Origin of the sequence: Corynebacterium efficiens YS-314, from assembly GCF_000011305.1 — a bacterium.
Classification (GTDB): domain Bacteria; phylum Actinomycetota; class Actinomycetes; order Mycobacteriales; family Mycobacteriaceae; genus Corynebacterium; species Corynebacterium efficiens.
In genome coordinates this window covers 803790-861460 of the sequence record NC_004369.1, presented here as the reverse complement: position 1 = coordinate 861460, position 57671 = coordinate 803790, and the positions used below count along the sequence as shown (strand labels likewise).

General features: G+C 63.8%; 54 protein-coding genes and 1 tRNA gene (2 of these 55 cut by a window edge). 20 read left to right on the top strand and 35 right to left on the bottom strand.

The features are described from left to right. On the top strand, positions 1–25 hold the final stretch of the coding sequence (locus CE_RS15350) for a hypothetical protein (RefSeq protein ID WP_006769514.1). 122 nt of this gene lie to the left of the window's left edge; 25 of the gene's 147 nt are visible here — the last part of the coding sequence; the start codon falls outside the window, past its left edge; the stop codon is at positions 23–25. Positions 26–239: 214 nt separating this feature from the next. On the opposite strand, the gene CE_RS04125 is transcribed toward CE_RS15350, so the two are convergent. Both CE_RS04125 and CE_RS04120 read right to left on the bottom strand, forming a co-directional pair. Next, positions 240–313 (bottom strand) — tRNA-Met (locus CE_RS04125). Between the two features lie 196 nt (positions 314–509). After that, complete coding sequence (locus CE_RS04120; protein ID WP_006769515.1) at positions 510–3500, bottom strand: UPF0182 family protein; 2991 nt, start codon at positions 3498–3500, stop codon at positions 510–512. A gap of 100 nt (positions 3501–3600) precedes the next feature. Between CE_RS04120 and CE_RS04115 the strand changes: the two genes are divergently transcribed. Both CE_RS04115 and CE_RS04110 read left to right on the top strand, forming a co-directional pair. Then, positions 3601–4128, top strand: a complete 528-nt coding sequence (locus CE_RS04115) for a PPA1309 family protein (protein ID WP_006769516.1) — start codon at positions 3601–3603, stop codon at positions 4126–4128. A gap of 84 nt (positions 4129–4212) precedes the next feature. Further along, entirely contained in the window at positions 4213–4902 is a 690-nt protein-coding gene (locus CE_RS04110; protein ID WP_231295144.1) for a hypothetical protein, read from the top strand. 10 nt (positions 4903–4912) lie between these two features. Here CE_RS04110 and CE_RS04105 read toward each other — a convergent pair whose 3' ends face one another. Beyond that, positions 4913–5965: a YlbL family protein gene (locus CE_RS04105; RefSeq protein WP_006769518.1), complete on the bottom strand. Its 1053-nt coding sequence runs from the start codon at positions 5963–5965 to the stop codon at positions 4913–4915. An 85-nt stretch (positions 5966–6050) separates the two neighbouring features. Here CE_RS04105 and CE_RS04100 point away from each other — a divergent pair, with 85 nt between their 5' ends. Further along, positions 6051–7493 carry a zinc-dependent metalloprotease gene (locus CE_RS04100; RefSeq protein ID WP_006769519.1) on the top strand — a complete coding sequence of 481 codons (1443 nt, stop codon included), beginning with the start codon at positions 6051–6053 and terminating at the stop codon, positions 7491–7493. Between the two features lie 15 nt (positions 7494–7508). Here the strand turns inward: CE_RS04100 and CE_RS04095 are convergent, their stop codons facing one another. After that, a complete protein-coding gene (locus tag CE_RS04095; protein WP_006769520.1) occupies positions 7509–7997 on the bottom strand; it encodes a M48 family metallopeptidase in 489 nt (162 codons plus the stop codon). A gap of 67 nt (positions 7998–8064) precedes the next feature. Here CE_RS04095 and CE_RS04090 point away from each other — a divergent pair, with 67 nt between their 5' ends. Next, positions 8065–8868 (top strand): hypothetical protein, encoded by an 804-nt coding sequence (locus CE_RS04090; protein WP_035109623.1) that lies wholly within the window; start codon positions 8065–8067, stop codon positions 8866–8868. 87 nt (positions 8869–8955) lie between these two features. Beyond that, the gene (locus CE_RS04085) at positions 8956–10074 is read left to right on the top strand and encodes a hypothetical protein (RefSeq protein ID WP_006769522.1); all 1119 of its coding nucleotides are present in this window, start codon (positions 8956–8958) and stop codon (positions 10072–10074) included. Between the two features lie 6 nt (positions 10075–10080). Here CE_RS04085 and CE_RS04080 read toward each other — a convergent pair whose 3' ends face one another. From CE_RS04080 to CE_RS04045, 8 genes are read right to left on the bottom strand one after another with little or no spacing between them, the layout of a single operon-like run. Then, a complete protein-coding gene (locus CE_RS04080; RefSeq protein WP_006769523.1) occupies positions 10081–12114 on the bottom strand; it encodes an ATP-dependent DNA helicase UvrD2 in 2034 nt (677 codons plus the stop codon). Between the two features lie 26 nt (positions 12115–12140). Continuing rightward, entirely contained in the window at positions 12141–12860 is a 720-nt protein-coding gene (locus CE_RS04075) for an NAD(+) diphosphatase (RefSeq protein WP_006769524.1), read from the bottom strand. Beyond that, positions 12860–13921, bottom strand: coding sequence for a potassium channel family protein (locus CE_RS04070; RefSeq protein ID WP_006769525.1), 1062 nt, complete (start codon positions 13919–13921; stop codon positions 12860–12862). Before CE_RS04070 ends, CE_RS04075 begins: the two co-directional genes overlap by 1 nt. A gap of 26 nt (positions 13922–13947) precedes the next feature. After that, positions 13948–17196 carry an ATP-dependent helicase gene (locus tag CE_RS04065; RefSeq protein ID WP_035109628.1) on the bottom strand — a complete coding sequence of 1083 codons (3249 nt, stop codon included), beginning with the start codon at positions 17194–17196 and terminating at the stop codon, positions 13948–13950. After that, a complete protein-coding gene (locus tag CE_RS04060) occupies positions 17189–20263 on the bottom strand; it encodes a PD-(D/E)XK nuclease family protein (RefSeq protein ID WP_006769527.1) in 3075 nt (1024 codons plus the stop codon). Before CE_RS04060 ends, CE_RS04065 begins: the two co-directional genes overlap by 8 nt. 2 nt (positions 20264–20265) lie before the next feature. Further along, positions 20266–21030: a TIGR02569 family protein gene (locus CE_RS04055; RefSeq protein WP_006769528.1), complete on the bottom strand. Its 765-nt coding sequence runs from the start codon at positions 21028–21030 to the stop codon at positions 20266–20268. Positions 21031–21053: 23 nt separating this feature from the next. Next, the gene (locus CE_RS04050; RefSeq protein WP_006769529.1) at positions 21054–21923 is read right to left on the bottom strand and encodes a DUF3152 domain-containing protein; all 870 of its coding nucleotides are present in this window, start codon (positions 21921–21923) and stop codon (positions 21054–21056) included. A gap of 18 nt (positions 21924–21941) precedes the next feature. Next, a complete protein-coding gene (locus tag CE_RS04045; protein WP_006769530.1) occupies positions 21942–22169 on the bottom strand; it encodes a DUF3107 domain-containing protein in 228 nt (75 codons plus the stop codon). A 68-nt stretch (positions 22170–22237) separates the two neighbouring features. On the opposite strand from CE_RS04045, the gene CE_RS04040 reads away from it, so the two are divergent. Next, entirely contained in the window at positions 22238–23512 is a 1275-nt protein-coding gene (locus CE_RS04040; protein WP_006769531.1) for a DEAD/DEAH box helicase, read from the top strand. Positions 23513–23515: 3 nt separating this feature from the next. Continuing rightward, entirely contained in the window at positions 23516–24721 is a 1206-nt protein-coding gene (locus tag CE_RS04035) for an Rv3212 family protein (protein WP_006769532.1), read from the top strand. A 13-nt stretch (positions 24722–24734) separates the two neighbouring features. Here CE_RS04035 and CE_RS04030 read toward each other — a convergent pair whose 3' ends face one another. Then, entirely contained in the window at positions 24735–25157 is a 423-nt protein-coding gene (locus CE_RS04030) for a hypothetical protein (RefSeq protein ID WP_011075143.1), read from the bottom strand. 564 nt (positions 25158–25721) lie between these two features. Here CE_RS04030 and whcE point away from each other — a divergent pair. Continuing rightward, the gene (gene whcE, locus CE_RS04025) at positions 25722–25982 is read left to right on the top strand and encodes a WhiB family transcriptional regulator WhcE (RefSeq protein ID WP_006769534.1); all 261 of its coding nucleotides are present in this window, start codon (positions 25722–25724) and stop codon (positions 25980–25982) included. 165 nt (positions 25983–26147) lie between these two features. Then, complete coding sequence (locus tag CE_RS15820) at positions 26148–26222, top strand: 50S ribosomal protein bL37 (RefSeq protein WP_096877815.1); 75 nt, start codon at positions 26148–26150, stop codon at positions 26220–26222. Between the two features lie 124 nt (positions 26223–26346). Here CE_RS15820 and rsrA read toward each other — a convergent pair whose 3' ends face one another. Beyond that, positions 26347–26622, bottom strand: coding sequence for a mycothiol system anti-sigma-R factor (gene rsrA / locus CE_RS14795; RefSeq protein WP_081447246.1), 276 nt, complete (start codon positions 26620–26622; stop codon positions 26347–26349). Next, entirely contained in the window at positions 26619–27245 is a 627-nt protein-coding gene (locus tag CE_RS04020) for a sigma-70 family RNA polymerase sigma factor (protein WP_006769536.1), read from the bottom strand. The genes rsrA and CE_RS04020 overlap by 4 nt, the downstream gene beginning before the upstream one ends. A 171-nt stretch (positions 27246–27416) precedes the next feature. Here CE_RS04020 and CE_RS04015 point away from each other — a divergent pair, with 171 nt between their 5' ends. Next, positions 27417–28538 (top strand): HNH endonuclease signature motif containing protein, encoded by a 1122-nt coding sequence (locus tag CE_RS04015; protein ID WP_006769537.1) that lies wholly within the window; start codon positions 27417–27419, stop codon positions 28536–28538. Here the strand turns inward: CE_RS04015 and CE_RS04010 are convergent. After that, the gene (locus CE_RS04010) at positions 28535–29176 is read right to left on the bottom strand and encodes an SOS response-associated peptidase (protein WP_006769538.1); all 642 of its coding nucleotides are present in this window, start codon (positions 29174–29176) and stop codon (positions 28535–28537) included. The two genes, CE_RS04015 and CE_RS04010, sit on opposite strands and share 4 nt — an antisense overlap. A gap of 10 nt (positions 29177–29186) precedes the next feature. Here CE_RS04010 and aroA point away from each other — a divergent pair, with 10 nt between their 5' ends. Next, positions 29187–30482 carry a 3-phosphoshikimate 1-carboxyvinyltransferase gene (aroA, locus tag CE_RS04005; protein WP_006769539.1) on the top strand — a complete coding sequence of 432 codons (1296 nt, stop codon included), beginning with the start codon at positions 29187–29189 and terminating at the stop codon, positions 30480–30482. After that, positions 30475–31464 (top strand): ribosome small subunit-dependent GTPase A, encoded by a 990-nt coding sequence (gene rsgA, locus CE_RS04000; RefSeq protein WP_081447247.1) that lies wholly within the window; start codon positions 30475–30477, stop codon positions 31462–31464. The genes aroA and rsgA overlap by 8 nt, the downstream gene beginning before the upstream one ends. Here the strand turns inward: rsgA and CE_RS03995 are convergent. Together CE_RS03995 and CE_RS03990 are read right to left on the bottom strand one after the other, a co-directional pair. Next, the gene (locus CE_RS03995) at positions 31461–31967 is read right to left on the bottom strand and encodes a DUF6912 family protein (protein ID WP_006769541.1); all 507 of its coding nucleotides are present in this window, start codon (positions 31965–31967) and stop codon (positions 31461–31463) included. The two genes, rsgA and CE_RS03995, sit on opposite strands and share 4 nt — an antisense overlap. A gap of 2 nt (positions 31968–31969) precedes the next feature. After that, positions 31970–32380 carry an HAD family hydrolase gene (locus tag CE_RS03990; protein WP_006769542.1) on the bottom strand — a complete coding sequence of 137 codons (411 nt, stop codon included), beginning with the start codon at positions 32378–32380 and terminating at the stop codon, positions 31970–31972. A 126-nt stretch (positions 32381–32506) separates the two neighbouring features. On the opposite strand from CE_RS03990, the gene CE_RS03985 reads away from it, so the two are divergent. Next, positions 32507–32887 (top strand): Rv3235 family protein, encoded by a 381-nt coding sequence (locus CE_RS03985; RefSeq protein WP_006769543.1) that lies wholly within the window; start codon positions 32507–32509, stop codon positions 32885–32887. Between the two features lie 10 nt (positions 32888–32897). Here CE_RS03985 and secA read toward each other — a convergent pair whose 3' ends face one another. The 9 genes from secA to CE_RS03940 form a co-directional block, all read right to left on the bottom strand. Further along, complete coding sequence (gene secA / locus CE_RS03980; protein WP_011075138.1) at positions 32898–35435, bottom strand: preprotein translocase subunit SecA; 2538 nt, start codon at positions 35433–35435, stop codon at positions 32898–32900. 136 nt (positions 35436–35571) lie between these two features. After that, positions 35572–36249, bottom strand: a complete 678-nt coding sequence (hpf, locus tag CE_RS03975; RefSeq protein WP_035109635.1) for a ribosome hibernation-promoting factor, HPF/YfiA family — start codon at positions 36247–36249, stop codon at positions 35572–35574. A gap of 129 nt (positions 36250–36378) precedes the next feature. After that, positions 36379–36969, bottom strand: a complete 591-nt coding sequence (locus CE_RS03970; RefSeq protein ID WP_006769546.1) for a ComF family protein — start codon at positions 36967–36969, stop codon at positions 36379–36381. Continuing rightward, positions 36969–38651 carry an MtrAB system accessory lipoprotein LpqB gene (gene lpqB, locus CE_RS03965; RefSeq protein WP_006769547.1) on the bottom strand — a complete coding sequence of 561 codons (1683 nt, stop codon included), beginning with the start codon at positions 38649–38651 and terminating at the stop codon, positions 36969–36971. Before lpqB ends, CE_RS03970 begins: the two co-directional genes overlap by 1 nt. Before the next feature lie 5 nt (positions 38652–38656). After that, a complete protein-coding gene (gene mtrB, locus CE_RS03960) occupies positions 38657–40120 on the bottom strand; it encodes an MtrAB system histidine kinase MtrB (RefSeq protein WP_006769548.1) in 1464 nt (487 codons plus the stop codon). Between the two features lie 136 nt (positions 40121–40256). Beyond that, on the bottom strand, positions 40257–40937 hold the full coding sequence (gene mtrA / locus CE_RS03955; protein WP_006769549.1) for an MtrAB system response regulator MtrA: 681 nt from the start codon (positions 40935–40937) through the stop codon (positions 40257–40259). A 23-nt stretch (positions 40938–40960) separates the two neighbouring features. Further along, the gene (locus CE_RS03950; RefSeq protein WP_006769550.1) at positions 40961–41572 is read right to left on the bottom strand and encodes a dTMP kinase; all 612 of its coding nucleotides are present in this window, start codon (positions 41570–41572) and stop codon (positions 40961–40963) included. Next, the gene (gene ahcY, locus CE_RS03945) at positions 41572–43008 is read right to left on the bottom strand and encodes an adenosylhomocysteinase (protein WP_006769551.1); all 1437 of its coding nucleotides are present in this window, start codon (positions 43006–43008) and stop codon (positions 41572–41574) included. Before ahcY ends, CE_RS03950 begins: the two co-directional genes overlap by 1 nt. A 125-nt stretch (positions 43009–43133) precedes the next feature. Continuing rightward, positions 43134–43487 (bottom strand): DUF4259 domain-containing protein, encoded by a 354-nt coding sequence (locus CE_RS03940; RefSeq protein ID WP_035109641.1) that lies wholly within the window; start codon positions 43485–43487, stop codon positions 43134–43136. 199 nt (positions 43488–43686) lie between these two features. Between CE_RS03940 and CE_RS03935 the strand changes: the two genes are divergently transcribed. Beyond that, on the top strand, positions 43687–44454 hold the full coding sequence (locus CE_RS03935) for a hypothetical protein (RefSeq protein WP_006769553.1): 768 nt from the start codon (positions 43687–43689) through the stop codon (positions 44452–44454). Between the two features lie 87 nt (positions 44455–44541). On the opposite strand, the gene manA is transcribed toward CE_RS03935, so the two are convergent. The 4 genes from manA to CE_RS03915 all read right to left on the bottom strand — a co-directional run bounded on the left by manA (position 44542) and on the right by CE_RS03915 (position 48831). Continuing rightward, a complete protein-coding gene (manA, locus tag CE_RS03930) occupies positions 44542–45732 on the bottom strand; it encodes a mannose-6-phosphate isomerase, class I (RefSeq protein WP_006769554.1) in 1191 nt (396 codons plus the stop codon). Further along, positions 45733–46722 carry a hypothetical protein gene (locus CE_RS03925; protein WP_006769555.1) on the bottom strand — a complete coding sequence of 330 codons (990 nt, stop codon included), beginning with the start codon at positions 46720–46722 and terminating at the stop codon, positions 45733–45735. Between the two features lie 122 nt (positions 46723–46844). After that, on the bottom strand, positions 46845–48221 hold the full coding sequence (locus CE_RS03920; protein WP_006769556.1) for a phosphomannomutase/phosphoglucomutase: 1377 nt from the start codon (positions 48219–48221) through the stop codon (positions 46845–46847). Between the two features lie 196 nt (positions 48222–48417). Beyond that, positions 48418–48831: a DUF3499 domain-containing protein gene (locus CE_RS03915; protein ID WP_035109649.1), complete on the bottom strand. Its 414-nt coding sequence runs from the start codon at positions 48829–48831 to the stop codon at positions 48418–48420. A 117-nt stretch (positions 48832–48948) separates the two neighbouring features. Here CE_RS03915 and CE_RS03910 point away from each other — a divergent pair, with 117 nt between their 5' ends. Further along, positions 48949–49404 (top strand): metallopeptidase family protein, encoded by a 456-nt coding sequence (locus CE_RS03910; protein ID WP_035109652.1) that lies wholly within the window; start codon positions 48949–48951, stop codon positions 49402–49404. A 44-nt stretch (positions 49405–49448) separates the two neighbouring features. Here CE_RS03910 and CE_RS03905 read toward each other — a convergent pair whose 3' ends face one another. The 4 genes from CE_RS03905 to CE_RS03890 form a co-directional block, all read right to left on the bottom strand. Beyond that, a complete protein-coding gene (locus tag CE_RS03905; protein WP_231295146.1) occupies positions 49449–49949 on the bottom strand; it encodes a hypothetical protein in 501 nt (166 codons plus the stop codon). A 249-nt stretch (positions 49950–50198) separates the two neighbouring features. Continuing rightward, complete coding sequence (locus tag CE_RS03900; RefSeq protein WP_049783605.1) at positions 50199–50513, bottom strand: WhiB family transcriptional regulator; 315 nt, start codon at positions 50511–50513, stop codon at positions 50199–50201. Positions 50514–50932: 419 nt separating this feature from the next. Then, entirely contained in the window at positions 50933–52051 is a 1119-nt protein-coding gene (locus CE_RS03895; RefSeq protein ID WP_006769561.1) for a sugar phosphate nucleotidyltransferase, read from the bottom strand. A 191-nt stretch (positions 52052–52242) separates the two neighbouring features. Continuing rightward, positions 52243–53106 (bottom strand): glycosyltransferase family 2 protein, encoded by an 864-nt coding sequence (locus tag CE_RS03890; protein ID WP_006769562.1) that lies wholly within the window; start codon positions 53104–53106, stop codon positions 52243–52245. A 268-nt stretch (positions 53107–53374) separates the two neighbouring features. On the opposite strand from CE_RS03890, the gene lcpA reads away from it, so the two are divergent. From lcpA to CE_RS03870, 4 genes are all read left to right on the top strand, one after another. Beyond that, on the top strand, positions 53375–54949 hold the full coding sequence (gene lcpA, locus CE_RS03885) for a cell wall biosynthesis protein LcpA (RefSeq protein WP_006769563.1): 1575 nt from the start codon (positions 53375–53377) through the stop codon (positions 54947–54949). 81 nt (positions 54950–55030) lie between these two features. Next, positions 55031–55684, top strand: a complete 654-nt coding sequence (locus tag CE_RS03880) for a TIGR03089 family protein (protein WP_006769564.1) — start codon at positions 55031–55033, stop codon at positions 55682–55684. 57 nt (positions 55685–55741) lie between these two features. Then, a complete protein-coding gene (locus CE_RS03875; protein ID WP_006769565.1) occupies positions 55742–56746 on the top strand; it encodes an ABC transporter ATP-binding protein in 1005 nt (334 codons plus the stop codon). Positions 56747–56880: 134 nt separating this feature from the next. Then, a protein-coding gene (locus CE_RS03870; RefSeq protein ID WP_006769566.1) for an ABC transporter substrate-binding protein crosses the window boundary here: on the top strand, positions 56881–57671 show its 5' portion. It continues 514 nt past the right edge of the window; only the first 791 of its 1305 coding nucleotides appear in the window; its start codon is at positions 56881–56883; its stop codon lies off the right edge, out of view.

The window sequence follows — 57671 nt, the reverse complement described above, 5'->3', positions numbered from 1 at the left end:
CACCACCCTGGGGCTGTCCTCCTGAACAGGACCACCCTGAAATACCCACCCACCACACCAGATCCCCGCAGGAGCCCCCGTGCACTACTTTGATACCTTCGCCAACTTCTACTCCCAGCTGCCGATCATCGGCAGCAGCCTCGGTCTCGTCTTCGGTGTCATCCGTGGCCTGTTGTCCCTCTAGGCTGAGAGACGAAAAATCCTCCGGAACTGTGAAGTTCCGGAGGATTTCTCATTAGTAGCGGGGGCAGGATTCGAACCTACGACCTCTGGGTTATGAGCCCAGCGAGCTACCGAGCTGCTCCACCCCGCGACGCGGTGTTATTAAATTTCACCTTGTTGACAGTCAGGGGAATCTCTTCCCGTGTTCCTGGCAACATCGAATAACTATACAGACCCACCCAGATACGACCAAATCGCCTGGTCCCGACCCCGGACGGACCGGTGGCCCCGGCACTGTCTCCAGTGTCGGGGCCACCAACATCACCTACAACAGGGTGGGACCGGAACTACTCCGCGGTTCCAGCGCCCTGGTAGCTTTCAACTGCGCGGTCCAGCGCGTCGAGTGCACGGCCGTACTCCTCGAAGGAACCATCACGGGCGGCCTCCAGGTTGCGGAGAGCCTCGTTGATGGCCTCGATACCTTCAGCCTCCGAGCCAGCCGGTGCGGCTGGTGCCGCCGGGGTCTCATCCTCGCCATCGGTGGTGGCGTCAGCGTCCTCGGTCGCATTGACATCCGGAACGGTGACGGTGCCATCCTCCTCGACAACCTCGATGTCCTGGGCTGCTGCCGGATCAATACCGACCTGGGACAGCGCCTCAGCGATGGTCGGTGCGTAACCGACCTGGCCCTTGTAGAAGACCAGCATGCGCAGCAGCTTCGGGAAGGCCGATTCCTGGTCGCGGCGCTGGGAGTAGATCGGTTCGACGTAGAGGATCTCTCCCCCACCGACCGGCAGGGTCAGCAGGTTACCGTTGAACAGGTCGTTGGAACCACGCCACAGGGTCTGGTCCTGAGCAACCTGGTCGGAGGACATCATGGCATCCTGTGCCTGCTTCGGACCCTGGGTCACCGCACCGGTCGGAAGAACGCGGACGGTGATCTTGCCGAAGTTGTCCGGATCCGAGGACGCGGTCATGTGGGCGGACAGGAATTCACGCTGCAGACCACGGAACGGGGTGATCAGCTGGAAGCTGGACTCGCCGGTATCCGGGTCAGCGGCCACAACGTAGTACGGTGGCTGCTTCATCTCCTGGCGGCCCTCAGGTGCGGTCGGGTCATTGGGGACCGACCAGAACGCATCGTTGGTGAAGAAGGTGCCGGCGTCCTCGACGTGGTAGCGGGAGAGCATCTCACGCTGGACCTTGAACATGTCCTCCGGGTAACGCAGGTGGTCACGCAACTCGTTGGAGATCTCGCTCTCCGGCTGAACCACATCAGGGAACACGCCACGCCATGCCTTGAGGACCGGGTCCTCGGAATCGAATTCGTAGAGCTCCACGGTGCCGTCGTAGGCATCAACAACAGCCTTGACAGAGTTGCGGATGTAACCGACCTCCTCGGTCAGCAGTGGCTGCTGGAAGTTGTCCACCACCACGGAATCCAGGGTGGCCTCGGTCAATGAGGTCCGGGTGGCGTACGGGAGGCTGGACAGGGTGGTGTATCCGTCCACGATCCACTTGATGCTGCCATCGATGACAGCCGGGTAGGACTTGGAGTCGGTGGTCAGCCACGGGGCGACCTTCTCCACACGGGTGCGGGGATCACGCTCGAAGAGAATCTTGGATTCACTGCCGACACGATCCGACAGGATCATGTTCATCTCCTGGTAGCGCAGTGCGAAGGCCGCGCGGTTGAAGAGGTTGCCGATGCCGACACCGCCTTCACCGTCGTAGGTGTAGCTGGTGGAGTCGGTGTCGTACTCGACCGGGCCGTCACCGGTGTCACCGACGATGGCGTAATCCTTGCCGTCCGCTGCGGACGCGATCAGCGGGCCGTAGTAGATGCGGGGCTGTTCGACCATGATGCCGAGTTCCTCGGCGTCTTCGCTTTCCGCGGCGCGGGCGTTGGTCTGCAGGTCTGAGACGGTATAGACCGGGTAGCCACCACGGGTGGATCCGACATCGCGGGCAACCTCATCGACCTGGTTGGCCTGGGCTGCGATGAAACCATTGCCGTGGGTGTACACGGTGTGGCGGTTGATCCAGTCCTGCTGGTTCTGCTGCAGGGAGTTGGGGTCCAGCTCACGGGCGGCCACCACGAAGTCACGGAGTTCACCGTCGACCTCATAACGGTCCATGGCCAGCTGTTCGGGGAAGCCGTAGAAGTTCCTCAGCTGCTGCTGCTGGGTGAAGGTCGGGGACAGGATCTGTGGATCCAGCAGACGGATATTTGAGATGGTTGCCTCGTCGGCGGCAACTTCGGCGTTGGTGGCACCACCGGCACCCCAGTTCTCGATGTAGGTGACCTCGTCGTCGGTGATGCCGTAGGCAAACCGCGTCGATTCGATATTGCGCGAGATGTACTCGGATTCCTTCTCTGCACGGTTGGGCTGGACGGAGAAACGCTCGAGCATCAGTGGCCAGACGGCACCGACCACAACGGAACTGAGCACCAGCAGCACGACAGCCAGTCCCGGGATGCGCAGGTCCCTGAGGAAGATGGCGGAGAAGAACGCGACTGCGACAATGATGGAGATGACCATCAGGATGATCTTCGCGGGCAGGTGCGCATTGATGTCGGTGTAACCCGCACCGGTGAAGGTGGCGTTTTCCCTGGTCAGCAGATCATAGCGTTCGAGCCAGTAGGTGGCGACGCGAACGAGCATCCACAGACCTGCGGTGACGGCCAGCTGGGCGCGGGCGCCACGGGAGATGAAGGCCTTCTGGCCGGTCATCTGGTTGCCGGGCCGGATACCACCGAGCAGGTAGTGCCCCACCAGGGCGATGATGAAGGCGACCACGAGCAGCGTCGACAGGGAGCTGGTGATCAGACGCAGCATCGGCAGCGTGAAGGCGTAGAAACCGTAGTCCATCCCGAACTGCTGGTCTTCCACACCGAAGGGTTCACGGTTGAGGAAGAGCTGGACGGTCTGCCAGGATCGCTGGCCGACCAGTCCACCGAGCAGTCCGACGAAGATCGGAACAATGATGAGAATGCGACGCAGGCTGTTCTCGATCATCTGCCGGTACTGGAAGACAGGGGACTCCGCATCGAATGCGGTCAGGTCATCAGGACGCAGCCTGATGGTGAAGTATCCGGCCAGCCAGGTGACAAAACCTGCCAGCAGTGCGAAGACGATGAACAAGATGATGCGGGTGACAATGACCGTGCTGAACACGCCACGGTAATCCACTTCGCCGAACCAGAGCCAGTCCGTGTAGAAGCCGACGGTCAGCGGTGTGACGAGAACCAGCAGCGCGATGATACCGATGATCCAGGTAACAGCTTTTGGCGGTCGTTTGATCGGTTGGGGTGGAGGGGTGAGACCAGTCGCCAAGACAATATCCTTATGTGAATGCGAGTTTCTTCGTTTCTCCCCTACTCTACGGTTTAATCGCAATTAAAGACCAACGGGCCATTTTATTAAGGAAAAAATAATGAACGCTGATGTTTTCAGTCCTCAGGCACTCAACAAGGCGATGCTGGAGGCGGTTGATTTCATCCATGCCGAGGGATGGGACCGGGGCCCGACCCTGTTCGCCCTGGTGCCCACGGACCTGCTCGTGGACAACCTCGACACAGAGGATGCCGATGATTCCCCTCTGACGCTGGTGGTTCAGGACAACATCCCCGACAATCTCCTCCCCGGTTCCGAGGCGCTGGGTGATTACATCTCACGCTTGGCATGGCCCTCCGAGGTCGCCGGTGTGGTCCTCGCTCAGGAGATCATGTTCACCGATTCCTCCGTCCCGGGTTCCGACCCCCGCCCGGCACGCCTGTTCTCCGGCGTGTTGCGTGGCGAAGCCGAACTGACGCTGCTGCAGCTTCGCCCCACCGAGGAGGAATTGGCTGAGCGGGGTCCCTTCGCCGAGGATGAGATCGAACTGCGCGGCGGCCCCGGGGTCGCCCCGGGTGTCATCACGGCCCTGCGGTACACCCTGGAGGCGGAGCCCGAGGACTTCTAGGCTCACGCGCGTCCAGCCCGGATGGTTAGAATAAAAAGGTCAATCCCCTCCACGGGGGCAGCACAACATGAGGAGAACCTGACTGTGGCGTCCACCCCGCGTACACGCATCCGTCTTGGCCTGGGACTGGTGGCGCTCGTTCCCGTGCTCGGTGCTTGTTCCCCCGGTGGGGACACGGACCCGGAGACGACCACAGACCAGACCACCACCGCGACCACCCAGACCACCACCGCGACCTCCCCGCCCAGCAGCTCCCCCACCGCGTCCCCCACCACGGGTTCGCCCTCGGAGGAGACGGCGACAACCGACGAGGTCGAGACGTCGACAAGCGCACGTGAGGTCAGACTCTCCCGGGATGTCGAGGAGGTCTACGAGATATTCCAGTCGCTGGCACCGCGGTCCCTGTTCGAGGACCTGGACAGTTGTAACCCCAGTGGTCTGGAGAATTCCTGGGCGTGCACCGGTTCCGAGGCGGGGCAGTTCCAGTTCTTCGCCAACAACGCCAAGGCCGCCTCCACCACCCAGCTGCTGACCGAGCTGCGCAGCTCGCGCGTGGTTGAGGACACCGGTTCCCGGATCGTGGGGTGGACGACGATGGGCACCACCTCGATCGTGACCGTCGTGGACAATGACGAAGGCCTGGTGCTGCAGCAGATGGTGTCCTCCGACCGGATCGACCCGGAGGACCGCATCTACGAGCTCGGTCTGGTGGAACCACCGGCTGACTGGGAGCCGTCACCGACCGCCGTCCCGGAGACCACCAAGAACGGATAACCCGGGGAGCCTAGTCGCAGGTCTGGTATCCACCGCCGGAGTTGTAGGCATCCATCTGTTCAATCGCATGCTCCAGGGTGTCCACCTGCAGGATCGTCATATCACCGTAGTCTGCGGTGACCGCCTCGGCGCAGTTGGCGGTGGGTGCCAGGAAGATCTCTGCCCCGGCCTCCTCCGCCGCCCGGACCTTGTGGGTGATCCCCCCGATCGGTCCGACGGATCCGTCTTCGGCGATGGTGCCGGAGCCCGCCACGAACCTGCCCCCGTTCAGGGGCCCCGGGGAGAGCTTGTCCACCACCGCGAGGGAGAACATCAGACCTGCGCTCGGCCCACCGATGTCTTCAAGGTTGTAGGTCACCTCGGTATCCGAGACTGGAACCGAGGTCATGGAGATACCCAGCAGCGGGACGGAATCATCCTGCGGGTGCGCACCGAGGGGAACCGTGGCGGTCTTCTCCTCCCCACCGCGGCGGTAGGTGATGGTCACCTCATCACCCGGTGCCATGCCCCGGATCAGTTCCTGCACCTCACCCGGAGTGGTCACGGCGGTGCCGTTGACGGAACTCACCGCATCCCCCGGTTCGAGGATGCCGGCGGCGGCGCTGTCCTCCACCACGTCATAGACCTCGATCTCCACCGGCAGGTTGAGGAAGTTCATCGCCGCGATCGTGGCGGAGGCCTCCGAGGCGGCGAACGCCATGGTGTTGGATTCCCTGATCTCCTCCGGACTGCGTCCCGGCGGAAAGATCTGCTCAATGGGCACGATGGTGTCATCGGTGAACAACCACCGGGACAGCGCCTGCGACAGGGTCATGCCGGTGCGCACGGACACGGTGGTCATGTTGAGGTTGCCCTCCACCTCATCGGTCTCGGTGCCGGTGATCTCCACGACCTCCACCCCGTCAACCTCCCCGAGGGTGTTGAACGTCGGCCCGGGGCCCTCCGCCGCATAGGGGACGGTGAGGCTGATGTCGGTACCCGGGATGTGGTCGATGCTGACGAGCGAGGCCAGCGCCACGAGCGGGATGGCTCCCCAGGCGAGGGTCTTGATTCTGCGGTTCACGCATACCAACCCTACAACCTGTGTTCGCTGACAGCGTTGTCCGGTTCATGGCGTTCGGGTTTACCCACCTTGTAGATTGGTAACCATGAATTCCAATGGCTTCGGTTTCTCCTTCCCGAATAATGACGACGACGATAACGACAGGAACCGTAACAACAACGATCCTTTCGGTTTCTTCGGCGGCGCCGGCGGGTTCGGCGGTGGCGGACTGGGTGACCTGCTCAACCAGTTCGGCCAGATGCTCTCGGGCATGGGTGATTCCATGAACAGCCCCGAGGCCGGCGGCCCGGTCAACTATGACCTGGCCACCCGGATCGCCCGCCAGCAGATCGGTCGGGTGGCACCGACGAAACAGTCCGACAAGGATGCCGTCACCGAATCCATCCGGCTCGCCGAACTGTGGCTCGATGACGCCACCGAACTGCCCACCTCCGGGCACCGCGCCGAGGCGTGGAACGCCGAGGAATGGCTGGAACACACCCTGCCCATGTGGAAGCGTCTGGTCTCCCCCGTCGCCGAGCACATGAACCAGGCCCAGATGGACAACCTCCCCGAGGAGGCCAAGGAGATGATGGGCCCGATGTCGGCGATGATGAACCAGATGTCATCGATGAACTTCGGCATGCAGCTCGGTAACGCCCTCGGTGACCTGGCCAAGCAGACCCTGTCCGGCTCCGATTTCGGCCTGCCCGTCGCCCCCGCCGGTGTCGCGGCGGTCCTGCCCGTCAACCTCGCCGAGGCCTCCAAGGGTCTCAATGTCCCGGCGCAGGAGATGCTCGTGTACATCTGCGCCCGGGAGGCCGCACGTCAGCGTCTGTTCAAGCACGTGCCGTGGCTGCTGGAGCGTCTGGTGTCGTCGGTGGAGGAATACGCCACCGGGCTGGAGATCGACACCTCCCATATCCAGGACGCGCTGGGTCAGTTCCAGATGGACACCCCCGACCCACAGCGTCTCCAGGAGATGATGAGCGAGCTGCAGGGCATGGACCTCTCCCCCCGCATCGGTTCCCGCAACGCAGCCGCCGTCTCCCGCCTGGAGACCCTGCTCGCCCTCATCGAGGGCTGGGTGGACCTGGTGGTCACCCAGGCGATGTCCGAGCGTATCCCGTCGACCGCCGCGATCAACGAGGCGTGGCGACGCCGCCGTGCCACCGGAGGCTCCGCCGAGCAGGCGTTCGCCAAGGTTGTCGGCATCGAGTTCAACGCCCCCAAGGTCGCCGAGGCCACCGAACTGTGGCGTCGCGTCGAGGTGGCGGTGGGGATCCAGCGTCGTGACGCGGTCTGGGACCACCCCGACTTCCTGCCTGTTGCCGAGGACCTGGACAACCCCGCCCAGTTCATCGACGGTCTCCTCGACGAGGGTGGGTCCGACGACTTCGACCCGATCGCCGAGATCAGCAAACTGGAGAAGTTCCTCGCCGAGGAGGCCGACAAGAAGGACGGATCGGCCGAGGCCGGGGATGACACCGACTCTGAAAAATCTGACGGTGACACCACAGATGAGTCCGGCGACGACACCACCAAATAAGCACCCGGGTTGTAGCTAACCCCAGCGCTGATACGCCTCAAGATAGCCCCTGGCCCGCTCGGCCAGGGGCGTTTTGTCTGCCCAGGACCAGAACTCCGGTGAATGATCCGGGATGAACGTGTGCGTGAGTTCATGGACCAGCACCGCGTCCAGGACATAGTCCGGCACCTGGCGCAACCGGTCGGAGATGCGGATATCCGCGGTGGACACGGTGCACGAACCCCACCGCGCATTCTGATTACCCACCCACCGCACCGACCCCACCCGGGCACGCCCCTCCAGCACGGTCCGGTTGAGGCGGTGCGCGCGTTCCACCAGGTCGGCGTCGCTCGTCGCGGTGGAGGTGGTGCGCTTCTTCAGCTTTGCGACGATCTCCCCCACCGCCTTCTCCTCCTCCGCAGCCGTCATCGCTGCCGGGATCCGCACCTCGATCCTGCCGTCGACGATCCTCGCCTGCACCGTCCTGGTCCGCCTCGCCGAACGGATCACCTCAATCTCCTGCATGACACATCAGTGTAACTGTGGTGGAATGGAGGCATTCGGGGGTGTGTGGAAGCCTGGGGGTTGTTCCATGACACACATCATGCTCTCGCCGTCCGCCCAGATCCTCATCCGTCCGGGCCCGGCGATCCAGTTCGGCGTGGATGCCACCCGCGCCGGGATCCTCGAACTCGAATCCCCGGAACTGGCGTCACGGATCGTGCCGGTGTTGCTCGCCCTGCGGGCCGGGCAGGGGGTGGAGGGGGTCGTCGACAAGCTCACCACCGCGGGCCTGGGGCGTGGGGCGGCCACCAGCCTGCTCGAGGACCTGCTCGCCTACCGGGTGCTGCGGGAATGCGCGCCCGGGGAGGTGTTACTACTGGGCAACGGGACGCTTCTCGACGCCACCGCCTCCCTCATCGAGGCCCTGGGGCTGGTGCCCCGCATCGCTTTGCGTGGCGATAATCCCGCCCAGTTCCTCACCCGGCCGGCCCTGCAGGTGGTGGTGCTCAACCGCCTCGCCCACACCCGGTACCTCGCTCCACTGCTGGCCAGGCGGGTGCCCACCTATCTGCTGGCATCGCTCATCGACAACCGCGGGCTCATCGGCCCCGGTCGTCGGCGCCTGGTCGGCCCCTGCCTGATGTGCGTGGACCTGCACCGCAGTGACATCGATCCGCACTGGCACGCCCTGGCCACCCAGCAACCCAACGGTCCGACCAATCCGGATCCGGTCACGGAGGCCGCCACCGCCGCCCGGGTCGCCGCCCTCGTACACACCGATGACTGGCGGGCCGGCGAGGTGGAGGAGATCGACCCCTATGCCGGCACCTCGATCAAAAGCACCCTCCCGGTGCATCCCGGGTGTCCGGTGTGTTTCGCGGCCGGGACATAGCGGTCTGGTGAATAAAGCCGCGCCTGATGTCCGCACCCGCGCTACCCTTCTTTTAGCAACTGTCTGAAAGGAACCCCGCAGGATCCCATGAAACCACCACGTGCGTACCGGAGTCTCATACTCCCCCTTGCCGCAGCTCTCCTCCTCACTGGGTGCGCAGGATCGACGGCCGAAGATGAACGGCCCACCCTCACCACCACCATCACCCAACAACCGGAGGACACTGTCGCACCTGCTGGCAACGACACCGGTGAGCCCCGGGCCGACACCGGGGATGATTCTGCGTCCTCTGTGGCCCAGGCCAGGACCGCCTACCACGAGGTACTCGACTCCCCGGGACAGTTCCCCTTCACCGGTGGTGCCGACTACGCCCTGACCGGTGACTACGACTACGCACTGGTGGAGATGACCGGCGATTCCACCCCGGAGTTGATACTCCGCGCTGCCACGGTTGAACACCTCGACCCCATTCGTGTCTTCAGCGTGGGTACCTCCGGCTCACTGATCGCCCCACCCGACACGCTGCTCAGCGGGGCCGCCGGGGCCGGAGGTTACCGCGCCGGTATCAATGCAACTGCGTCCCGGGATCAGATACTCCAGGCGGAGTGGCATTCACTCAGACCAGAGATCACGGTGCGCCCCTTCGTCCTTGACGGGGAGCGGTTATCCGCCACCGGATCGGAGTGGAAGGATTCCATGAGCGCCCCATCCGGGGCCCTGTTGCCGATCACCTTCCACAGCATCAATGACCGCGCCCCACTGGAGGCGATGACACCCACGGTGGGTGAAGTTTACACACCCCACACCACACGACCGGCCCCAGCCCCGCAACCATCCGCACGACCTGACGGGGGCCTCACCCTGTCAGGGCAGGTGCAGGTGATGACCGCACCGGAACTCGCCCGTCACCAGGGTTATCCCAGTACACCGAATGGTGAGGATGACAGCCACCGTTTCGCGGTGTTCATCCTGGATAACCCCACCACCTTCTCCGCAAACAAGGCAAGCGATCCGAATGGTCTGGTGCAGCAGAAAGCCACCATGGTTCAACTCGGGGAGATGACCCCCTATGATTCCGACCCCACCGGGTTCAATCTTGAGGGCCAGCGGCTCTCCATCACCTTCGATCCAGAGCAGTGCGGATTCCCCACCGATGCCTCGCTGCCGCTGGGTGAACCCCGGTGTGCCGGATACACCATCAACTAACACGCATCAGCCGCGGAGGATCTCCAGGATCTCATCACCGTATTTCTCCGCCTTCATCGGCCCGATGCCGGGTACGTTGAGCAGTTCATTGTCACTGGTGGGCATGAGCTCGGCGACCGCCATGAGCGTGGCATTGGAGAACACAATATAGGCAGGGACGTTCTCCTTCTGCGCGGTGGTGTTCCGCCAGGTGCGCAGCCTTTCGAAGACCCCCTCATCGGCCTGGGGTGGGCAGGCGTTGCAGCGGCCGACGACCCGTTCCGCCGGGGTGTCCAGCGGGTTGCCGCACACCCGGCAGTTGCGTGGCCGGTTACCGCGCGGGGTGCCGGACTCCGGGGCGGGGTCGATGACGATGCCGTCGAGGAAGCGGGTGCGTTTGCGGGTTTTGCGCCCACCCTCCTGCCGGGACAGGGCCCAGGAGCAGAAGAGGTGTTCGCGGGCGCGGGTGACACCGACGTAGAACAGGCGGCGTTCCTCCTCGATGGCCTCGTCGCCGGCCTTGATGGCATGGCTGATGGGCAGGGTGGAATCCACCAGTCCCACCAGGAACACCGCATCCCACTCCAGGCCCTTGGCGGCGTGCAGGGAGGCAAGGGTGACACCCTCGACGGTGGGTGGGTGCTTGGCCTCCTGGCGTTCGTGGAGTTTGCGCAGCAGGCCCTGGAAATCCAGGTCCGGGGTGGCGGTGACCAGCTCCTCGACGAGATCCACCAGGGCGTTGAGGGACTGCCAGCGTTCGCGTTCCTGGGCGCCCTCGGGTTCCTGCGTCGACAGGCCCAGGGGCACAAGCGTGCGGCGGACCAGTCGCACCAGGTCCGTCTCGTCGACGTCGCGTTGTGCTGCGCGCACCAGCTGGGACAGGGCCTGCCGGATCTCGGCGCGGGTGAAGAAACCCTCCCCGCCACGCACCTGGTAGACGATCCCGGCATCTGACAGCGCCTGTTCGAACACCGCGGACTGCGCGTTGATGCGGTAGAGCACGGCGATCTCGGAGGCGGCCACCCCCTGATCGAGCAGGGTGAGGATCTTCCCGGCGACCTCGCGGGCCTCGGTCGGTTCATCATCATAGGAGGTGAACTCAGGTTCCGGGCCGGGGGCCCGCATGCCCTGCAGCTCCAGGCGGGTGCCGGCGACCCGGCCCCGGGCCTGGGCGATGACGGTGTTGGCCAGATCGGTCACCTGCGGGGTGGAGCGGTAGTCACGCTGGAGCTTGACGACGGTCGCATTCTCATACGTCCGGGAGAAGTTGAGCAGATAATGCGGGGTGGCCCCGGTGAAGGAGTAGATCGTCTGGTTGGCATCCCCGACCACGGTCAGATCATCGCGCTCCCCCAGCCAGGCCTCCAGCACCCGCTGCTGCAGCGGGGTGACATCCTGGTACTCATCGACGACGAAGCTGCGGTACTGCTCACGGAACTCCTCAGCCACCGCCGGGGAGTTCTCCAGGGCACCGGCGGTGTGCAGGAGCAGGTCATCGAAATCCAGGAGCAGTCCCTCACCGGTGGTTTTCATCTGCTCATAGCGGGCGTAGACATCAGCGACCTTCTCCGCGGGCACCGGCGGGGTGCGGGTGCCGAGCTTCTCCGGGTACTGCTCCGGCGCAATCAACGACGCCTTCGCCCACTCGATCTCCCCGAGGATGTCACGGACCTTCTCCGTGGAGGATTCCAGACGGGCACCACGCACGGCACGACCGACGAGGGGGAATTTATTATCCAGCAGTTTCCACCGCAGATCACCGGCGACCTGCGGCCAGAAGTACATCAGTTGTTTACGCGCCGCCGCGTGGAAGGTCCGGGCCTGCACACCACCGATGCCCATGAGGCTGAGTCGGTGGCGCATCTCTCCTGCCGCCCGGGAGGTGAACGTCACCGCCAGCACCCGGTTGGGGCTGACAAAGCCCTGGTCGATCAGGTGGGCGATCCGGTAGGTGATGGTGCGGGTCTTACCCGTGCCGGCGCCCGCCAGGATGCACACCGGTCCACGCGGTGCGGTGGCGGCGATACGCTGGTCCTCGTCGAGGTCCTGCAGGTTGATCACAAATACCCCTTCACTTCTTGAGAAAACTACTGGTTCTTCCCGGCGGCCCACGCCAGGATCATGTCATGGGCAATGGAGCCGGGTGGGGCGATGGGGACCCGGCGGTCGCGGATATCGCGGGCACTGACCCAGATCACCTCGATGAGCTCACCATCGGTGTCTGCCTGGGGGTGTTCATCCGTGGTGGTTCCGCGCATGCCCACCATGAGCGATCCCGACACCGGCCACGGCTGACTGCCCACATAGGTGATGCCATCCACCCGGCGTCCGGTTTCCTCCCACACCTCACGCGCAAACGCCTCCTCAAGGCTTTCACCATGGGAGACATACCCGGCGACCAGGGAGAAATATTTGCGACGCTGGGCATTCATGCCCAGCAGGAGCCGGTCGGCGCCTGCGAGTTCCACCAGTCCGATGACCGCGGGGTCCAGGCGGGGATAGAGGGGACGACCACTCGCGCCGTACGCCACTCCCCCATCGCCGTACCGCAGTTCACTGCCGTCGGAGGGGTCGAACCGGACCCGCTCCCGGTTGCGCAGGAGGCTGACGGAGGCGTCGACAAGCCGGTCGTTCAGGTCGCGTGGTGCGACCAGTCGGCCGAGGTCGCGGACCTCCCCGCTGCTGACCCGGACCGCGAAGAACCCCGGCGCCACGGACACCGGCTCCCCGGGATGATCGCTGAGGAAGACGGGGCGACCGCCACGGACGGGGATCTCATCACGGGGTCCCACGGGCAGGATCTGCATCAGTTCTTCACATCCTCACTGAACACCCGGCGGATGTAGAGCAGACGATCCCCCGGTTCCACGGTCTCCGCCTCGGGTGAGTCGATGCGGTAGAGCTCACCGGAACGCACCACACCCAGGACGATGTCGGCGAGGTGACGTGGGTTGGACCCCACCTCATCCTCGGTGACGGGACGTTCCGCCACGGAGAAACCCTCATCGGGTGAGAGCAGATCCTCCATCATCTCCACCACCGACGGGGTCACGGTGGCAAGCCCCAGCATGCGGCCGGCGGTCTCGGAGGAGATCACCACCGAATCCGCACCGGACTGTTCCAGCAGGTGCTGGTTCTCCGATTCGCGCACCGACGCCACGATCATCGCCCGGGGTGCGATCTCCCGCACCGACAGGGTGACCAGCACGGCGGTGTCATCGAGGTTGGGGGCGACCACCACCGCGCGGGCACGCTGCACACCCGCGATCCGGAGCACATCAGCCTTGGTGGCGGTCCCCCTGACGGTGACCAGGCCGTCATTGCTGGCGGCGTCGAGGGCGGCCTGGTCGGTGTCGATGACCACGATCTGATTCGCCGGCACCCCATCGGCCTTGAGGGCCGCCACGGCGGACCGTCCCTTCGTGCCATAACCGACCACGACGGTGTGATTGCGCATTCGTTTCCTCCAACGCTGGATCTGCAGGGCCCGGCGCGATTCCTCGGTGAGCACGGACAGGGTGGTACCGACCAGCAGCACGAGGAACGCGATGCGGAACGGGGTGATGACCAGGACGTTGAGCAGGCGCGCCTCCTGCGTCACAGGCGTGATGTCGCCGTACCCCACGGTGGTCAGTGACACCGTGGAATAGTACAACGCATCAATAAAGGTGAGCTCTTCCGAGTACCCACCGCGGTCGAAATAGACGATGAGGGTGACCACGAGGGTGAGCAGCAGGGCGTAGGCCACCCGCCGGAGCATGAGCCACCACGGGCTGATCTTGGCAGCCTCCGGGATACGGATGATGCTCAGCAGCGCATGATCCGGCAGCCCCGACAGTTCGGCATCCCGCCTGGCACTTCGTCCCATCCTCCACGTCCTTTCGTTCCCCTAGATCATAGGCCCTGCGCCCCATCCAGAAGTAGCGCGAGTTCCCCGGCGTCGGGCAGGTGGTCGGGTTCGAAGGTGTGGTTGTGCGCGACGTAGTGGAACGCACCGCGCACCTGCTGCGGATCGATTCCACGCAGGCTTGCCCAGGCGATGCGGTAGACCGCCAGCTGGATGATCGCGGCGTCCATCTCCGCGCCCCTCGGTGTCTGGCCGGTCTTCCAGTCCACGACCAGCCAGGTGTCGTCCGGTTCGTGGAACACGGCATCCATGCGGCCGCGGATGACATGCCTGCCGATGACCACCTCGAAGGGATGCTCCACGTAGTTCGGGGTGCGGTCCGCCCACCGCGATTCCAGGAAGGCGGCGCGGAGTTCCTCGAAGGTCTGCTCGGAGAGTTCCTCATCCATGCCGGGCAACTGGTCCTCGTCGAGCAGGGCGCTCGCGCCGAAGCGGTCCTCCAGCCACTGGTGGAACTGGGTGCCGCGTTTGGCGTAGGTATTCGGTTTGAAGGGGACGGGTCGGCGCAGTCGGCGGGCGAACTGTTCCGGGTTGTTCTTGAGGTTGACCAGGTCGGTGGCGGTCAGTTCGCGGGAGATCTCCACCTCCAGGGTGGGCGATTGGAGGCGGCGGTGTTCGTCGATAAGCACCGTCACCTCGCGTTCCCACAGCTCCTCGATGCCGCCATCGAAGGACGCGTCCGACGGGGTGGCGCGCACCAGCTCCGCGCCCTCGGCCACCCCGGGTGGGATGGTCACCGCGGGGTACATCGCCTCCTCGGCGGGGAGCTTCTCGACGTCCGCCTCCTCCCCTTCCCACCAGGTAACCACCGCATCCGGTGCCGTGGCCTTGAGGGTCTCCAGGTGGGCATAGGGCACCTTGGCCCTGGTGGTGGTGCCGTCGATCGCCGACCCGGTCACCATCAGGGCGCGTTCACTGCGGGTGATGCCCACATAGAACAGGCGTGAGTTCTCCTCCGCCAGGCTGCTTCTGACCTCGGCGGTGTACTCCTTCTCCGCGGCCTGGAGGTCCCTGCGGTTCTCCACCCCGGAGGTGTCCAGTTCGGGTGAGCCCTCGCCAGCATCGCCCCGGAGGCTGGAGGGGATGTGTTTGACGTTCTTCAACCAGGTGAAGGCCTTCGCGTCGTAGGTGTTGGCATCGGCGTGCAGGACGGAGACGATGTCCCATTCCAGTCCCTTGGCCTTGTGGACGGTGAGGATCTGCACGCGGTCGCTGCGCACCGTCACCTCACCGGGTTCCAGACCGTCCTCCTGGTCGCGGGCCAGCTGGAAGTAGTCGAGCAGCTCCGGCAGGCTGACACTGGAATGGGCCGCGACCTCATCGGCGAACCGGTCGAGGTGCACGGTGCCAGTCGCCCCGTCCGCGCGGGGGTTCTCGCGGGCGAGCACCTCGGTGCGGATGCCGAAGACCTCCTCGATGTCGGCGAAGATATCGGCCACGGAATGGCCGAGACTGTTGGTGCGCAGATGACGCAGCTGGGCGGCGAGACGACGCAGCCGGCGCAGCCCCTCCAAACTGAAATTGGTGGCCTCACCCAGGTCGGAGACCGCATCGGTCAGGCCGACGATCTCCTCCGGTTCCGTGGGCACGGTGTCTGCGATCTGGGCGGCCAGCCGCTCCAGCGGTTCCTCCGGCAGAGGTTCCTTCTCCTTCGGGCTGCCCGGGCGTACGCGTCCGGCGAGGTTGGCTGCCCGTCGCTGCAGCACCTGGATATCCGCGATCCCCAGACCCACGTGCGGTCCGCCGAGGATCCGCAGTGCCGCGCGGTTGTCCTGGGGGCGCACCAGCATCGTGGCGATCGCCACCATGTCGGCGACCTCCGGAACATCGAGCAGGCCGGATAACCCGACGATCTCCACGGGGATGCCCCGGGCGCGCAGTTCCGCGGCCATCGGCTCGGAATGGCGGCGTTTACGCACCAGCACCGCGGCGGTGAATTTCTCGCTGCGGGCATCCCAGTACTTCTTCAACTCATCGGCGACGAAGGCCCGTTCCTCCTGGGCGGTGGCGAACCACCCGATCTGCACCTCACCGGTCGGGGCACCCGGGCGTGGTTCCAGTGGCTGGACCGTCCGGGTCGGGGCATCCGCGGGGCCGAGCACCTCACGGGAGACCGCGTTGGCCAGCTCCAACACCTCCGGCGGGTTGCGCCAACTGGTGGTCAGTTCGCGCTTCGGGGCATCGGTGCGGGCATCGAGGGAGATCACCGGGAAGTCACCGACGAAGTTCTCCAGGTTCGCCGCGGTGGCACCGCGCCAACCGTAGATGGCCTGCATCGGATCACCCACGGCCGTGACCGTCAGACCCGGGTCGGTGCCACCGAACAGACTGCGCAGCAGCACCCGCTGCGAATGGCTGGTGTCCTGGTACTCATCGAGCATGACCACCCGGAAGCGACGGCGCTGGGAATACCCCACCTGCGGGTGCCGGGAGGCCAGGCGTGCGGCCTTGCTCATCTGTTCCCCGAAGGTGATCACCGCACGGTCGTGGAGTTCCTGTTTGAGCTGCTCCACCAGCGGCAGGTACTGCAGGCGGGTGATCTGGGTGTCCCGCCACCTCGCCATCTCCTGTGGCAGGGGTGTGTCCTTGCCGTTGTGGGTGGGCAGTTCCTCGAAGAGGTTGATGAACGGTTGGGATTCCTCCCTGATCTCATCCGGGGTCACCATGTGGTTGTCCATCTCGGAGACCAGGTCCAGGAGGTATTCGGTCACTGTTGCCGGTGACTGGGTGGCCGTGAGCTCACCGCGGTAGTTGTCCACCACCTGTCGGGCGATGTGGTAGAGCTCGGTCTGGGTGATCAGCCGCGCCGAGGGTTCCACCGGCAGCAGCAGCCCGTATTCACGGAGGAGGCTTCCGGCGTAGGAGTCATAGGTGGACACCGTCGGGGTGATCGCCTGCAGGCTGCGTGCAATCCCACCGGAGGGGTCGAGGTCACGCAGGGTGGGGATGCCGGCGAGGGTCTCCAGGCGCTGGCGGATACGCTGCGAGAGCTGCTGTGCGGCCTTGCGGGTGAAGGTCAGTCCCAGCACCTGGTCGGGGGCGGCGAAACCATTGGCCACCAGCCACACCACGCGGGCGGCCATCGTCTCGGTCTTGCCCGCGCCGGCACCGGCGACCACAAGCAGGGGCCCTGGTTCCGCGCCGATGATCGCGGCCTGCTGTGCGGTGGGTGCGTGTTCCTGCCCGAGCATCTTCGACAGAAGCACCGGGGAAACCCGGGTTGATGTCCTAACCATGGATGAGGCGTCCTTCCGGTTGTACTGGGCACAGGCTCTTGACGGGGCAGTTGCCGCAGGTTGGGTTGACCCGGGCCAGCAGGTTGGGGCCACGCCGCAGGTGGGCGAGTTCGGGCAGCAGGGCCGCCAGCTCATCCAGTTCCTCCGGTGTCTTCGCGGCCTGGTCACGGGTGGTGATGCCCTTGGCGTCATGCGCGGGGTAGACCAGCACACCACCGCCGACGGGTTCCGGTGTCTCACCCGGAGCCGGGTCCTCCACGCGGTCGCCGTGGAGGACACCGCGGGACAGGGCGAGCTGGTAGGAGGCCAGCTGGGCATGCTCGCCCATGTCCTTCTGGACGGCGGCCTGCCGTCCGGTCTTGAGGTCGACGATGACGAGCTCGCCAGCGTGGTTACGCTCCAGGCGGTCCATCCGTCCCCGGATACCCACCTCGGTGGAGATGCCGACCTCCACCTCCATCTCGGTGCCGACCAGGTCGAAGGTGACGCGGGAGGTCTGCAGCCAGGTGTGGGTCCGGGTGATGGTGCGGCGGAAGTCCTGTTCGGTGGTCTCCCGGGACCAGCTGGGCACATTCGCCAGGTCCATGTATGCCTCGGTGACCATCTCCCCGGCGCGTTCCGGGTCGGCACCGCGGGCAACAGCCTCGGCGAAGGCGTGGACCAGGGTGCCGCGCAGCATCGCGATGGGTGTCTCATCCTCACTGTCCAGGCGGTCGAGGGAGGCCCGCAGCGGGCAGTTCATCAGCGCCTCGATGCGTGACGGGGACAACCACACCCGTCCCTCGGGGATCAGTTCCGCGGTGGTGGAGGGCTCACGCAGGGCCAGCCAGGTGTCCGGGTCGGCACCGGGGATCCCGGCCCCGGCCAGACGGTTGAGCTGCCGGGCCGCCTGACGGCGTCGGGAACCCAGCTCCCCGGGATCGGTGACCACCCGGCGCAGCTCGGCAACCAGCGCCGGGACCGACAGCAGTCGGTGTCCGAGCACCTCCGGTTCGGCCAGCGGCGTCTCCCCCGGGCCCTCGATGTGGGTGATTTCCACCCTGTGGGCCTCAGCGAGTTCCTCCAGGAATCGTGAGGGTTCCCGCACCTCATCGGAATCGGGGGTGTTCACGGCGGTGACCAGCAGCTGGTCGCAGGCACGGGAGGTGGCCACATGGAACAGTCGGCGTTCCTCCGCCAGGCGGTCCACGGACCGGGAGATGATCGTGTCCGGATCGATGTTCTCGTCGAGCAGGTCGATCAGTTCCTCCTGGCCGAGGAGGGTGCCGGTCTCCCCCAGCGATGGCCAGCTGCCCTCCTGGACCTCCGCGACGATGACATGACGCCATTCCCGGCCCGTGGTGGCATGAGCGGTGGTGACGGTGACCGCCTCGGGTGACACACCCCGACGTTCGCGCACACCGGTGGGCAGTTCCTGCTCCGAGATGTGGACGATGAAGGACCGGATGCCCGCGGTGGGATAGCGCTCCACATAGTCACCGGCGGCGTCGAACAGCGCCATGATCGCATCCAGGTCACGGTCCGCCTGGGAACCGGCAGCTCCACCGCGGAGACTGACCGCCGAGAGATGGCTGGACAGTCCCGTGGCCTCCCAGACAGCCCACAGGATCTCCTCGGTGCTGCCCCCGGCCATGGCCTCACGCCCGGCGCGCAGCACGGAACGCACCCGTTCCAGCAGTTCGAGTTCACGGTCGGTGAGGAAGGCGAGCAGCTCCTCATCGGCATCGGTGTTCAACAGCCCGCGCAGGACCTCGATGGCGCGGCGGTGGCCGTCGGCACGCATCTCGGCCTGCCGCAGACCACGCAGGAGTCGGCGCAGCGTCACCGGGTCGGCACCACCGATCGGGCCGAGCAGCAGATCCTCCAGCTCCAGGGGGGTGAGCTCTTCGGTCAGGGCACGCAGGCCCAGGATCATCGCCGCGACGATGCGCTGCTCCGAGAGCACCACATCGGTCGGGCTGATGTGCACCGGCACACCGGCAGCGAGCAGCACGCGTCGCACGGGTGCGATCATGCCGGCGGAGCGCACGATCACGGCAATATCCGACCAGTCCACCCCGTCGAGCAGGTGCGCCCGGCGAACCGTGTCGGCGAGCAGGTCATTGTGGGCGGAGGCGGTCTCGGTGACCGCGATGCTTATCAACGGCGTCCTCCGCCCCTCACCCAGATGGATCGAGCGGTTCGCCTCGAAGTCGAGGAGGAAATCCGGGTTGGCGCCACGGAAGTGGAACACCGACTGCTCCGGGTCACCGGCGATGACGGCCAACTCGGCTGCGGGAATGAATCTGGTGATCAGTTCCGCGGACTTCGGATCGAGATGCTGGGCATCATCGACGAACACACCGCGGTAGGTGGTACGGGGATCCCCGCAGGCCAGCGCACCGGTGACCAGCTCGGAGGCGGAATAGCTGTGGGAGCCTGCCAAGCGCATGATCTGCTGGTACTCCCGCAGGAACTCACCGGCGGACACCCAGGCGGGGCGGTTGTACTGCTGGCCGTAACGCACCAGATCATCGGGCCCCACCCCGCGTTCCACGGCACGCAGCAGGAAGTCACGCAGCTGCCGGGCGAACCCGACCATGCGCAGGCCCTCACGCTGTTCGGGGGGCCAGACCCCACGGTCATCATCGGCATGGCCACGCAACAGTTCACGCACCACCGCATCCTGTTCCGCACCGGTGATCAGACGGACATCCTCATCGCAGGAATCACGGATGAGGGCGAAGGCCAGGGAGTGGACGGAGCGCACCATCGGGCCCTCCGAGACATAGTCCAGGTCCGAGACCAGTTCCGACAACTCCCGACGCAACCGTGAGGCCGCCTCCTTCGAGGCGGCCACGATGAGGATGGAGGAGGGATCCCATCCCTGACGGATGCGTTCGACGACGGTGTCGATCACGAGCGAGCTGACACCGGATCCGGCCACGCCTGTGACCCGCCAGGTGGATGTCCCTGCGTCGATAAGCTCCCGCGACGGCCCGGACCACGTGCGGGGTGTCACGCGGGCGCGCGCCGGCACCAGACGGACGCGGGGATCCTGGGGAATGAAAGGTTGATACTCCGACATACCTAGAGTGTGTCAGACAGATAGGACACGAGCGTGGTTTCCACCCTACCCAGATTCGAAAGTATGTTCTGATCCGTGGTTCCGGTCAGCTCCTGCACATTACGACGGTAGAGGAAGGCACGCAGCAGCAGCTGGTCAATATCGGGCAGATGGGAGAACCGGCGGAGAATGCCCTCGTCGACAGCCCCCAGCAGCAAACCATCGATGATGACCAGCGCCGCGGTGAAACCATGCGGCCGGACCAGGGGTACGAGATCCGTGACCACCGGGGGTTGGGTGGCCGAGTACAAAGTGGTCGCCAGCATATCCGCGTGGCACACCTGCACCGGCTGATCAATGGGGCGCAGCAGGGACCCGATGCGCCCGGCCTGGTCATCCCAGGCGCGGGTATCCGCACGGGCAAACAGGTTCAACGGCTCCAGCTCCGGTTTGGGCGCGTTGACCAGGGCATCAGCCAGGCGCAGGGCAGCCACGACGGTTTCATCCACACGCTGGCTGACCTCACCGGTGGAATACACCGAGGCGCGCCACCCGGAGACCACGAAACGACCATCCGTGGAACGGATCGGACGCACCACCCGCACCCCCTCCGGTCGCAGCCCCTCCCGCACCTTCGAGGACCAGGAGGCGATTTCCGGGTTGGTCACCCGGGAGAACACGGTGTTGCCCACACGGAAACCATGGTCCCACGCCCCACCGAGGCCCTCGGCGGGACCGATACCCACCTGGAAGGCATCGCGGATGTGATCGGGGAGCTGATTGGACATGGTTTTTCCTCACATTCTGGGAACTACAGGCCCCGCGGATACGGCCACGGATTGTATACGCAGGTGGCACCATCATCCGGGTACACCTCATCCGGATCGATGCGGTACAGCTCAGAGTTGTTCAAACTGAGTGTCTGCTGCATCATGATCGGCGCGAGCTCACCGTCGGCGGCGCAGTGATCATGGGCGGCATACCCCAGACCATGGCCGACCTCATGGTTGATCAGGTACTGGCGGTACGACCCGAGATCCCCGTCGAACGGCAGGGCACCACGGATCCACCGCGACTCGTTGATGAGGACACGGTTGCCGTCCGAGTAGAAACAGCTGGTCTCCATCTCGATGTCATTGCCACACAGGGCGTGAGTCGTGGCCAGCGAACTCAACTGGATCCGCAGATCGGGATCCTCATCGGGCCGCACATGCTGAAAGGCATAATCCGGATTGGCGATCCACCCCTTGGGATTGGCCAGGGTGGCATCGACCACCGAGACGAAGCCGTCATCGCCCCCGTAGGCGGCGGTGTCGATGCCGTTTTCCACCTCAATGATGTAGGTGTACACACGCCCCTCACCAACCGGGGGCAGCGGATTGCCCACCACCCGGAAACTCCCCTCACCCTCCTGCGTGAACGGGCCACCGGGGGGTAGTTCCGTCGGAGGAATCGACAAGGGGTCCGCGTCTGCCGGGTCCGGGCCGGCCATCGGGGCGGGTTCCGGGGAGCGGGTGGTCGCCGTCGTGCTTGTCGACGCCGTCATCTCCCCCTCGGTGGCGCCGCTGCTGGAGAACACGTCCACCAGCACCCAGACCGTGATCACGGCCAGGACCGGGATGGCATAGGCACGCCAGCCGAGTTCATGGGCGAGGCGGACCCACAGCGGTTCCTGTTTCACTTACTCCAACGACCCCGTTTATGCGCCGGCGAAACCGACGGTGCGCGGGGTGGTGGTGCCGACCTCTACATAGGCGATGCGGTTGTTACGGACCAGGAAGCGACGCCCCTTGTCATCGGTCATGTCGAAGATCCCGGAGTCGTCGGACAGAGCCTCGGAGACCTTCGCCGCCACCTCATCCTGGCTCTGGTTGGACGAAATAATGAGTTCACGTGCGGAATCAGCGAAACCGATCTTGATATCCATGCTTCTCCTAAAAGACTCGTTTGTGTGGAATGACCCTATTGTATCCGTGCAACGATAGTATCTAAGTTGTGTCTTCTGAAAGCCCTCGCCCCACGTTCACAGAGCTCGGTGTCGCGGCGGAGATCACCGACGCCCTCGACGCCCTCGGTATCCGCCACACCTTTGCGATCCAGGAGTACACCCTTCCCATCGCGCTCGACGGTCACGACCTCATCGGACAGGCCCGCACCGGCATGGGCAAGACCTACGGTTTCGGTGTCCCGCTGTTGGACCGGGTCTTCGACTCCGCTGATATCGAGGAGATCGACGGCACCCCCCGTGCCCTGGTCATCGTGCCAACCCGCGAGCTGGCTGTCCAGGTCGGTGAGGATCTCGAACGCGCGGCGGTGAATCTCCCACTGAAGGTGTTCACCTTCTATGGTGGCACCCCGTACGAGGAGCAGATCGACGCCCTCGAGACTGGTGTTGATGTCGTGGTGGGCACCCCGGGACGCCTGCTGGACCTCTACCAGCGGGGCGCACTGCGCCTGGACAAGGTGGCCATCCTCGTGCTCGATGAAGCCGACGAGATGCTGGACCTGGGTTTCCTGCCGGACATCGAGAAGATCATGAGGGCGCTGACCCACAAACACCAGACGATGCTGTTCTCCGCCACCATGCCTGGCCCCATCCTCACCCTGGCACGGAGCTTCCTGGACAAACCGGTGCACATCCGCGCAGAATCCGCCGACTCGGCCGCCACCCACGCCACCACCCGCCAGATCGTCTTCCAGGCCCACCGCATGGATAAGGAGGCGGTCACCGCCCGCATTCTCCAGGCCCGCGGACGTGGCAAGACCATCATCTTCGCCCGTACCAAACGCACCGCCGCCCAGGTCGCCGAGGACCTCGCCGCCCGTGGTTTCACCGTTGGATCCGTCCACGGAGACATGGGCCAGCCCGCCCGCGAACGCTCCCTCAACGCCTTCCGCAGCGGCAAGATCGACATCCTCGTGGCCACTGATGTGGCGGCCCGCGGCATCGACATCGATGATGTCACCCACGTGATCAACTACCAGACCCCCGATGACCCGATGACGTATGTCCACCGCATCGGACGCACCGGTCGCGCCGGGCACACCGGCACCGCGGTCACCCTCGTTGGCTATGATGAGCTGCTGAAATGGACCGCCATCAACAATGAGCTCGAGCTCGGCCAACCCAATCCACCACAGTGGTTCTCCACCTCACCGGAACTCTACGACACCCTCGACATCCCCGAGGGGGCCGGTGACCGCGTCGGCCCCGCAACCAAGGTCCTCGGTGGCGCGGTCACCGCCCGCGTACCCCGCCGCAGGAGATAATGCATGTCGGAGAAACCACTTCGCCACACCCGGAACGATCTCATCATCACGGGTGTCCTGACCGCGGTGGCCCTCATCGCGGTGGTCTCCGCCTGGGCAACAGCCCCCATCCGCGGATCGGAACTCACCCCGGCGCCTGAGCCCTTCGTGGCCACCACGGCTCTGAGCAGCGTGCCCGAAAATCTCGAGGAGATCTGGCGGGTTACCGACACCACCCCGGGTGCCCACCTGCCGGTCATCTCCGCCGGGGTCATCATCGCCTCCGAGAGCAACACGCTGCGCGCCCACACCCCTGATGGTCAGGTGCTCTGGACCTATGACCGCGATGTGGACCTGTGTGCGCTATCAGCCGCTTTCGACGCAGCCGTGGCCACCTACCGCACCGGGGTGGGATGCGGCGATGTCGTGGCCATCAACGCCACCGACGGCCGGTACAAGGCGACCCGCAGCTCCAGCGCCGATGAGGAAGTTGCCCCCATCGCCTCCAATGACCACGTGGGCACCGTGGGCCCCGAACGCGTGGAACTCTGGCGCTCCGACATGGTGAGGACCGTGGAATACGGTGAGGTCGAGGCGGACCAGGAAGCCAACCAACAGCCCTTCCCCGAATGCTCCATCACCTCCGCGATGACCCGCAAGGAACTACTCGCGGTCACCGAGAACTGCCCCGATGGTGGCACCTTCCTCCGCCTGCAACCCACCACGCCGGAGGACGCACGTATGCCCGATGTCACCCAGAGCATCGAACTCCAGTCCCCGGATGCCCGCCTCGTCGCCATCGGTACCGACAGCGCCGCTGTCTACGTCGAAAACCCCACGCCCAGGATCGTCTCCTATGACAACAATGGCGTGGCCGTTCATGAACAACCCGTGGACGACGTCGACTTCCCCGCTCCCCCGTTTTCCCAGGCCACCGCGGATCTCCCCCACCACATGTCCTGGTTCAATGGCAGCCAGCTCATGCTCTTCTCCCCCGACATACTGGCCCTGACCCTGGAACTTGACGACGCAATCGGAACCGGCATCGCCGTTGACGGCAACCTCCTCTACCCCGTCGCCGATGGCATCGCCGTGGCGAATTGGGACACCGGGGAAGTCTCCCGCATCATCCCTGTGGACCGAGGCGGTTATGAAGGTCCGGTTTTCCTGGGCCTCGCGGGTGAAACGATCGTCGAAAAGCGCGGGTCCGAACTGGTGGGACTGAGCTAAGAGGCAACCCCGGCTAGTACTGGTTGGCCATCCAGTGCACTGAACGTGCATTGAAGAGCATCGCCAGGCACCCAGCCGCGGAAAGTGCGACGATCGCTGCCCACAGATAGCGGCCCTCGCTGAACATGTAATAGGCGACCGGGAAGAAGATGATGTTGAGCATGATGATGGGGCCCCGACCCCACCGCCTGCCACTCATCATGCTCAACGCCCCGGCAAAAACAGTGCCGAAGATGATAATGAAGAACACCGCGGTACCGAACCCGACCCAGGTGTTCGCCTCCGTCGATTCGTAGACGATGCTCGGATCGTCCTGGCCCGTGAATTCCCTGTAAATGAGGAAAAATGCGTAGGCGAGACCGATTCCGGACTGGATGAGGGCGATGATTCCGCCCCAGCGGATGGTGGGCGGCACGATTGAAGATGTCACGTGCACAGAGTCTAGCTGTTAACTTCCCCGTCACCCATCCGGAGAGGTATCACGGTAGATTCCTGAGAATATTTCTATCTTGACGCCAACCCGCAGCGGGGTGGAAAAGTAGGAATGTAAAGGCGTTACACGTCGTTAGTTTCTTTGTTAAGTGATTACGAACTTGACAGTGTGAGCTCCGGCTCTTTTCCCACAGGACATCAGAAACCACTGGTAGATGCGATATTTGCCCTTTATGGGCAACCAGGTCAATGTGATTCAGCACACGCAAACGGTACCTATCAAAGCTATTTTGACTATAAATCGGGTGACGTTGCCCACAAAATGGCGTTAGGGTCTAGCCAACGGGCGGTGTACATGACATGATTTCCAAGTACCAACAAGAACGCAGAAACAACTGATTCTTAATTCCGGTGCAGCGCCACATTAACCCCAGGTAAACAACAAGACGCAAGATTGCGTCTTCATCCCCATGCCCGGGACTTTCCAGTGAACCGAACCTTTCCGAGGTTCCATGTAGCGCGCCCGAACACCATTGACAAAGAGTTTTACTGAAAAGGAGTTATCGAAATGGATTGGCGCCACGAAGCAGTATGCCGCGAAGAAGACCCTGAGCTGTTCTTCCCTGTCGGCAACTCCGGCCCGGCACTCGCCCAGATTGCCTCCGCAAAGATGGTCTGCAACCGTTGCCCCGTCACCACCCAGTGCCTCGCATGGGCACTGGAGACCGGCCAGGATGCAGGCGTCTGGGGTGGCATGAGCGAGGACGAGCGTCGCGCACTCAAGCGTCGCAAGAACCGCGGCCGCGGCCGTGCCCGCATTGCTGTCTAAAACAGTCACCACACCGTTCTGACCACTCAGAACACACCGGTTCAACCACCGGGTTGCATAACAGAATACAGGCACCGGTGAATCTGCTGACCTCAGCTTTGTTCCCTGATGGGCACCGACTAAAGTGTTGTAGGTTGATCAACATTCAGACAGAAGGAGGACCTCATGAGCAAGCGAGGACGTAAGCGCAAGGATCGCCGCAAGAAGGGCGCCAACCACGGTAAGCGCCCCAATTCCTAAATAAGATAAACCATCCGGAAGAGAAGTTCTCTTCCGGATGGTTTTTTCTTACCCGCTCAGGACACGCCGATGCCCGGGAGAAGGATCATCTTCCGCCGGGCATCGGGGTCATCCTGCGGGCTTTTCAACTCTGCCGAAACTCCACCCGGAGTTGGTAGGAGATTCGTTGCCGCAGTTCAACGGGGGCTGGTGGGCAACAGCATTTCCGTAGGAGAGCCCTGAATTCCGCCTCTGCATTGAGCAACTGGGCACAGTTGGGGCATTCTTCCGCGTGGGCGCGGAGCCTACTGCATTCCTCCGCTGTGAGTTGGTCATCGAGGAGCAGGTACATGGTCTCGTGGAATTCGGAGCAGCCGCAATTGTCGTGTGGACAGCCGCATCCGCAATTGCTGTCTGTCATTTCTTCGCCTCCGAGGTCTTCTGCATGTCGGGATGGCCTAAACCGATCCCCTGTTCTTGCGCTACTTCCTTCAACATCCCACGTAGCTGTTTTCTTCCACGGTGGAGGCGTGACATGACCGTTCCCAGAGGAACGTCCATGATTTCGGCTATCTCCTTGTAGGCGAGCCCCTCCACATCGGCATAATAGACCACCATGCGGAATTCCGGACTGAGTTGGTTCATCGCGTCGGCGATCTGTCCGTCGGGGAGGTTCTTCAGCGCCTCAACCTCTGCGGACTCAAGGCCGGTGGAGGTGTGTGAGAAGGTGTCCACCAGCTGGTAGTCGGTGATCTCCTCAGTCGGTGTCTGGGCCGGCTGTCGCTGTTTCTTCCGGTACATGTTGATGTAGGTGTTGGTCATGATGCGGTACAGCCAGGCCTTGAGGTTGGTTCCGGGCCGGAAACTGGCGAATGACTGGAATGCCTTGATGTAGGCGTCCTGCACCAGATCCTCAGCGTCAGCCGGGTTGCGGGTCATCCGGAGGGCACCACCGTAGAGCTGGTCGAGCAGGGGTAGAGCCTCCTCCTCGAAGCGGATGGCCAGTTCTTCGTTGTCGGCTGTGCCGGTTCGGTTCTCAGCCATGGGGCCCCTTTCAAAAACGCGTGTCAACCATTCTACGTGGAGCTCTGCCAAGACCCCACGGGGGTGGTCGATTAAGCTTCTGAGCAGCGCATCTGCTGATCGCACTCCCCCTGATGTCCGGTCCATGGTTTAGAACATACGTACAAGGAAAACCGTGAACAGGAGTCGAGCATGAACGAGTTGTTCTTTTACGCAGTCACCAACCCCGATGATGCCCTCAGCCGCGAGATTATTGAAAAGAACCGCCGGGATCTGGATTTCTGGCGTGACCAGCTCCCCGCTGAGGATGCGGATCTGGCCACCGTCATCCTCCGGATCAACCTCCGAACCGGCCTGCCCCGCAAATTCATCGCCGCGTCGCTGTTCACGGTGAGGTTCCTCGGCGATCTCCCGGCGCTGCGTGCCCTCGTCGACAAGCTCGGGCACCTCGACCTCCCGCGGCTGAACACCATCACCCGCGCCCTGGCCAAGGTCCCCTCCCGGTTCCTGACGCTTTTCGACGAGCACGTCGCCGCCTACCTGACCCCCACCCGGCAGCACCAGGTGCTGCCACAACCCGGGTCCATCGCAGCGATGCTGCGACGGCTTCGGGAACGTCTCCTGCCGGAGGAGAAGAAACCGCCGGAGCAACGCCCTGCCGGGGTCTTCTTCCACTGTCGTCCGGATGGTGTCAGGGTCTCCGTGTCGGTGTCACAGGATCACGCGGCCCTGCTCAATGCGGCGATCAACAAACTGGTCCGTGATCAGGGGATCACCCCGGTTGACGCTTTCACCGCTCTGGTCCTGGGCAATATCCACGCGGACGTGACGATGCACGCCTACGGCACCCAGGACACCCCTGAGTTCCTCGCGGACGGGGGCTGGTTGTCGCGGGAGCAGATCGAGTTCTGGAAGGCCAAGGTGACCAGCCGGCGTGATATGGATCTGGTCGCCTTCTCCGAAACCCCCGACTACACACCCACCCTGGAGATGAAGATGTACGTGCGCGGACGGGATGCCACGTGCCGTGTGCCCGGCTGCGGCGTGGCGGCGGTCCACTGCCAGATCGACCACATCCTGCCCCACAACCAGGGCGGACCGACCACCCCCTGGAACCTCCAGTGCCTGTGCATCTTCCACCACAACATGAAAACCGACGGCCGACTAGAGGCCCTGCCGCTGCCGGACGGTGATGTGCTCTTCGTCCTCGATGGTCTCCCCTTCCGATCCACACCGGAGGGACCACTCTCGCGATCAGGGCGGACATGGGGAACCACCTTCGGGGACTATATGGACAGAAAGGTGGCCGCCTAGTCCAGCAGCCCGGCGTGATCGTTGCGCACGTTCCCCACGTCCCGGGAGACCTCCCGCACGCTCAACCTCTCCACCCAGTCCGTGGAGGTGGGATGCAGCAGCTCCCGTGCCTCCTCAGGTGTGCCCGTCAACCACGGGGTGATCTCATCCTCGGTGAGGAAACGGGGCAGGCGGTTGTGCAACCACGCCACCGGCTCCACCGAATCGGTGGTCACCATCGTCGCCGACAACTGGTTGAGACCCGTGGCCCACAAGCCCGCAGCCCACATCAACCCGTCACCCAGCGACACAAAATGGGGTTTCTTCTCATGCCACTCGTAGTACCCGTCCATCGGGATCACACACCGCTGCCCCTTGAAGGCATGTCGGAAGGAGGGCTTCTCCGCGACGGTCTCCGCCCGGGCATTGAACAGGGGTGGCCCCGAGTCATCCTTCTTCCACTCAGGCAACAGACCCCACCTGGCCGGATCCAGTTGAGCCGTGGCACCGAGACGCACGATCGGCACCATCTGGGTGGGCGCGACATTATATCTGGGTCCCGGTGTGCCCTGCGGGGCATCAACCCGTCTCCCGACCACCCGGGTAGCAGCATCGATCAGGGCCTCACCGGTGGTGAACAAAGCGAATCTTCCGCACATACCCCCTATTATGGACTCTGTGACCGAAACGCCTCTTTCTCTGCCCGTATGGGATGCTCCACGAGCCACCACCCCGATTGTGTGGCCCCAGGTCATCCCTGGTTCCAAATCCATCACCAACCGCGCCCTCATCCTCGCCGCCCTCGCTGCTGGCCCCTCCACCATCCACGGTGTCCTGCGCAGCCGGGACACCGACCTCATGGCGGATGCCCTGCGCAGTATGGGGGTGACCATCACCGAGGAGGCCCCCGACCGCTACCACGTGGAGCCACCCGCCGAGTTATCCTCTGGTTCCATCGACTGCGGCCTCGCCGGCACGGTGATGCGTTTTGTCCCCCCGGTGGCCGCCTTCGCCGACGGGCCGGTCCACTTCGATGGTGATGAACAGGCCCGCATCCGCCCGATGACCAGCATCCTTGATGCTCTGCGCACACTGGGTGTGCGGGTGGAAAACAACCGTCTCCCCTTCACCGTCACCTCCGACGGTATCCCCGAGGGCGGTGTCGTCGAGATCGACGCATCCGCCTCCTCCCAGTTCGTCTCCGGGTTACTCCTGTCCGCACCCCGTTTCGTCAACGGGGTCACGGTCCGGCACATCGGTGGCAGGCTCCCCAGCATGCCCCACATCGAGATGACCGTGGCCATGCTCCGGGAGGTGGGCATCCGGGTGGATGTCACCCCCAACCAGTGGACAGTCCACCCGGGTGAGATCCGCGGCCATACCTGGCGCATCGAACCGGATCTGTCCAACGCCACCCCGTTTCTGGCAGCAGCCGCGGTCACCCGCGGAACCGTCACCGTCAGGAACTGGCCCCGTGACACCACCCAACCCGGTGACTCGATCCGCAGCATCCTGGAGGACATGGGGTGCACAGTGGAGTTCATCTCCAACGGTGCCACCTTCGATCTGGAGGTCACCGGCCCCGCGGAGCTGAAGGGCATCCACCTGGATATGTCCGATATCGGTGAGCTCACCCCCACCGTCGCCGCCCTCGCTGCACTGGCAACCACTGAATCCAGGCTCACCGGCATCGCACATCTGCGTGGACATGAGACCAACCGCCTGGAGGCACTGACTGCCGAGATCAACCGTCTCGGCGGCAACTGCACGGAGCTTGACGACGGTCTCCACATCACCCCTGCGCCACTACACGGTGGCGTGTGGCACTCCTACGCCGATCACCGGATGGCCACCGCAGGCGCCATCATCGGTCTGGTGATCAAGGACGTCGGAGTCGAGGACATCCAGACCACCTCGAAGACCTTCCCCGGTTTTGAGACCCTCTGGGAGGAAATGGTTGGCTAGGCGGCAGTGGGATGAATCCGATGTGAGGATCCGCCCGAGTAAGGGAACACGGCCACGGACCAAGGACCGGCCCTCCCACGAGGATGCGCTTGTCGGCATGGTTGTGACCAAAGACCGCGGGCGCTGGGGTGTGGTGCTGGATGGCCGCTCCGATGCCATCGTCACCATGCGGGCCCGGGAACTGGGGCGCACCCCCATCGAGGTCGGTGACCGCGTCGCTGTCGTCGGAGACACCTCCGGTCAGCCGGGCACCCTCGCCAGGATCGTCCGCCTCGAGGAACGCACCAGCGTGCTGCGCCGCACCGCCGATGACACTGACCCCTATGAGAGGATCGTCGTCGCCAACGCCGATCAGCTGTTGATCGTCTCGGCGGTGGCTGATCCCCCGCCGAGGGCTGGTTTCGTCGAGCGTGCGCTGATTGCCGCATTCGTGGGGAATATCCAGCCGATTCTCTGCCTGACCAAGTCGGATCTGGCGGACCCCAGTGAGTTCGCCGCGGAGTTCGAGGCTCTGGAGGTGCCCGTGGTGGTGTGTGGCATCGATGATCCCCTGGATGATGTGCTGGAGGTCGTCGAAGGCCATATCACCGCGTTCATCGGTCATTCGGGTGTGGGTAAGTCGACGCTGGTTAATCGTCTGGTTCCGGATGCCCACCGCGAGACCGGGACGGTCTCCGGTGTGGGTAAAGGACGGCACACCTCGACGCAGTCGGTGGCGTTGCCGGTGAAGAACGGGTGGATCATCGACACCCCGGGTATCCGGTCCTTCGGTCTCGCGCATGTCGATGCCGACACCGTGGTGGGTGTGTTCGAGGACCTGGCAGCCGCCGCTGAGGACTGCCCGCGTGGTTGCACGCATATGGGCCCGCCGGCCGATCCGGAGTGTGCCCTGGATCAGCTGGAGGGTGCTTCTGCCCGGCGGGTGGAGGCTGTGCGCACGCTCCTGGAGGCGCTGCGCAGTAATGACGCCTGGGAGCTTTAGAGCAGTTCCACGAGGAAGGGCAGCTCCTCGGGGTCGTACCAGGCCATGAAGTTGTCCTGGGCGTCGCCGACGGTGAGTTCGGCGTCTTCGTCACCGAGGTCGGAGGCGTCGATGACCTCGATGGCAGCCTTGGTGTCGGGTTCGGAGCTTTCCACGTCGATGTGGATGGCGGCGACGTCAACGAGGTTGATGTGCGCGGGGGTCAGTTTCACCACGGATTCACCGTTCTCGGGGACGAAGGTGATGTTCTTGTCGTCCACATCGACGGAGACAACGACGCGTCGGTAGGGGAACTGTTCCTCGTCTCCGACCGCCAGGAGTCGGATGGAGGCCTCGGCTGCGTCTTGGAAGGCCGCGTGGGCGATCTCCTCGTCATCGCCTTCGGTGTAGTATTCCCGCAGTGCCGGGGTGACGGCGAAGCCGTAGCCTGAGCGGGCGGTGATGACACCGGATTCGTTGAGTCCGCGCAGGGTGCAGAAGGTCGCCGGGATGTAGACGCGCACGGTTAGAATTCCCCTTCGAGTCCGAAGAGACCGACGATCTCGACGACCGCGCGGTCGAACTGCTGGTAGTAGACACCCACGAGGCCGTTCTCGACGGCGCCGCGGACGTTGAGGATGGAGTCGTCGACAAGCACGCAGTCCCGCAGCGGGAGGTCGAGCGCGTCGGCGGCAGCCTGGAAGGCCTCGGTTTCGGGCTTCTCCGCGCCGATCTCGCCCGAGAGCAGGACCTTGTCCACCACGCCCTGGGTTTCGAGTTCACGGATGGGTGCTGCCGCGAGTCCCCCGGGATCGTTGCTGAGCACAGCGGTAGCCACCCCGTTCTTCCTGGCTGCGGCGAGGAGATTCCTCCACCGCCGCTGGTCCTCATCTGCTCCGTCGAGCACTCCGGCGTAATCCACAATCAGTCCGCGCACTTTTTCCCTTTCATTTTTGTCATTCTCATGCCATATTAGTCATAGTCTGTGCTCGAAGATTGTCGCACAGTTCAGGGGTGGTTGTCGTTTCAGGCCTTGGGAAGTCTCGTCCCAAGGAGTTTTGTCATGCTTCATCCCATTCCGGGTCTGACCCATCTGATGTATCTGGTGCCGGAACCGGTGCCTGCTCCCCCACCGCCGAAAGCCCCCGTACCCAGGGAGGTGTCGGGTCTGATCCGCGTGGCGCTGGATTCCCTGTTCGGTCTGCGCCCGATCACCCAGCTGAACCACCGGCGTTTCGACGCCTCGGTGCGCTCCCACATCACCGCCCGGCAGAGGGCGGGGGACGCGGGCGTCGTCAAGCTTATTTCCTGTCATGTCCAGATGCATGAGCAGGTGGCGGAGGCGTTCGGCAGCCTGCGTTATGCCGGCACCATAACGGCCTATGCCGCCCGGCTCGGGGAGTCGGGCGGCACGTGGCGGATGCTGAGCTTCAGGGTGCTCTAGGGCAGGATGCCTAGGCGTTGGCTTCCTCGTCCTGTTTGACGAACTGCTTGCGCATCAGGAACAGCTGGCGGACGGTTTCTTCCTTGATGGCTTCCTTCATGGCGTTGAACATGTCGCCACCTTCCTTCTGGTATTCCACCAGGGGGTCGCGCTGTGCCATGGCGCGCAGGCCGATGCCCTCCTTGAGGTAGTCCATCTCGTAGAGGTGTTCGCGCCATTTCTGGTCGATGACGGGCATGAGGACCATGCGTTCGATGTTGCGCATCTGAGCCTCGCCGCCGAGGGCTGTGACGGCTTCCTCCAGCTTGGCGTATTCTGCGCGGGCATCCTCGAGCAGTGCGGTGCGCAGGTCCTCGGCGGACAGCTCGCCGGGGGCGCCGTACTCGGAACCGTCGACAAGCGACTGCCAGGTGAAGGTCGGGCCGTACAGGGCCTCGAGCGCGTTCCAGAGCTTGTCCAGGTCCCAGTCCTCCACGTAACCGTTGGCGGTGGCCGCGGCGACATAGGCGGAGATGGTCTCATCGACCATGTTCTTGATGTAGTGGGAGATGTCGGAGGATTCGAGGATCTCGCGGCGCTCGCTGTAGATGACCTTGCGCTGTTCGTTCATCACCTCGTCGTACTTCAGGACGTTCTTGCGCATCTCGAAGTTCTGGTTCTCCACCTGCGCCTGCGCGCCCTTGATGGAGTTGGTGACGGTCTTGGATTCGATGGGGACATCATCGGGGACGTTCAGCCGGTTCATCATGTTCTCCATGGTGGGGCCGACGAAGCGGACCATGAGATCATCACGCATGGAGAGGTAGAAGCGGGTGGCTCCGGGGTCACCCTGACGGCCGGCACGACCACGCAGCTGGTTGTCGATGCGGCGGGATTCATGGCGTTCGGTCCCCAGCACGTAGAGGCCGCCTGCCTCACGGACCTTCTCCGCGCGTTCCTCACACCGCTGCTTCATCTTGGGCAGCTCCTCCTCCCAGGCAACCTGGTAGGCCTCCTCATCCTCAAAGGGGTCGAGGCCACGCTCGCGGAGCTTGATGTCGAGAAGGATGTCGGGGTTGCCACCGAGCACGATGTCGGTACCACGGCCGGCCATGTTGGTGGCCACGGTGACTGCACCGGGCAGACCTGCCTGCGCGACGATCTGTGCCTCCTGCTCGTGGTGCTTGGCGTTGAGCACATTGTGCTTGATGCCACGACGGGTCAGCAGCTGCGAGAGGTACTCGGAGCGCTCCACGGACACGGTGCCGACCAGGACCGGCTGGCCGTTGGCGATACGCTCGGCGATGTCATCGACGACGGCCGCGAACTTGGCCTCCTGGGTCTTGTACACCAGGTCGGTGAGGTCATCGCGCTGGTTCTCACGGTTGGTGGGGATCTGGATGACGTCGAGTTTGTAGATCTGGTGCAGCTCGGCGGCCTCGGTCTCGGCGGTACCGGTCATGCCGGACAGCTTCTCGTAGAGGCGGAAGTAGTTCTGGAGGGTGACGGTGGCCAGAGTCTGGTTCTCGTTTTTGATCTCCACCTTCTCCTTGGCCTCGATGGCCTGGTGCATGCCCTCGTTGTAGCGGCGACCCGCCAGGACACGGCCGGTGAAACCGTCGACGATCATGACCTCACCGTTGCGCACGATGTAGTCCTTGTCACGTTCGAAGAGCTCCTCGGCCTTGATGGCATTGTTAAGGTAGCTGACCAGCTGGGAGTGCTCAGGTGCGTAGAGGTTTTCGATGCCGAGCAGGTCCTCGACCTTCTCCACACCCTCCTCCTTGATGCCGACGGTCTTCTTGCGGTGGTCCACCTCGTAGTGGATGTCGCGGGTCAGCTGGGGGACGATCTGCGCGAAGACGTTGTACCACTGGGAGGAGCCGTCGACGGGACCGGAGATGATCAGCGGGGTGCGGGCCTCATCGATGAGGATGGAGTCAACCTCATCGACGATGGCGTAGTGGTGTCCACGCTGCACCAGGTCGTTGAGGGAACGGGCCATGTTGTCGCGCAGGTAGTCAAAGCCCAGCTCATTGTTGGTGCCGTAGGTGATGTCGCAGTCATAGGCGACCTTGCGCTCGGCGGGGCGGAGCTCGGAGAGGATGACACCGACGGACAGGCCCAGCCAGCGGTGCACACGGCCCATCCACTCGGCGTCACGCTTGGCCAGGTAGTCATTGACCGTGACCACGTGGACACCCTTGCCCTCGAGCGCATTGAGGTAGGCGGGCAGCACACAGGTCAGGGTCTTGCCCTCACCGGTGCGCATCTCAGCGACGTTTCCGAAATGCAGGGCCGCGCCACCCATGATCTGCACCTTGTAGTGCTTCTGTCCCAGCACACGCCAGGAGGCCTCACGGGCGGTGGCGAAGGCATCGAGGAAGATATCGTCGAGGGTCTCCCCCTGGGCGAGTCGGTCCTTAAATTCCTCAGTCTTGGCCTTGAGCTCCTCATCAGTGAGGTTGGCATACTGGTCTTCCAGTGCGATGACCTGGTCAGCGATCTTCTGGAGTCGCTTCACGGCACGGCCTTCGCCGACGCGGAGCATCTTGGACAATCCAAACACGAGCAGTCGTCCTTATTGATAGCATTTCGGAAATTACGATGGAGAACCTACATTGTACGCACGGTTCCTACGAACACAGTACCCGCCACCCACGGTTCGCGGGTGGCGGGTAGCTGTGATCTTGCGGGGGTTTTACCTATGATTCATCGGTTGCGACCAGGGAGATCAGGCCGTAATCGAAGGCATGGCGACGGTAGACCACCGACGGCTGCTGGGTCTCCTCGTTGATGAAGAGGTAGAAATCATGTCCGACGAGTTCCATCTCGGACAGGGCATCATCCACGCTCATCGGGGTGGCCGGGTGCTCCTTGGTGCGGACGATCTGGCCGGGGACCACATCATCGACCTTGTCGGCGTACGGATCAACATCGTACTTGCCCAGGTCATCGGCACCACGTGCCTCCTGGGACTCGGCGACGAGCTGGGCTCCGACCTCACCGGTGCTCAGCGGGGCACGGTGTCCGGAACGGGAGATGCTACGACGTGCCTTGACCTTGCGCAGGGAGCGCTCCATCTTGGCCAGGGCGGTCTCCAGAGCAGCGTAGAAGCTGTCCTCCTTCGCCTCGGCGCGGGCGATGTGGCCCTTGCCGGTGGCGGTGATCTGGATACGGTTACTCTCATCCGCACGGCGTGGGTTCGGCTCGTGCTGGAGTTCCACGTGGAAGAAGGTCAGGGTCGGATCGAGGCGCTCAATCTTTGCCAGCTTCTTGTGCACTCGCTCAGCGAAGTGCTCAGGTACCTCAACGTTTCGGCCTGTGATGCTCACCTGGGTGTCAGGGCTCAAGGTGTCGTTGGTGTCAGCAGGTGTAGTCACGCTACTTCTCCTCCCAGTAGTGGCCATCACTTGCGTGTGAGTGGGATTACTTCCACGGTGATGACGGGATCAACTTCACCTCTCATAGTACGTCTGGTCATAACCAACGTGCCAACAGGGTCCCCTTATTCATGCATGGCAGTAGGTCAGGGCACCTCTCACCAGCACACCTGCTGTTCGGAGGCTGTTCGCGGAAGCCTGCAGCGTGGCACCGGTGGTGACCACATCATCGATGAGCAGCACCGGCGAAGGTGGCACACGCAGCAGGTCCACCCGCATGCTGCGCCGTCGCTCCTCCGCCCCGAGGCCCACGGAATCGGGCGTGCGGGAGGGGATGCGGAGACAGGGGTGCGTCGACAAGCGCGTGGTGGCGCAGACCCGCTCGACGGGATCGCCCCCGCGGCGGCGTCGGGAACGCTCCCGGGTGGGGGCCGGCACCAGGGTGATGTCGTGTTCGACCTCCCCGCGGGCCACCAGATGGCTTATCGACGCCCGGATCACCGCCCCCACATGCGCGACCACGTCGCGCCGTCCCCGTTCCTTCATCGCGATGAGCACCGACCGGTGCGGACCGTTGTACGGCGACAACGACCACACCGGGAAATCCACATCCACCGACACCCGCTGCGGTGTGGCCCGCCACGCCGTGCCGCACCTTGGACACAACACCGACCCCGGCGCACCGCATCCCGCGCAGGTCACCGGGAGCAGCAGCTCCATCAGTAGGCCACCACCGCGGCCGAACGCACACCCAGCAGCCCGGGAACCTCACGCCAGATCGTATTGTCCGATGCCGGCAGCTGGAGCAGCGCATGGGCATCGGTGGCATAGATCGTGGAGGCGGAGCTGGCCACGGACACCACCGGGGCGTTGATGTTGCCGCTCGGCAGGGCACTGGCGCCGGAGCCGTCGATCTCCACGCGCCAGATCGGCAGCTCCGGCATCGACGTGCCCACCAGGAGGGAGCCGTCCTGTCGCCACGCCAGACTCAGGGCGGTCTCCCGCAGCGCAGGCGCAACCTCCACGATGTTGGTCACCCCACGCTCACCCGGTGACGGCCGGGTGACCACCCCCATGTAGACCCGGCCCTCGATGATCATCGCCGCGCGCACACCGGTACGCGACAACTGGAATTCCGAGATCGCCCCGGTCACCCCCTCCGGCAGGGTGATCTCCACCTCGGTCTGCACCAGTTCACGGGTGGTGGAGGACCTGGTCACCCGCACCGGGGTGTCGCCGTCGGCCACCGCCCACAGCGCATTGGCCGCATACTCGAAGGTGGGCCGGGTGATGGTGTCCGCGGTGAGCACATCGGTGTAGGACCCTTCCGGTGCACCCACCGACAGCCTCGGGGATTCATTGCCCCGGACCGCGGCGGCCACATTCGCCGAGGTGGAGATGGCCACGGAATCAATGTCCCCGGACCCCAGAAACCCGGTCAGGGGTGTCACGGTTCCCGAACTCACCCGGGAGACCACGCCGTCACGCAGGGAGAACAGGGTCGAGACCGCATTGGTGTAGGCCTCCGGGTTGAACTCCGCGACATCCTCGATGGACAGGACCGGGAAATCCGCCACCAGCGGGGAACCATCCGCGAAGATCGCATAGGGGCCCGGGATCTCCGCGTGGGCGAGCATCCAGACCACCTGGGTGGCGAAACTCAGACGCTCCTCCTCATTCATCGAACTGAGGCCGGTGAACTGATAGGCACCGTCGGAGAAACCGACGAAGGAGGCACCCGAGGGTAACTGGTGCACCACACCGGGGGCCAGATACTGCGACGGCCCGGAAACCAGCAGGGACATCAGGGTGGTGTCGAGGGACTGCACCGCATTGTGGATCCACCGCCTGTCCCCCACCAGCACCTGCCCGGAGGGATCGAAGAAGTAGACGTTCTTGGGGGTGTAGTGGTTACGCATCTCGGTGCGCTCCAGCACCACCCCGTCGGGTAGATCATCGATGCGCCATTCATTATCCACCCGCCTCATGACGATCTCGGCCACCAGCTCGGAATTCTCCGGCCGGTAGACGCCACCACTGCCGAGGGTGCCCACCTGGGTGCCGCGGATAACGATACGCCGTTCATCCTCCGTCGCCCCCGCCTGGGTGTTCAGGTCGATGCGGTCGACCACGACGGTGGTGGCCGTGGGATCCCAGTTCCGGTTCGCCTCCTCGGTGAGATACGCCCGCGATGCCTGGTACTGCTGCGCGGGGAAGGCGGCCGCGCTGAAGAAACCACGAAGCAGGATATCGGGGTCCGCGCCCGGGGTGGGACCGGCCACCTCCGCGGACTGGTCATCGGCGTTGAAGGATCGGAGCACCTGCGGGTCAGTGTTGCTCGGCAGGGTGGAACAGCCACTCACCAGGAGGGCTGCGGTCATGGCTGCGGTCAGGGCCTTCATTCTTCTCACACCTCCACCTCCCAGGGCTGCGAGGGGGCGGCGAGCTCGAGTGGGGCATCGCGGTATCCCAGGTGGGGTTCGCGGGGGATGACAAGCCGGAACATGGACCCGACATCCAGGTTGCCGGCGGCATCCAGGGTGCCACCGTGCAGGATGGCGTCCTCGCGGGCGATCGCCAACCCCAGACCGGTCCCCCCTGAATGCCGCACACGGGATGGGTCGGCCCGCCAGAAACGGTTGAACACCAGCTCCTCCTGCCCCGACTTCAACCCGACACCGTGGTCGAGGACGGTGATGGCAACAGCCTCATCATTCGCCCTGAGGGTGACCTCCACCGGACGGCCCCGGGCGTGGTCGATGGCATTGGCCAGGAGATTGCGCACGATGCGTTCGATACGCCGGGAATCCCCCTCGATCATGACCTGTTCCCCGGGCATGTCGACCTTGAGTTCCACGCCGAGATCCTCCGCGAGCACGGTGACCTGCTGCAGAGCGGAGGTCACCGCGCTGCGCACATCATGACGGGTGGTGGACAGGTCCGCCATGCCGGCATCATGGCGGGAGATCTCCAGCAGATCATTGAGCAGGGATTCGAAGCGGTCGAGTTCACGCACCATCAGTTCACTGGCGCGACGGGCCACCGAAGAGAGTTCCTCCTGGTTGTCGGCGATGAGATCCGCGGCCATGCGCACAGTGGTCAGCGGGGTGCGCAGCTCATGCGAGACATCCGAGGTGAACTGACGCTGGAGGTTTCCGTACTCCTCCAGCTGTTTGATCTGGGCGGACAGGGATTCCGCCATGGCGTTGAAGCTCATGGCCAGACGCGCCATCTCATCCTCGCCGTCAACGACCATGCGTTCACGCAGTTTGCCCTGCGCAAACCGCTCGGCGATGCGGCTGGCGGACCGGACGGGGGCGGTGACCTGCTGGGTGGCCAACCAGGCGATGCCGACGAGCAACACCACAACGACCACCAGTGCGGCGGAGAGCAGGCCCCGCATCAGGGCGAGGGAGGCCTCATCGTTTTCCATGGAGAACACCAGGTAGACCTGGAGCCCCGGGATGTCACTCTCCGTGGGGGTGCCGATGATCAATGCGTTGTACGCAGCCCCATCCCCCTGATCGATGGAGCTGAACTGGTAGGAGACCTGATTCTCCGACACGTAGTATCTGAGCCGGTCGGGGATCCGGTAGCCCTCCGGTGAGACGATCACATCGGCGCCGTCCACCAGGATCACGGGTTCATAGGCAGCGGTGACATCGCCACCGCTGCCTGAGCTGCCGAGGCTGGCCAGGGCGGCGCGGGCCGAGTTGAGCCGCAACTGCACCGAACTGGAGGCGCTGGATGCGGCGATCTGCTCCTCCACGACGATGCGGGCACGGTCGATCTCGGAATTGGCGATGTCGATCTTCTGGTCGACCAGGCGCTGGGTGAAGACGGTGAGCATCCCGAGCCCTAGCAGGATCATCACCACCGCGGAGGCGGTGAAGATCGAACCGACGACACGGACCTGCAGGGAGGTGCGCCACTTGTCGACGACGCGGTGACGAAGTCGTCTGAGCCACGTGAGGATGGGAAACCGCCCCTTCTATCTGTGGTGTGCGTTAGTCAACATTACCGGTTTTGTATCCGACACCACGAACCGTGAGAACGATCTGCGGGTTCTCCGGATCCTTCTCGATCTTGGCGCGCAGCCGCTGCACGTGGACATTGACCAGACGCGTATCGGATGCGTGCCGGTAGCCCCATACCTTACCGAGGAGTTCCTCCCGGGTGAATACTTGCTGTGGTTTGCGGGCCAGTTCCAGGAGCAGATCGAACTCGAGCGGGGTGAGGGAGATCTCCTCATCGCCACGCTTGACGGTGTGCCCGGGCACGTCGATGGTCAGGTCCCCGACCTCGAGGGTCTCGGCGGGCTCATCATCGGTGCGACGCAGGCGCGCACGGATGCGGGCGACAAGCTCCTTCGCCTTGAAGGGTTTGTTCACATAGTCATCCGCACCGGATTCCAGCCCCAACACCACATCAACCGTGTCGGTCTTGGCGGTAAGCATGATGATGGGGACGGCGGAATCCTGACGGATGGCCCTGCAGATGTCGATGCCGTTCATGCCGGGAAGCATCAGATCGAGGAGGATGAGATCGGGTTGTTCCCGCTCGGCGGTCTCAACGGCAAGCGCGCCGTCGGTGACTGCGACGGTATCGAACCCCTCGGCGCTCAACACGATGGTGAGCATCTCAGAGATCGCGGGATCATCATCAACGACGAGAATTTTCTGCGGCATGACACACCTTCCAGCTAGACGGATTAACTCATGTTACCTAGAAAGCTGACGATCCTGGCGGCAACGTGGCCGGGATCCTCATCGGGGGCAGCCACAAGCCACGGGGACTGCCACCCCTGCGCCGCCAGTCGACGGTACTGCGCCGCGGTGCGCTCCTGGAGCCCGGAGTCCGTCTCGTAGCGGTCCCGGGTGCGGGCCCCGTCCGATGCTTCTCGACGCCTCGCCCGCTCCTGCGCCAGGTCCGTGGGGGTGTCCAGCAGGACCTGGAGGGCGGGACGGGGCAACCCGAGTCGGCCGAACTCCAGCTCAGCCACCCAGGTGGCCGCGGCGTCGTCACGCAATCGGGCTGCGGTGTAGGCGGCGTTCGACGCGACGTACCGGTCGAGCAACAGCAGACCCGGCGCGGTGAGCTCGTCGAGCGCATCATGCCGGTCGAGGGCGAACAGGGTCGCCATGGCGTGGGCGCTGTCGGTGAGGTCCCCCATCCGCCCGTGGAGAGCCTCGGCGGCCAGCTGGGCGTGGATGGAGGTGTCGTAGCGGGGGAAGGAGATGACGCGGGCGTCGATACGCTCGGTCAACGCCCGGACCAGCGTGTTCTTCCCCGCGCCGTCGATCCCTTCAATACTGATGATCATCAGTAGCGGTAGTGCTCCGGCTTGAACGGACCGGCGACATCCACACCGATGTACTCGGCCTGTTCCTTGGTCAGCTCGGTGAGCTTGCCACCGAGGGCCTCCACGTGGATGCGGGCGACCTTCTCATCGAGGATCTTGGGCAGACGGTAGACCTGGTTCTCGTACTGGCCCTCGTTCTGGAACAGTTCGATCTGCGCGATCGTCTGGTCGGCGAAGGAGGTGGACATGACGAAGCTGGGGTGGCCGGTGGCGTTGCCCAGGTTGAGCAGACGTCCCTCGGACAGCACGATGATGGACTTGCCGTTGGGGAAGGTGAACTCATCCACCTGCGGCTTGATGGTGGTGCGGATGACATCATCGCGGTGCAGCAGGGAATGCATGTCGATCTCATTGTCGAAGTGACCAATGTTGCCCAGCAGCGCGTGATCCTTCATCTTGAGCATCTGCTCATAGGAGATGATGTCCTTGTTGCCGGTGGCCGTGATGACGATGTCGGCGTCGGCGATGGCCTCGTCGACGGTGACCACGGAGTATCCATCCATCAGTGCCTGCAGCGCATTGATGGGATCCGCCTCGGTGACCCGGACACGTGCACCCTGGCCGTCGAAGGCCTCGGCGCAGCCCTTGCCCACATCACCGTAGCCACAGACCAGCACGTTCTTACCACCCATGAGCATGTCCGTGGCACGGTTGATGCCATCGATCAGGGAGTGGCGGGTACCGTACTTGTTGTCGAACTTGGACTTGGTCACCGCATCATTGACATTCATGGCGGGGAAGGGCAGCACGCCCTCCTCGGCGAAGTGGTACAGACGGTGGACACCGGTGGTGGTCTCCTCGGTGACACCCTTGATGGAGTCCGCGAGGCGGGTCCACTTGTCCGGCTCCTCGGCCAGGACCTCGCGGAGCATGCCCAGGAAGGCGATGTACTCATCGGAGTCATTGGCCTCCGGCTGCGGTACGACGCCCGCCTTCTCATACTCACGTCCACGGATAACGGCCATGGTGGCGTCACCTCCGTCATCGAGGATCATGTTCGGCAGTTCACCCTCCCAGCTGAAGATCTGGTTGATGCACCACCAGTACTCATCCAGGGTCTCACCCTTCCAGGCGAACACCGGAACACCCTGGGGGTCCTCCGGGGTGCCGTCACCGACGACGATGGCGGCAGCGGCCTCGTCCTGGGTGGAGAAGATGTTGCAGGAAGCCCAGCGGACCTCGGCACCGAGAGCGGTCAGGGTCTCGATCAGGACCGCGGTCTGCACCGTCATGTGAATGGACCCCGCGATGCGGGCACCCTTCAATGGCTGCTCCTCTGCATACTCCCTGCGCAGCTGCATCAGACCCGGCATCTCGTATTCCGCGAGACGGATCTGGTGGCGACCGGCTTCAGCGAGGGACAGATCCGCGACCTTGAAGTCCGTGACCTTTGCCATATTCTGGCACTCTCCTTATAAGAATTGTGAAAAAGAATCGGTAAAACCATTGTCCACTCTACTCAACGCAGGCGGAACTCCCGGTGCGCCCCGGGAACAGCGGTAATGATCGGTCAGGCGATCAGTTAATTGAGCGCTTCCAGGTAGGCCTCGAGGTCGTACTCCACATCAGCCTCCTCCAGAACCCGGGCTGCAGCCGCACGCAGGGTCTCCGAGCCCTCCCCCATGAGCTGGCGGATGAACGGGTAGTTCTCCACCACCTCGCCAGCGGAATACGGAGCCCCCGCGAGGATGGCCGCGATGGTGGCGGCAGCCTGGCCGTTGAGATGCTCCTCCTCGGTGGCGTTGTCCTGGTTGATCACCAGGAGACAGGCATCCTCGAGGGCTTCGAGGATGTCGTCGTTATCGAGGTCGGCAATTTCATCGAGGAAGTCGATGTTGATTTCCTCGTTGAGGATGGAATCGTCCCATGCGCCCATGTCTGACAACCTTTCAGTCATTTCTGTAACTTTTATAATCTTTTTACGATTATTTCTTTCAGTGCCCTAAGCACTGCTTTTGCGGTTCGCTCCGGCGGTTTACGTCTTCCCAACTGCATTTTGTGGAAAGAACGTGATACGGTCGTTATTAACTCGTTACATTATATCCGTCCCCATTCTTGCCACCGGAGGTCCGACGATGAAAAATGAGCGGCTCATAGCTCTCACCTTCATCGTCGTTGGATGTATCGGAGCTGTTGCCCTCGGTTTCGTCGTCTGGCAGGCATCCAGTCCCAGCCGACCCACCCTCGATATTGCCATGCGCACCACCACCACGACTACCCCAACCCCCGCCCTCTACGAAGACCCAGGTGAGGAGAGCTTTTCGGGTGGTGACACCGAGCCCGCCAAGCAGAATCTCGCGGCCGTTGACACCGAGGATCCCTATCTCCCACCAAATGCCTACATCCCCTCCCACACCCGGGCGGAACTCACATCTCCCGCCATCTCCCCCTCCGCGCAGGACCAGGTGACCACCTCCGGGACGGGGGCGCCGACCCGTGCAACCACCCCTACGGTTGCACCCACAACGCGCACCCCCTCCGGCACCACAGGCACCACCGCTGCCAGCACGACCCCTCCATCCACACCGGAACAGACAACCCGCACCCCGGAACCCCCGACGCCCCCGTCACCTACCCGTGATCCGGTCGCACCGACACAGCCGTCCCCGACCCCCACGACCACCACGGAGGAGTCCGAGGAGGTCACCACACCCACGGGTCCGGCCATCACCACCCCTACGCTCATTCCACCTACCCCCACGGTCACGGAGACCCCCACGGACACTGTGACGGACACTGTGACCGCGACAGCAACATCGGAACCTCCGGTGGAATCCCCCACCCCCACCGAGTTCCAGGATGAACCGACGGTCCCGCTGAATCCTGAAACCACAGTCGGGTAGGTCAACCCGCGGGACAATGACTAAGGCCTAGTGGGCACCCCACTAGGCCTTAGTCGTTGTCAAGTATTGTCCTCCGTCATACCCGGATCAGACGGTGGCGATGAACACCTCTGCGTCATCGGCCGTCATCCCGATGAGGCCGTCGGAAGCCGGAACCCACACGGCATATCCCGCTGTCAGCTCAATCCGCTGTCCCCCGTGCTCCAGGAGCACGGGCCCGCCAGCGGATTCGGTGCACAGGATGATCATGGGTCCGTCATGCACCGCGTCATGGGACCCGGTCAATCGGACCCGGTCCAGGGTGAACTCGCTGACCGGAACCGGGTAGCGGTGGATGTTTCCCTCACTGACGCAATCCACCACGGCGTTGCCGAGGGATTTGAAGTCGAGCACCCGGACGAGTTCCGGCACATCCACATACTTCGAGGTCAGACCCCCGCGCAGCACGTTATCGGAATTGGCCATGATCTCCACACCGAGACCGTAGATGTAGGCGTGGAGGTTGCCGGCATCAAGGTAGATGCCCTCGCCCGGCTTGAGCTGGTAGAAGTTCAACAGCAGCGCACCGAGCACACCGACATCACCGGGATACCGGTCATGGAGTTCAACGATATGGGAGAGGACGAAACGGATCCACTCCTGCCCACCCTGCTCGAGGTACCGGTGGGCCGAGGCGATAATCGCATTGATGAGTTCATGCCGCTTGGTTACGGGGATGGTGATCCAGGTGGTGAACAGTGCACGCAGGCTCTCCTCCTCCGCATCCACGGCGATCATGCTGCGGTAGTGGTCCAGCTCGTGGCACTCGATGGCGTCGAAGATCTCGAGGGTGCGTGCCAGGGGACGGAAACCCGCCATGGCGATGAAATCGGAAAGCGCGACAATCAGTTCGGGCTTGTGGTTGGCATCCCGGTAGTTCCGGTTGGGCGCGGTGAATTCAATCCCGGCCTCGTTCTCACGCTGGAATCCCTCACGGGCCTGCTCGAGTGAGGGGTGTGCCTGCAGTGACAGGGGAGCGCCGGCAGCGAGGATCTTCAACAGGAACGGAAGCTGGCCGTCAAACTCACGGGCCACCCGCTCCCCCAGCATCCCCACCGGGTCGTCGGCTATGAGCTGATTGAGGGCTGTGCCGTTGATGGTGGAGGGAGCACCCGGATGCGCACCGAACCAGACTTCCGCCTCGGGGCGGCCTGATGGAGCTTCCTCGCCACGCATCTCGGGGATCAAGGTGCGTGAGCCCCACGGGTAGGCGCGCAGCGTGCCCTCCAAAAGCTCCATTTACACATCCCTTTCTTCTACGGTGTAGACAGTTGCTGACTGCCCCCTCACGATCAGTCGCAACGTCGAGGCGAGTGGCCCCCGGCCGTTGAAGTCACAGTACTGCGCCACGGCATCGGGGATTCCGGGCTCTTCTTCCGCCCAGACAACAGCCCTAAACGGTACCATCCGGGCATCCCCATCCAGGAATGGGTCGTAGAATATGTCAGCCTCCGGACCACGGAGCTGGGACAGGGATTCATAGAGTTCGGCCCCGTCGAGGACACCACAGACCAGACCGCGTTTGTTCCATAAAGCGGCCACGACATTGGCAATCGCATTGCCCCACTCGGTGCGACCGGCGTGGACGATCCGATGCCCCTCTGCGACCAGGCGCAACTTCCTGCCCTCATTGACTAGTTCGTCACGTTCCGGTGACAGGGACTCAATCTCCTCATCTATCGAATCGGCCACATGGTCGAGACGGTCGGCGATGATCCGGGGGTCCTCCTCCAGGAGATCGAGGACCGCGCTGATCGCGGCGATAGTGCGCGCCGGCGACGCGGCGGTTGCAGTGGGCAGGGTGGGAAAGACGATGGTGTCCCGGGGGGCATCTTCGACCAGGGGCCCGTCGTGGGGTCCGACCAGGATGCTCACCGCACCACGCTGGGTGGCTGTGATGAGTGCACGCAGTGCCTCCTCATCCCCTCCGTTATCGGTGATGACGATGACCAGGTCGAGCGCCCCGATATAACCGGGGAGCGCGGAGGTGACCACGTAGGGCTGACGCAGTGGTGCCCGCAGGGCCTCCACCATCCGGGTGCAGGTCTGGTTGAGCTGCCCCTGGGTGAGCACGACCACGCTCCGGGGGGTGAACCCCTCCAGGGAGACCAGAGTCCCCGAGGCGACGGCACTGCCGATCAACCGGACCTGCGCGCCCTCATAGGCAACATCATAAAAGCGGACGGTCTCCTGGTCATAGGAGGAACCGTCATAATAGGAATCCACCACAGGGAATCAATTTCCTCTCCTCGTTCATTCAAGGATAAAGACTTTGACCCTCCCATGGTGAATGCGGGGCCCGCCACCGGTCGGGAAGTTCTCCCGCTATACCTTATTAATCTGTGTCATCCTCAGGCGCGGATGATGCCGAGGATCTCCTCCACCAGAGCATCAACCTCCACCTGGGTGGGAGCTTCGACATTCAACCGCAGCAGCGGCTCGGTGTTCGACGCCCGGACATTGAACCACGCCGGGGTCCCAGCCAGTTCCACGGTCACCCCATCAAGACGATCCACACTCTCGGTACGGTCGGCAAACGCCTCCAGCACCGCATTCGTACGCTCTACCTGGGCCTGCGCATTGGCTAGCCGGGAGTTCAACTCACCGGAGGCGGCATAACGGTTATACCGGGCCATCATCTCACTCAACGGCTTATCCTGCCCACCCAGCGCCGCCAGGACATGCATCGCAGCCAGGATCCCGGAATCAGCATTGAAAAACTCCGTGAAATAATAGTGAGCGGAATGCTCACCACCGAACACCGCACCATGATTGGCCATCTCATTCTTGATGAAGGAATGCCCCACCCGGGTGCGCACCGCGGTACCACCGTTTTCGGCGATGATCTCCGGCACCGACTTCGAGGTGATCAGATTGTGGATGATCGTGGCACCGGGGCGCTCCTGCAGATAACGCTCCGCGATGATCGCACAGATCGCCGACGGGCTGACCGGATCACCGTTTTCATCGATGACGAAACAACGATCAGCATCCCCATCGAAGGCCAGGCCGATATCCGCCCCGGTCTCGACCACGAACTTCTGCAGATCCACCAGGTTCGCCGGCTCCAGGGGGTTGGCCTCGTGGTTGGGGAAGGACCCATCGAGCTCGAAGTACAGGGGCTTGATCTCCAGCGGCAGACCACGGAACACCTCCGGCACGGTGAAACCACCCATACCGTTGGCGGCATCGACCGCGACCGTCAGTGGGCGGATACCCCGCAGATCAACCAGGTCATTGAGGTACTCGGCATATGCGCCCAGCAGGTCGCGTTCGGTGATCTCACCGGGAGCACCATCGAAGGCCGGTATACCCTCGACCAGGTCGTCGATGATGGTGGCCAGGCCGGTTTCCTGCCCGACCGGGCGTGCGCCCCGACGGCAGAGTTTGATGCCGTTGTACTCGGCCGGGTTGTGGGAGGCGGTGAACATCGCACCGGCACAGTTGAGGGTGCCGGAGGCGAAGTAGAGCTCATCGGTGGAGGCCAGGCCGATATGGATGACATCCAGGCCCTGGGAAGTGACCCCGTCGGCAAACGCCTGAGCAAGTTCCGGGGAGCTTTCGCGCATGTCATGGCCAATCGCGACGGTGGTCTCCCCCTCATCCCTGACCAGGCGGGCGAACGCGGCGCCTGTCTCGCGGATGAATTCGGCGTCCAGATCAACGCCGATGACGCCTCGAACGTCATACGCCTTGATGACAGCCGTTACAGATTCACGGGTACGCATACAACCTCACCAGATAGAAAGAGCAATAGGTTCCGGTAATACTACTCCACGCGGCACACACCACCGACACCGCTTGACGACGCCCCACCGGGGTCCCGCCCCACCGCCCCAACGGGGTGGCACCGCGTGCAGATGGTCAAAGGCGCCCACCCCTGGCGGGGTGGGCGCCAGGCACATCGTCCCGGGCGGCGGACGCTCAGGACTTCTCCGGGTCCTGCCAGTCCTCGGGATCGGGAACAACGTAGAGATGACCACGTCGGTGCGCCCGGTATTCAGCACGCCTGGCGGAACGGTTGACCGGGTGGTTCTCCCCCACCTCCTCCTCGGAGCTGACCAGGCCACTGGCGTTGCGGCCGGCTTCACGGACGGCTTCCGCCAGGGCCGTGAGATCCTCATCATCCTCCGGGAAGATGTCATTGACGCGCAGCATCTCCCAGCCGAGTGGCGCGGTGATGCGCTCGGCGTGGTGCTCACACAGATCCCAACTGTGGGGCTCCGCTGCCGGGGCGAGCGGGCCCACCACGGCGGTGGACTCCGAATACGCGTAGGTGAGGGTGGCCACGGCGGGCTTGCCGCAACCGGGGCGGGAACATCGACGGAACTGACTCACGCTGACAAAGTCTAGACCCTTGGTTGAGGTTTGAATAGTCATGCCCCTCCCCCGCGCGTCGTTCCCCTCGGCGCGCCGACCCCTTTGTGCTGCTCACCGGGTTTAGAATCAACGCTTATGCATTCGAGAACTTTCCGCGACAGGCACGGCCGGGGATTGCGGGGTCCACTCCTGCCGACCGCGGTGCCGCGCCATGCGTCTCGTCGTAAAGCATTCGACCGTGCCGTGCTCGAGGCGTACGGCCCGCTCTACGCCGCGTACCGCAAGGAGCTGGCCAATCTCGATGTCGCCGTGGACACCGTGCCGCGCATGCGGCTGAGCGCGGACATGACCATCCTGCCCGATGAGATCACCGCGGACGGACCGGTCCCACTGGGTCGGGTCATTCCCCCCGCGATTGATCCGCAGGGCAATCCGACGCGTGCCCGGATCGTCATCTTCCGCATGCCGATCGAACAACGGGTAACCAACAAGGCCGAACGTCACGAGCTCCTGACCCACGTCCTGACCTCGCTGGTGGCGAACTACCTCAATGTCGAACCCCACGATATCGACCCGGGCTTCCAATACTGACACCCCGGCACGATGCACCGGGGTGTCCTGGGACCTGGGTCAGGCTAGATGAACAGTGCCCACAGCCCCGGCTCCACCTTGGTCAGGGGGATCATGGAGCGGGTGTCGAACAGTCCGGTCAGGGGCTGCAGACACAGCTCCACCTTCGCGGAGTCGATCTTGTCGAAGTCCACGCCACCATCAGCCCGCATGAGGGCGATATAGCTCACCCCGGCCGGGATGCCCTGTTCGTCGAGTTCCAGTGGTGCAAGTTCCGTCTCTCCGATGCCGTAGTTCGCGGTGATGCTCTCCGTGGTCTCACCACCGCACAGGATCGCGGCTGCCGGGTACTCCTCACCATAGATGTCAGCGAGGGCCACGGCGGTGACATTCAGACCCAGCCCCTCAACGCCGGCGACGCTGAGCTCCAGGGCTCCCGCCTGGGGTACCGTGGAATTGTCAGAGGACCTGGTCAGCGAGGCCGAGACCGTGAGACCCGCGATCACAATCAACCAGATGACGATGATTGCGGCAACGAGGCCCTTGGCTTTTGATGAGAGGGTCACGAGGGAGCCCACCTTTCTACGGGTTCTTCAGTGGCAGGGCCAGGGTTGCCCTGACTGCCTTTTGCACTGTGTCGTATAAGACGTTATATAGGACCGGACCAGACAATCTTAGGACATCTCCCCCGGTTGTGACCCACCGATGGTCCCCCAGCAGTCCAGTTGCGGCTGGTTTGACCGCTGAATCGTCCCAGACAGCAAAAACCGACCCCGGTCAGCAGTTCAGCGTGGCTGGGGTCGGAGGGAAAGATACTAACCGATCTGGCGTTTGAGACGACGGCGCTCACGTTCGGAGAGACCACCCCAGATACCGAAGCGCTCATCATGCGCGAGGGCGAATTCGAGGCACTCATCCTGAACCGGACATGCCTGGCAGATCCGCTTGGCCTCGCGGGTGGAGCCACCCTTTTCCGGGAAGAACGCCTCCGGGTCCGTCTGCGCGCACAGCGCCTGATCCTGCCATTCCTGTTCCACGGTGCCAAACAGCTCATCCAGAGTCAGTTCCAGTGCGGAACGAGCCTGGGACTTTGCAATGTGCAATGCGGGCTGCCCTGCCGAATCCTCCACGCCCTCGCCCCCTCTCATCTCACGAACTGGTCATGTTGATCATCATGGTGATCGTCACGTTGATCCCGGTAGCCCATCTCACATCTTCCGAGGGGACAGCCGGGATCTCTTACACCACCTGATTACACACGGGCGCATGTTAAACCGTCAACTGATATTGGAAAAAACCATGAAACTTACATCCATGTGTTTCACACTCGTCACATCAGTCACAATAGTCACAGGAGCGGTGGGGCGGGGGTAACTATCAGGGGTACCACATATGGTGGCATCCGTGAGGATTGACACCAATCCAGCACTACATCGGCGTGTTGCCCGCATGCGGGACAAAAGACGGTTTGGCGATCCCGACACCCACGGTCCCACCCAGGTGATGTCAAGAGAGACGAGAACACCACCGCCCGGCATCCGTCGTCACACTACTGATCCGAGGAGAATCGGATACCACCATCGGGAATGACGACACCCGGGAACACACGCATGCCCGAACTGAGCTCACACCGGGCACCGATCTGCGCCCCCTCACCGATCACACACCCCGAGATATGGGCGTTGGCACCGATGCGGACACCGGAGGAGATGATGGAATTCTCGATGAAGGCCCCCGGCTCGATGGTGACACCGTCGAAGACAACCGTGCCGTCCAGGCGGCAGCCCGCACCGATCTCCGTGCCCCGCCCCACGACCGTGCCACCCAGGAGGATCACCCCGTCACGCACACCGGCGGAAGGATCAACCAACTCCTCCCCCGTCTGCCCCTCCAGGAGGGGGGAGAATGCGATACCCCGGACCAGGTCACTGGATCCACGGACGAAATCCTGCGGGGTGCCCATGTCACGCCAGTAGGAGGTGTCCACGTGCCCGTAGACACGCCTGCCCTCCTGCAGGAGCTGGGGGAACGTCTCCCGTTCCACCGACACCACACGGTCGGCCGGGATGGAGGCGATGAGCTCCCGCTGGAAGACATAACAACCCGCGTTGATCTGATCGGTCGGCGGGTCCTCGGTCTTCTCCAGGAATTCCAGGACCCGGCCATCGGCATCGGTGGGGACACACCCGAAGGCACGGGGGTTGGCAACGCGCACCAGGTGCATCGTCAGGTCGGCCTCCTTCTCGCGGTGGGTGGCCAGAATGTCACCGAGGTCCGCACCGGAGAGCACATCGCCGTTGAATACCACGGCGGTGTCATGACGGAGCTTGTCATAGACATTGCGGATACCGCCACCGGTCCCCAGGGGCTGATCCTCCACGACGTACTCGATCTCAAGTCCCAGATCCGAGCCGTCCCCGAAGTAATCCTCGAACACCTCCGCCTTGAAGGATGTTCCCAGCACCACGTGGGTGATACCGGCGGCTTTGATCCTCGCCAGCAGATGCTTGAGGAACGGGTGCCCGGCCGTGGGGAGCATCGGCTTCGGGGTGTTGTTCGTCAGGGGGCGGAGTCGGGTTCCCTTACCACCGACGAGGATGACGGCATCCACATCAACAGACGCACCTGCGGATGCATCCAGGGAGCCGTTTTTCTCAGAACTAGACATAGAATCCTTGTTTCACTCTCTGCATTGAATGTGATCGAACCGTGGGCCCCGGGGCCGGGACGTGACGTGACGTGACGTGAATATGGTTGGAATATTCCCCAGGGGGACACAGAAACGATGACTATTACATGAAGTCTTGATGAATACCGGCCAAACAACCGGCGGATGAAGTGGCCTGTGTGCCAATTACCCTAGTTGCGCAGCTTGGCCGCCATGATGGCAGCCACCGCCCGGGCGGCCAGACCGAGCCGCAGAACGAGCCGGATCGGAGCCTGCCAGCGATGCGGAAGGCGGTCAGCCTGGAAGCGGTAGGCACTCTCATGATGCGCCGGCAGGAGGATCTCCGGGTGCTGTGAGGCCACATGCCCCTGTGCGTGGGTGATCTCAGCGGAGGGACAGAACACATTGTCATACCCGGCGCGTGCGAGGCGGTCACCGAGGTCCACGTCCTCCATGTACATGAAGTAGCGCTCGTCGAACCCACCGATGTGATCGAATGCGTCCCACCGCAGCAGCAGACAGGATCCGGACAGCCATCCGGCGGTGCGTTCGTCCTCCATGTTCCCGGCGTCGCGGTAGTGCGCGGACCAGGGGTTGGATTTCCAGATGGAGCTGAACAGGGCATGTCCGATGCCGTTGCTCAGGGTCGGAACGGCACGGGCACTGGGGTAGATGGAGCCGTCCGGTTCACGGATCAGCGGGCCGATGCTGCCCGCCCGGTCGTGCCTCCGGGCGCAGTCGATCATCTCGTCGATGGACCCTTCGCCGAAGATGACATCGGGGTTGGACACGATGAAGAACTCATCATCGATCTCCCCGGCCTCACGCCGCGCCCGCAGGGCCCGTGCCGCAACATTGACCCCGGTGCCATAACCGAGGTTGCCGCCGGTGGGCAGGAATTCCACATTCGCGCGGTCCGCGGCGGCCTTCTCCGGGACACCATCGACTGATCCGTTATCCGCCATGATGACCACGGCATCCCGGGATGTCGCCGCCGGGAGCGAGTCCAGGAATGACGCCAGGTGTTCCCCGGGTGAGTACGTCACCGTGATCACGGCGATGGGTGGGTTGGGATTGTTCACAGCCACCAGAGCTTAGCCGGTGGGCCCCCGGTTGCAGCCCCGCCACTCCCGCAAGCCCCGGGTTAAAAATGCGGAGTTGCGCTCCGGGTGTCCTAGAATCCCTAGACAGAGTCTCAATCCCCCGGGGGTTCCAAGTCCCCGGGGTCCTAGCCCAGGGGCAGCCTGATCATCGGGGATCACCGTCCGCCGTGGATCACCCAGGTGCCCGCACACCATCCATCTGTGAAGGGTTCACATCGCAGTGACCGAAAAGTACCGTCCAGTCAGGGATATCCAGGCGGCTCCTGTCGCCGTGCAGAGCACGAAACAGGCCGGGCCCGTCGTTGTCCGCAGTGTTGTGGCGTTCCTCTCCGTCCTGGTGCTGCTCATCTCCGGGCTGGGGTATTTCGCGGTGGGAAGCATCGGTGATGTGGCCAATGCCGGCAATCTCACGCTCGGTGGTGGCGCGGGCGTCCGGGACGGCCAGTCCTTGGACGGTGCCACCGATATCCTCCTGGTCGGTTCCGATTCCCGTTCCGATGCCCAGGGCAACACCCTCTCGGACGAGGAGTTGGCCATGTTGCGTGCCGGGGATGAGGAAAATGACAACACCGACACCATCATGGTCATTCGCGTGCCCAATGACGGGTCCTCCGCGTCCGCTGTCTCCATCCCACGCGACACCTACATCCATGATGATGAGTACGGCAACATGAAGATCAACGGTGTGTACGGCGCGTACAAGGATGCCCGCCACACCGAACTGGTGGAACAGGGTTTCACCAATGAGTCGGAATTGGAATCCCGGTCCAAGGAGGCCGGACGTGAGGGGTTGATCGATGCCGTCTCCAACCTCACGGGTATCACCGTCGACCACTACGCGGAGATCGGCCTGCTGGGTTTCGTGCTGCTCACCGATGCCGTCGGCGGTGTTGAGGTCTGTCTGAATGAGCCGGTCAACGAGCCGCTGTCAGGCGCGGATTTCGATGCCGGACGCCAGACGCTCGGCGGTTCCGATGCCCTGTCCTTTGTCCGCCAGCGCCACGGACTCCCCCGCGGGGATCTCGACCGCATCGTGCGCCAACAGGCCTTCATGGCCTCACTGGTCAACCAGATCCTCTCGTCCGGCACATTGACCAACCCGGGGAAGCTCTCCGCTCTGGCTGATGCGGTGATGCGCTCGGTGATCATCGATGAGGGTTGGGACGTCATGGGGTTTGCCACCCAGCTGCAGAACCTCGCCGGGGGCAATGTCACCTTCACCACCATCCCGGTGACCTCCATCGACGGTGTCGGTGATTATGGCGAGTCCGTGGTCACCGTCGACCTGGACCAGGTACATGCCTTCTTCGAGGATGCCCTGGGCGGGGACGAACCGGAAGAGACCACCTCCGACGGGGACGCATCCGGGGAGGCCACCGGGGAGGCCACAGCCAATGCGGACACCATGGTCCATGTGCTCAACGCCTCCGGGGAGGCGGGACTTGCAGGTGGGGTTGCCGGTCATCTCGAGGGACTCGGCTACACCATCGAGGAGATCGGCAACGCCATCGACGGTCTCTACTACGAGTCCCAGGTGCTGGCCGCAGACCCGACCGATCCGCAGGCGGAGGCCATCGCGGCGGAGCTGGGTGGGTTGCCGATCGTGGCAAACGCCTCCCTGGATGCGGACACCATCATCGTCATCTCCCACATTGACTACGCCGGCCCTACCGCGGAGACCGTCTCCGAACCCACCTCCACCCCCGTGGGCCAGCCCGGGGGTGATGCCTCCGGCGAGCCGATCCTCAGCCCGGAGATCGATGCCGGCGGGGACGGCCCGCGCTGCGTCAACTAGTCCGACGGTGTGCCGGGAGCTTATCGACGCCTGATTCACCCCGGCTGCACAACACCGGGTGTTTTCCCTACCCTTGAGGGTATGGAACTGCTCTCCCACCTTCTCGCCTCCGATCCTGCATCCCCCCGTCTGACGGTCTACAACGAAAACACCGGGGCACGGCTCGATTTCTCCGCCATCACCCTGGACAACTGGGCATCGAAGGTGGGCAATATGCTCCTGGAGGAACTCGACCTCGATGAGGATTCGACCGTCGCGGTCGATCTGCCCGTGAGCTGGCAGGCGGCGGTGATCACCCTCGGCGCCTACGCCGCCGATGTCCGGGTGACGTTCGGGGGCGGGGATGCAGATGTGGTCTTCACCTCCCGCGACCGGTTCGCGGCTAACCAGGGCACCGGGGATATCGTGCTGGTCAGTGAGGATCCCTTCGGCCGTGGCGTGGTGGAGAGCGGCGGTGAGCTCCCCCGGGGTGCCATCGATTTCGGACCCACCGTCCGGTTCTACGGTGACCAGTTCTTCCAACCCACCCGCACCCTGCCGGAGATTGTCGGGGACACCGAGGTGCCGCCGGGGACCCGCCTGCTGAGCACCGGGTGGACCGACCTGGACAGTTTCACCGCCCATGTTCTGGCCCCACTGGCGATGGGGGGTTCCGCGGTGGTGGTTGCCGGGATGGTGGATACCCAGCGTCTGGATCAGATCGCGACCGCGGAGAAGGTCACCGCACGGGTCTGAGAATGTGGCCGGCCCACAGGTACACAACTGGGTGTGACACTGCTAACTTCATAGGTTATGGCCACTGTTTCCTTTGACAAAGTCTCCATCCGGTACCCCGGTGCGGAGCGCCCCACCGTCCATGAGCTCGACCTCGAGATAGCCGACGGTGAATTCCTCGTACTCGTCGGCCCGTCGGGGTGTGGAAAATCAACCACGCTGCGAGCGCTCGCCGGGCTCGAGGAGGTCGAATCCGGTGTGATCCGCATCGACGGGCAGGATGTCACCAGTCAGGAACCTGCGGAGCGTGACATCGCGATGGTGTTCCAGAACTACGCCCTCTACCCCCACATGTCCGTGGCGCGGAATATGGGTTTCGCCCTCAAACTGGCCAAACTGCCCCAGGCGGAGATCGACGCCAAGGTCCGGGAGGCCGCCGAGATCCTCGGCCTCACCGACTACCTGGACCGCAAACCGAAGGACCTCTCCGGTGGTCAGCGCCAGCGTGTGGCCATGGGCCGGGCCCTGGTGCGCAACCCGAAGGTCTTCCTCATGGATGAGCCCCTGTCCAACCTCGATGCCAAACTGCGTGTGCAGACGCGCGCGGAAGTTGCCGCACTGCAGCGTCGCCTGGGTACCACCACCGTCTATGTCACCCATGATCAGGTGGAGGCCATGACGATGGGCGACCGCGTCGCGGTGCTCAAGGACGGACTGCTCCAGCAGGTGGCCCCACCCCGGGAGCTCTACGACACCCCGGTCAATGCGTTCGTCGCCGGTTTCATCGGCTCCCCATCGATGAATCTCTTCCCCTACGACGGTGTGACCCTGGGTGTGCGTCCGGAATCCATGCTGGTGGTCACCGGCGAGGCCCCGGCCGGTTACACCGTGGTGGACGGGACGGTGGACATCGTCGAGGAGCTCGGTTCCGAGTCCTATGTTTACGCCACCTGCGACGGCAACCGCCTGGTGGCGCGCTGGGAGGACGCCGTGGTGCCCGCGCCGGGTGACCGGGTGCGGTTCGCCTTCGACCCGGCGGGTTCACACCGTTTCGACCCGACCAGCGGTTACCGGCTCAGCTGAGGGTGACCACGGTGGGGGTCGCGGCGTCGTCAAGCACTGCCCCCGGCACGGGGGTGATTTGAGGTAAACCGGTGCGGGAAAGTGGCGAAAGTCATTAGATTGAAGTCACCTGTTGCAGAGAAAGGTGACCCACCATGTCCAAGTTTTCCCGCAAGACCGGCGTATCGCTGGCCGCAACCAGCCTGATCGCCGCCATCGCCCTGGCCGGTTGTGGCAATGACACCGCCGACGATGCCGGCACGACCGACACCAGCACCAATGACACCGAAGCCACCACCGCCGCCTCGGGTGAGGAGGGCCGCGGCCCGATTACCTTCGCCATGGGCAAGAACGACACCGACAAGATCATTCCCGTGATCGAGAAGTGGAACGAGGAGAACCCCGACCAGGAGGTGACCCTCAACGAACTCGCCGGTGAGGCCGACGCCCAGCGCGAGACCCTCGTGCAGTCCCTCCAGGCCGGCAACTCCGATTATGACGTCATGGCCCTCGATGTCATCTGGACCGCCGACTTCGCCGCCAACCAGTGGCTCGCGCCGCTTGAGGGGGAACTCGAGGTCGACACCTCCGGGCTGCTTGAGGCCACCGTGGAATCCGCCACATACATGGACACCCTCTACGCACTGCCGCAGAACACCAACGGCCAGCTGCTCTACCGCAACACCGAGATCATCCCCGAGGCCCCGGAGAACTGGGCTGACCTCGTCGAATCCTGCACCCTGGCGGAGGAGGCCGAGGTTGACTGCCTGACCACCCAGCTCAAGCAGTACGAGGGCCTGACCGTCAACACCATCGGCTTCATGGAGGGCTGGGGCGGTTCCGTCCTGGACGATGACGGCACCACCGTGGTCGTCGACTCCGACGAGTCGAAGGAGGGCCTGCAGGCGCTTGTCGACGCCTACGAGGACGGCACCATCTCGTCCGC

Coding starts and splice junctions, on each gene's coding strand:
- manA (WP_006769554.1), bottom strand. CDS start 45,732: ATGGAGCTTTTGGAGGGCACGCTGCGCGCCTACCCGTGGGGCTCACGC.
- CE_RS03895 (WP_006769561.1), bottom strand. CDS start 52,051: ATGTCTAGTTCTGAGAAAAACGGCTCCCTGGATGCATCCGCAGGTGCG.
- CE_RS04075 (WP_006769524.1), bottom strand. CDS start 12,860: ATGCAGATCCTGCCCGTGGGACCCCGTGATGAGATCCCCGTCCGTGGC.
- CE_RS04035 (WP_006769532.1), top strand. CDS start 23,516: ATGTCGGAGAAACCACTTCGCCACACCCGGAACGATCTCATCATCACG.
- CE_RS03920 (WP_006769556.1), bottom strand. CDS start 48,221: ATGCGTACCCGTGAATCTGTAACGGCTGTCATCAAGGCGTATGACGTT.
- ahcY (WP_006769551.1), bottom strand. CDS start 43,008: ATGGCAAAGGTCACGGACTTCAAGGTCGCGGATCTGTCCCTCGCTGAA.
- whcE (WP_006769534.1), top strand. CDS start 25,722: ATGGATTGGCGCCACGAAGCAGTATGCCGCGAAGAAGACCCTGAGCTG.
- CE_RS04085 (WP_006769522.1), top strand. CDS start 8,956: ATGAAACCACCACGTGCGTACCGGAGTCTCATACTCCCCCTTGCCGCA.
- CE_RS04015 (WP_006769537.1), top strand. CDS start 27,417: ATGAACGAGTTGTTCTTTTACGCAGTCACCAACCCCGATGATGCCCTC.
- CE_RS04100 (WP_006769519.1), top strand. CDS start 6,051: ATGAATTCCAATGGCTTCGGTTTCTCCTTCCCGAATAATGACGACGAC.
- CE_RS03910 (WP_035109652.1), top strand. CDS start 48,949: ATGCATTCGAGAACTTTCCGCGACAGGCACGGCCGGGGATTGCGGGGT.
- CE_RS03940 (WP_035109641.1), bottom strand. CDS start 43,487: ATGGGCGCATGGGACGATTCCATCCTCAACGAGGAAATCAACATCGAC.
- CE_RS04020 (WP_006769536.1), bottom strand. CDS start 27,245: ATGGCTGAGAACCGAACCGGCACAGCCGACAACGAAGAACTGGCCATC.
- CE_RS04065 (WP_035109628.1), bottom strand. CDS start 17,196: ATGGTTAGGACATCAACCCGGGTTTCCCCGGTGCTTCTGTCGAAGATG.
- mtrA (WP_006769549.1), bottom strand. CDS start 40,937: ATGCCGCAGAAAATTCTCGTCGTTGATGATGATCCCGCGATCTCTGAG.
- CE_RS03935 (WP_006769553.1), top strand. CDS start 43,687: ATGAAAAATGAGCGGCTCATAGCTCTCACCTTCATCGTCGTTGGATGT.
- rsrA (WP_081447246.1), bottom strand. CDS start 26,622: ATGACAGACAGCAATTGCGGATGCGGCTGTCCACACGACAATTGCGGC.
- CE_RS04055 (WP_006769528.1), bottom strand. CDS start 21,030: ATGTCCAATCAGCTCCCCGATCACATCCGCGATGCCTTCCAGGTGGGT.
- CE_RS04060 (WP_006769527.1), bottom strand. CDS start 20,263: ATGTCGGAGTATCAACCTTTCATTCCCCAGGATCCCCGCGTCCGTCTG.
- CE_RS03880 (WP_006769564.1), top strand. CDS start 55,031: ATGGAACTGCTCTCCCACCTTCTCGCCTCCGATCCTGCATCCCCCCGT.
- CE_RS03985 (WP_006769543.1), top strand. CDS start 32,507: ATGCTTCATCCCATTCCGGGTCTGACCCATCTGATGTATCTGGTGCCG.
- CE_RS04010 (WP_006769538.1), bottom strand. CDS start 29,176: ATGTGCGGAAGATTCGCTTTGTTCACCACCGGTGAGGCCCTGATCGAT.
- CE_RS04045 (WP_006769530.1), bottom strand. CDS start 22,169: ATGGATATCAAGATCGGTTTCGCTGATTCCGCACGTGAACTCATTATT.
- mtrB (WP_006769548.1), bottom strand. CDS start 40,120: ATGATCCTGCTAGGGCTCGGGATGCTCACCGTCTTCACCCAGCGCCTG.
- CE_RS03950 (WP_006769550.1), bottom strand. CDS start 41,572: ATGATCATCAGTATTGAAGGGATCGACGGCGCGGGGAAGAACACGCTG.
- CE_RS04090 (WP_035109623.1), top strand. CDS start 8,065: ATGACACACATCATGCTCTCGCCGTCCGCCCAGATCCTCATCCGTCCG.
- CE_RS03875 (WP_006769565.1), top strand. CDS start 55,742: ATGGCCACTGTTTCCTTTGACAAAGTCTCCATCCGGTACCCCGGTGCG.
- CE_RS04070 (WP_006769525.1), bottom strand. CDS start 13,921: ATGGGACGAAGTGCCAGGCGGGATGCCGAACTGTCGGGGCTGCCGGAT.
- CE_RS03970 (WP_006769546.1), bottom strand. CDS start 36,969: ATGGAGCTGCTGCTCCCGGTGACCTGCGCGGGATGCGGTGCGCCGGGG.
- CE_RS04095 (WP_006769520.1), bottom strand. CDS start 7,997: ATGCAGGAGATTGAGGTGATCCGTTCGGCGAGGCGGACCAGGACGGTG.
- aroA (WP_006769539.1), top strand. CDS start 29,187: ATGGACTCTGTGACCGAAACGCCTCTTTCTCTGCCCGTATGGGATGCT.
- CE_RS04115 (WP_006769516.1), top strand. CDS start 3,601: ATGAACGCTGATGTTTTCAGTCCTCAGGCACTCAACAAGGCGATGCTG.
- lpqB (WP_006769547.1), bottom strand. CDS start 38,651: ATGAAGGCCCTGACCGCAGCCATGACCGCAGCCCTCCTGGTGAGTGGC.